The sequence below is a fragment of the Parabacteroides sp. CH2-D42-20 genome (genome assembly GCF_003670185.1).
GTDB lineage: Bacteria > Bacteroidota > Bacteroidia > Bacteroidales > Tannerellaceae > Parabacteroides > Parabacteroides distasonis.
This window is the reverse complement of record NZ_RAYG01000014.1, coordinates 1-57,671: the sequence shown is the minus strand read 5'-3', so window position 1 is coordinate 57,671 and position 57,671 is coordinate 1. Positions and strand designations below refer to the sequence as shown.

The following is a 57,671-nucleotide window of genomic DNA, read 5'->3' as shown; positions in this document are numbered from 1 at the left end:
CTGCAATTTCGGAGTGATGAAATAGCCCAATTGAGCGTAAGCTCCCCAGAAATTCTTATCCGGCTTTTGCATGATCTTGGTAAAATGCATATTCATATAGTAACCTTCGGCAGCCACATACCAGCGGTTCTTGATCCATGCGAACTCAACGCCCACACGGGTGTCGCTACTGGTCAAGAACTCGGCCTCCGCATTATAAGAGGCAGATACGGCGATAGACATCTTATCGTCGTTCAGATTCTCCGGTGAGCCTTGAGACGTTGGCATCTCCCCCTTCGGCATAAAGGCCAGACGACCCGCATATAACAGCGAAGGCAACCATTTATGATCATCGCAGTTTGTCTTAGTCGCCAAATTCACGTCGATACCCGTACCATTAAAAATACCGACTTGATAATTCCATTTATCATGGATCAAACCATGTACCTGTACACCCAAGTCGAATCCCGTGGACATATTCGGTATGACATAATTCACGTCGTAAGGAAGCAATACGGATTGGGAAGCGGAATAAGGCAGTACCGGAAACAACGTCTCCCCCAAAGTACTTAAATAGCCATGCATAAACGGTGTCTTGAACTTACCGACACGGATACGAAACGACTCCTTGATCGCTACGTCGAACCAAGCCTGTTGCAATAAGGCACCTCCACTCTTAGCGGCATTCAGCGATAAATTGAAAGTAACCCGTCCAAAAGCCTTACCCGTAAAACCGAGAATAGCGTTAGGGATCGCGAAACCGGAGTTCGCTACGCTCTTGGCATAATGGCTTTCCAGCCCTTGGTCGTCATATCGGTTGTAGCAAGCGCTTGCCTGTACCAACGCATAGGGCTTAAACAAAAAATCACCGGCCTTGGTAGAAAAAGAAAAGCCCTTCTTTCCCGCTAGTGAAACCACATCGTTCTCTACATATTTATCATCCATCTCTTTCTTTGTATCTTGAGCTTTCACGGAGAAAACACCTGCTGATAGAAGCACCACAAGCAACGTCCTATATATTTTTTTCATTTCGATTCTATGCGTTATTTATTTATAAACTTTGTAGGAATTTAATCAGAGCGGCCCGCTCGTCTTTTGTCATGCGAGAGAATAGGGTACGCGACGCAGCTCCTTCCCCACCATGCCACATAATAGCCTCCGTCAGGTTCCGGGCACGGCCATCATGTAAATAATAGGTATGGCCGTTTACGACCTCTTGTAATCCCAATCCCCATAACGGGGTAGTCCTCCATTCATTACCGTTGGCCAAGCCACTGGGATAATCATCCCCTAGCTCAACACCCATATCATGCAATAAAAAGTCCGAATAAGGATGGATCACCTGATTACCTAATTGAGGCAATTCCGTATTATTCAAAAGGACAGATCCGCGAGGGCGTGTCTTCAAGGAAGTCACATGGCATAAATGACATTTCGCTTGATAGAAAAGTTGCTCTCCTTGAAGAACCGTAGGATCATCCACATTCCGACGGGCGGGTACCCCCAAGGTCTGGAGGTATAAATCCACATCTTCCATATCTTCCGTAGAGACCTGCGCCCCGGTCATGGCAAAACCCATCATATTACCCTGTCCTTCTCCTACCTCATGCGGGAAACGATCGTTCGTAACACCGAGATCGGAAGAGAATCCCAATTCCACCGTTAAGTCGGCATGATTCGCCTTATTACCAGAGATACCAATCTGTTTCTTTCCCTTTTCCGTCACATAGTTTATACGTCCACTAATACCATATTCCGGATAATTGCTTTTAGCGGCGATTTGCTTTAGCATATCCAAGTCGAGCGCCATCATCTGCCCCATTCCGACATGCCGTAAAGGTTGACGTACGGAAATCCGTAAATCCGACATCGGAATACTATCAGCATACCATTCCTTTATCTCATAATGAGGGGTGACCAACTCATATTCCTCCCCATCGGGGAACGTATATTTTTGGGAAGTAGTAGTAATCTTAACCCTTCCCTCCGGTTTCGTTCCGTATATCGCTTGATCATGTAGTACCCGGCCGTAATCTTGAAAATAGCCGCCACTTTTACGTGATATATAAATAAGCATGGATGAGAAGCCGGGGCCGGAACCTCCATCGGCTATAGCCGGACGGGTCCGCCCGGTACTTTTATGACAAGAACCGCAAGAATATCCGGCATAAAGCGGCCCTAGTCCTCCACCATCCACATTCTCAACACCGCGAGCATCGTCGTACAATCCATCACCACGATTAAATCGCATCTCTAATTCGCCCGTAACCCAGTTTGCCTGCGTATCGTACGCATCCGGGGCATTGGAGAAAATGGTTGAGATACCCGCGGACAATTCCTTCTCGGAAGCTACCTGCCCATTGGGTTTCTTAACCTGCCAATTTTCCAAGTCCTCGGATTCGCAACTACACAGCAGACTACCGGATAAAGCGAATAATAGAAGTAATCTTCGTTTCATCGTATCGGCTTGTCCGATTAGTTCGTGAACTTAGACTTAACAACGCCCAAGCCTGTCGTTAAATCAGCGCAAGCTTCTGTAGCTGTATTGATATGCTCCGTATCCCCTAGATTGTTACGGAAAGGATAGCCGATCGCATTGATAGCGTCGATTGTCTTATCAATTTGAACTACCATCAAACTATCCAACGTAGGATTAATCATCTTAGTCAACGCATGCAAGCTACTCTCGGAAGCGGATTCCTCATCCAAATCACGACCGCCGAAATAAGCGTTCTTGATACTTACGATATTGTTCTTATAGTCGTCCAAGGAATTCCAGCTATACCAAGACTCTACAGCCAAGACACCGGGGTTATTCGGGTCGGTAGCGTCTTTATTACTTCCATTCCATGCAGTCACCGGGTCAGTTATTTTAGCGGAACCTACTTCATTGGAGATTCCGGCCATACCATTATTTCCATTCAGCATAAGCTCAATCGCCTGATACACATTACCAATGGAATAGGCAGAACCGTCATGTTTCTTCATAGCCTCCGCATAAGAAGAAGGAACATCCGAAGTTCCTAAGCCTTTCAACCAACCATTGTATAAGTCTTGAGTATCAGATAACATACGTTCGGACACTAACTTCAAATACTCCAATTCATTCTTTGCGAACGGGCTTGTTTCCAGATCACGAGGCTCGCCGTCTAAGAATAACATCTTTTCCGCCGTATGGAATCCACGTAAATTTTGAGGACCATCTTCCGCGTCTTCGTCTACAGCTCCTGAAATCTTGCTGAATTCTCCTGTAGCTATAATCTCCTCTATACCGTTCTTATCCAAAGGCCAGCTATCCAAGCTCGGGTCGAGCTGTGCCAAATCCGCCACACCGAACAAGAATGCCTCACTTTGTTCCCAAGGCACACGAACCGCACGCCAAGCGTCGCAGGCATCCGCTAAATCATTCTTAGAACCAGACGCGATAAACTTGTCTACCGCATTTTTATAGGCAGTCATCTTTGTCAACATGTCTTTATAGGTAGGCAAAGCTACCTCATCAACGAAAGTAGCGACAACCGCACTCATCTGATCTTCTGTTGGTTTCGTACCCGAATCCGCAGGAAGATTCTTAAAGTCATAAGTTACAACATCGGGGTCCTTACCCGGATCATCGTCGTCTCCACAAGAAGTGAAGCTCAAAGCCACACCCATCAACATCATGGGTAATAAAAGTACTTTTTTCATATTCTTACATATATATTTGTTAATAGTCTATTATCTTGATAAGAACCAGCCGATATAAGCGATACCGACAGAAACCATATTCTGGCTATTATAATCACCCTTACCTACAATACGGTGCGCATAATCCGCCTTTACGACCAGATTAGGCAACGCGTAATAGTTAAGGCCTGCCGTAATCACGCTCTTTTGAAGACGTCTATCCGCCAGTTTATTACTGCCTTTTTCTACGGATTGCATCGGATTATAATATTCGTAGCGAACGAAAGGATAAATTCTAGGGGCTTTCCGGCTAAAGAAGGAACCTACATTATAGCCAACCTCAGCCGCATAACTGACAGCGGTCTCCGCCACGGTTGAATTAGGATATCCGGAAGCTGAAGATGAGTTATTGTTTACCTTCGTCAAAGCGTTGCTGTTGCCCAGATGGCCGTAAACGATATTACCTCTGGCGATCAAATTATTGTTCGGACTTTTATATTGAGCGTCCGCCGTCACGATGGTAAGCGGATATTTCTCACCTTGGTTACGCAGCGGTTTGCTACTATTCTTAGAGGGTTGGTTATAATAAAAAGAAGCGCCCACACGTAAGCCTTTAAATTTCTTCACTCCATTATAGTTGACACGAGCCACAAAGGCAGGATGCGTAAATTGAGTTTCCTCGAAAGCGCCTTGCGTACCTTTGCCAACCCAGTTCTCCATACGGAAACCTTGTGGGTCCAGACCGGAAACGACTTGTAACTCGTAATCGAAATTTCCTAAATCACCAAATAGAGCCACACCCGTCTCATGCCAAGTAGAAGGTAATATGGTAGTCTCTCCTTCCGGACGATATACACCAAAAAAGTTCAAGGGTTCATGATGTGCGTTGGTCAAGCCTACCGGTACGATCATATGTCCAAAACGGAAGTTTAAATGCTTGTTCATCAGATAAGAGATATGGAACTGCTCCAAGGCGACCTCGCCACCTTTCTCGATCTCGGTCTCATATTCTCCATTCTCCTCGTACCACTCCACTTCCCGTGCGGCGCCTGTTCCTCCATACTCAAACTCAATCTCGGAACTCAGTACCCATTTGGGAGAGAACTTATAATCAAAAGCTAAAATAAAACGAGGGATAGAGACAGTAGCCCGATTCATATGTGATGTACCTTGAGGTGTCACCCAATTCCAGTCATAATCCATATAACTGGCAGCCATCTCACCATATCCTCCAAAACGGAATTTAGAAAAACCGTCGGCATACATCTCCGATGCCTTTACGGTAGAGCTCATATTACTCTCTTGAGCATGTAGAGCGGTAAAGGAAAGTAATCCAATCGCTAATAAATTTGTTAACGTTCTCATTGCGTTTTATAATTTTTGGCAAAATTACAGGGGCTGAGAATTTGCTACAATCGCCCGAAGTAGGTAAAATGAGACCCTAATTACCTACTCATAGGTATCCCGGAAGAATATTTTCAGGACGTCACACCCAATAGGCCCCATTATTGACCCGCAAGACAACTTGATAGTTAATTTTGGAAAATACGGTTTTGTATTATTTCAGAGGTAAGCGTTAGTTATTACAAGCGAGAAGATCATTAGTTCTAAAAATCGATCTCCATGAAAAGATATATAACAATTAATAGGTATGAGCTCTCCTTTTTTACATATATATAGGTATTGCGCACCCTTATAGGCCGACGTATCTTTGCAATGTCAAAAAGAATGTAACACTATTAGTATATCGCAAACCAAAGCCTTCTGCTAATTTTATGTAAGCATATAAGATGATTAACACCGTAGTGTCGGGAAGTTTTTATTGGTTATTTCCGGCATCACATAAAAAGGGCCTCCCTGTGAAGAGAGGCTCTTTTTGTGTTCAGCTATCCGGTTCATTGATGATGTATTGATAGAGATCCGAGTCTCCGGCCTTATTCATGATCTTATGCTTTTCCAGCTGAAATTTTAACTGGTCTAAACCGAGAGGGCCGAATCCCGGGATCTTCAACAAAGAATCGAGCCCTTTCTTCCTAGCGTAGCGCAATAGGTCCTCCATAGTTTCCAGCTCCAATTTTTGGAGGCATTTACGGATGTAGGGAGACAGGGTTAGGCTTGTGACCGGTAGGGAGATCCGTCTGGCCGCATCCGTGGGGATGTCGAACGACGATTTCGGAGCATCGAGACTCAAGCCACTTTTGAGGACTGCTTTATAGAGCGTTCTCAGCTCATATTCCATGTTTCGCTTCTCAAGCCGCAGGCGCTCTATCTCTAGGTCTTGACAGCTGATCGTTTTCTTATATTCGGCTAAGAATCCGGTGTTTTCCTGCAAGCGGAGTACTATGTTCTTATATCGGTAGCACATCCTATCGTAAGATATATCGCAGCGTTTGGCTACGTCCAGTATTTTTGCCCCAGAGGTTATTTCCGTGAATATATACCGATCTTGCTTATCATCTATAAATGTGGATAGTTCGGCGATGATTTGTTTAAGTAGGGGAGAGATGTTCTTTAAGGATCGTAGGCAGAAAAGGTAATCGTCGTACTGGGCGATAATCTCGTCGGCTTCCTCCTCCTTGTCTTGAATGACCAGTTGCAAGTATAGTTTTTGAATCCCTAGATGTTCGATATGGGCAATGAAATCACGTAGGTTCTCAGGATCTACCATACGTGTACCGGTTCTCGTATGGAAAGAGGTTATCTTTCGAGATTTTACCCAATCTTCAATCTCCTCGTACGGGAAACCGGTAATACGGGCGGCTTCTTCTATGGATATGAGTTCTGGCATAAGCATAAGATTGTATTACGAATAAAGTTGTTTTTGTTTAGTTAAAATGCGGAATTTGGAACCGACCAATAACGGTAAGTAGATCAGGTATTCTTTTCGCATCTCAATTAAGAAATAAGAGCCATCATGGGACACTCCCGTAATGTCACTATATCTCCGCACAATACCATGTATCTGGAATTCCCTCTCATTACAATAAAACCCTAACTCTGGAAAATACTTGCTGAAACAAGCGGAGTAGTAAATAAAGAGATTCTGGATCTCATCAATATTACAAGCGTCCATAAGCCATTCACTTTACATGATTAATTATTAGATTTACAAGATCCGGACATGTTTTAGAAAAGATGTCCTTCGTAAAGACGAGCGCTATATGGCTTTTGTTAAGTAGTGGTCCTTTCTTATAAAATAAAGGAAGGGCGAGGACTGAACATTTATGTAGACGAAGGTTCGGCTAAGACCCAACTCCCAATAAAGTCAGCCACACGCCCCCTTTATCTGTATACAAAATATATCCATACTATATTAGCATAGATAACACGTATATCCAGTAAAGGGTTGCGGGGCCTTCTTCGTGCATAGGGAGATTTAAGAAAATTAGCCGATTTTCGTCCTACAGCACAAATATCACACGCAACACGAGGCTCTTAATTAAAAAGCCTTTTCTTGTCGCAAATATACGTATTAATAATATTTCAACCTAAGATAATCCATATGTTTTTTAGTTTATCATTGTTTGATACCAATTATTCGCTTTGACTTATCCAGTCATGCAAATGTATAATATTTTATTTGATTTTCAAACTCCAATACCTCACTTCCAAAGCAAGCTAACTTACTTTTTTCGCCCAATTTTGTCTCCAGTTGTAGAGACGCAGCGTGCTGCGTCTCATCCCCTCAAAATGGTAACTTAAAATAATACGCCAATAACCACCAAAGTCTGCGCCTTCACGAGACAATATACCCATAGAACGCAATTTTGCGATTTGTTTTTCTACAGCACGGGAACTTATACCTAATTTTATAAGCCATAGCTTCGGCTGACATAGAAAGGTCGGAAATGACAAGGTCGATGATCTTCTGTGCTGTTCTACCTATATTTTTAGGCTTATCCGCAGTGTCTCCGAACTCACTCTCCGAACTTTTCTTCATTTACAAGAATGTTTGCTGGCATCCACTTGGGTAGGAAGTGAATCCCATGTCATGTGCATACCCTTCAATATCAATATTACCCACTCTTGTATAGGCAGTGCGTGTTCCGTCTTGGTAATAATAATATACAATAAGGTATACAAATGGCACAAATATATAAATTGTTTAATATCAACACCTTAAAAACACGATTGTGATTTTTGAAAAACACGTACGTGTTTCTGTAAAAAGTCGTACATGTTTTTCGGGAAACACGTACGACTTTTTACAGCATCATTCGATAAGGAGCAAGAGCGTACATGAAAATATACGATAAGCCCCCCTTTTAACCAGAGCCAAAAAGCATTTCTTCCTAAGCTCCATCTCATAGATATTTTGGTGTAGTTACCCTGATTCTGAAATAATTTGGTTATTTTTGTATATAATTAATGTCCATAGAACATGCCATGAATAAGAAATTGCAGATACACAACAGCACGGCTGAATTCTTTATTTTCCAAATAGAAAATAAAGAAGAAGGTATAGAAGTCTTATATCAAGACGAAAGCCTTTGGCTGACGCAGGATGCTATTGCCGTATTGTTCGATAAAAGCCGTTCCACTATCACGGAACATCTACAAAATATATTTCAAAGCCAAGAATTACAAGAAGACTCAGTCTGTCGGAAATTCCGACGAACTGCTTCCGATGGCAAAAGCTACGCAACTAAATATTACAAGTTTGCCATTCGCGGCTATGTCGTTGATAAGAAAAGATTTGAGAAATACCGTATCATTCAAGACCGTCTATTCCAATCCGATTTTGATAAATACCAGACAGATAACCTTCTTGATTTTGATAACGAAATAGAGTCATAATACAAACTCTTTATAGAACATCTAAATAATAAACAACATGAAATCAACACTTATCGTAGGGATCGGTGCCTCGCTTCTTACAGCCGGTATCGCAAAAGCCCAACAGAGACAAGACATTACACCTAGAACGCCAAACGTATTGTTCATCTACGCGGATGACTTGGGATATGGAGACTTGGAATGCTACGACGGCACGCAAGTGAAAACCCCGAATATCAACCGACTCGCCAAGAACGGCATCCGCTTCACCAATGCTCACGCGACCGCTTCTACCAGTACGCCCTCCCGATATTCCATGCTAACCGGAGAGTACGCATGGCGCCGCCCGGGAACGGACATCGCCGCGGGAAACGCCGGAATGATCATACGACCGGAGCGTTATACGATAGCCGATATGTTCAAGAACGCGGGATACGCCACGGCCGCTATCGGCAAATGGCATCTTGGCCTAGGAGACAAAGCGGGAGAGCAAGACTGGAACGCCCCACTCCCCACCGCCCTTGGCGATCTGGGATTTGATTATTCCTATATCATGGCGGCGACGGCAGACCGCGTCCCCTGCGTATTCATCGAGAACGGGCAGGTGGCGAACTACGATCCGGATGCCCCGATCTATGTCAGTTACCAGCAGAACTTTCCCGGAGAGCCGACCGGAAAAGATAATCCGGAATTATTATACAACCAGAAGCCTAGTTTCGGGCACGACCAATCCATCGTAAACGGAATCAGCCGTATCGGTTACATGAAAGGTGGCGGCAAGGCGCTTTGGAAAGACGAGAATATCGCCGATTCTATCGTGACACACGCCATCGATTTTATCAAGGAGAATAAAGAGAAGCCTTTCTTCATGTATTTCGCCACGAACGACGTGCATGTACCCCGCTTCCCGCACGACCGTTTCCGGGGAAAGAACCCGATGGGCGTGAGGGGCGACGCTATCGAGCAATTCGACTGGAGCGTAGGCCAATTGATGAAAACATTGGATGAGATGGGATTGACGGAAAACACCTTGATCATCTTGTCAAGCGATAACGGACCTGTCGTAGATGATGGTTACGCGGACCGGGCCGTGGAGCTACTAGGCGATCATAAACCCGCCGGACCGCTTAGAGGTAATAAATACAGTGCCTTCGAAGGGGGAACCCGTATCCCGGCTATCGTACATTGGCCAAAGGAGATCAAGCAAGCCGCCGTATCAGATGCGCTAGTGAGCCAGATCGACTGGTTCGCCTCCCTTGCCTCACTGACGAATTCCCGTCTTCCGGAAGGAAGCGCGCCGGATAGCTATGATTATCTGGATACTTGGATCGGGAAAAGCAAGGAAGACCGCCCGTGGGTAATCGAGCAAGCGCTTAATAAGGCACTTTCCGTCCGTACGAAAGATTGGAAATATATCGAGCCGAGTGTAGGTTCCGCTATCATGGAATATGAGAAGATTGAGACCGGATATTCCCCCGAGCCTCAGTTATACGACATGACGAAGGTCTACGAGGAAGGAAACAAGGCCTTGCAACATCCGGAGATCGTTTTCCAATTGCAGGGAATCTTAAAAGGAGTTCGGGATCACACAATCAAGGCTAAATAATGGAAAGAAGAAACTTCATTAAATCATCCCTCGGAATCGGTCTGGGTGCGACACTTCCGGGGATGACGCATAGCAAAAGCGGGAAAGAGGCAGAGACCGCCGTCTCTCCCGCCATGCCCGTAAAGAGCGGTAAGCCGCATATCATCTTGATCATGACCGATCAACAACGGGGCGACGCCCTCGGCTGCATGGGAAACAAGGCGGTGATCTCACCGAATATCGACCGGCTGGCGCAAGAAGGCTCGTTGTTCGTGAGCGGATATTCCTCCGCTCCAAGTAGTACTCCGGGACGGGCCGGTTTATTGACCGGGATGTCTCCTTGGCATCATGGTATGCTGGGATACGGACGCATGGCCTTGAAGTATCGTTACGAGATGCCTCAGATGATGCGGAATCTGGGGTATTATACCTTCGGGATCGGTAAGATGCATTGGTTTCCGCAGAAAGCGCTTCACGGATTCCACGCGACCTTGATCGACGAGAGTGGCCGGGTGGAAAGTCCCGATTTCATCAGCGATTACCGGGAATGGTTTCAATTGCAGGCACCCGGCAAAGACCCGGATCTTACGGGTATCGGCTGGAACGACCATGCCGCCGGTGTCTATAAGTTAGACGAACGGCTTCATCCTACGGCTTGGACCGGACAGACCGCTTGCGAGTTGATCCGGAACTACGACAACGACAAGCCCTTATTCCTCAAGGTATCATTCGCCCGCCCGCATAGTCCTTATGATCCGCCTCAACGTTATCTGGATATGTATAAGGACGCGGATATCCCGAAACCCCATATAGGAGATTGGTGCGGACAATACGCCGAGCCGAAAGATCCTCTCCAAGGAGCATCGGATGCCCCATTCGGTAATTTCGGGGATGCGTATGCCATAAACTCCCGTCGCCATTATTACGCCAATATCACCTTTATCGACGATCAAGTAGGGCAAATCATCCAGACCCTAAAAGACAAAGGTATGTACGACAATGCCCTGATTTGTTTCACGGCGGATCATGGCGATATGTTGGGCGATCATTATCATTGGCGGAAAACCTATCCGTACGAGGGTTCGGCCCATATTCCTTATATCGTAAAATGGCCCGCCGGTATATCCAAATCCATACCGGACGGAAGCAGCATAGAACAACCTGTAGAACTGAGAGACTTCTTGCCTACCTTTATCGATATCGCCGGCGGGTCGGTTCCTCCCGATATGGACGGGCGGTCTTTACTCAAGCTGATCCAAGGCCAGCAGGAACAATGGCGCCCCTATATAGACATGGAGCATGCCACTTGCTATAGCGACGATAATTACTGGGCAGCCCTTACCGATGGGAAGATTAAGTATATCTGGAATTTCCACAACGGAAGCGAGCAGTTGTTCGATTTACGGGAAGACCCGGGAGAGACACATAACCTTAGTGAGGACGCAGCCTATCAGAATAAGTTGTCCGAATTACGCAAGATGATGGTAGAGCATCTGTCCGAGCGAGGAGACTCATTCGTGAAAGACGGTAAATTGATGACTCTCGATACGACCCTATTGTACAGTCCCAATTTCCCGAAATAAGGGACGAGCGAGCCTCGTCCCTACAGTATCTTACGTTTTTTACCTTTTTTTTATCGCGGAATGGATGTATCTTTGCCCAAGAAACTAGAAGAGACTCAACTTAATGCTAGGAATCGTTAGTAAAGGAATCATTATAGGTGTATTGGTTTCGGCCCCCATGGGCCCCATCGGTATGCTCTGTATACAAAGAACACTAAATAAAGGACGTTGGCACGGGTTCGTCACCGGATTAGGGGCCGCTCTATCCGACGTGATTTATGCGGCACTGACTTGTCTGGGCATGGGAGTTGTGGTCAACTTCGTGGAGGCGAACCAAGCGCCCCTGCAATTGATCGGAAGTATCGTTCTCGGCATTTTCGGGTATTATATCTTCCAAAGCAACCCGACTAGGAACCTAAAGAAACACCGAGAAAAAAAATTATCGTTCACCCAAGACTTTATTACAGCTTTTCTACTTACCTTTAGCAACGTGTTAATCGTCTTGCTCTATATCGGATTATTCGCCCGGTTCGGTTTCGTGTTACCGGAACATTCGTTTTGGCTGCTGGTATTGGGCATTGTTTGCATAGGGTTAGGGGCCGTTCTTTGGTGGTTCGGCATAACATATATTATTGGAAAACTGAGAAAATGGTTCAACGTTAGAGGTATTTGGTTACTGAACCGGATCGTGGGCTCTGTCATTATCGTATTGTCTATTATCGGTGCCCTATCGGTTTTATTGACCTCCTACTTACAATGGCCTTTACTTCAAATCTATAGTTAAAATGAAAAGACTGAAAGTTCCTGTTATCCCCGTTCTGGATGTACTCGATATAACATCCATAGAACCGATTCTTGAGGTGCAATCCCAACGTGAGTTCCTCACCCATGCCAATTGGCATGAGTATCCATATAAGCCGATCACCGCTTTTAATATAGCCCGGACAGAGAAAAATCTATATATACGATATAGCGTGCAGGGTAATTCGCTAAAGGCGTCTTATGAGATGGACAATTCCTCGGTCCATAAGGATAGTTGCGTGGAGTTCTTCATGAAAAAGGAAGGTGACTCGCATTATATGAATTTCGAGTTTAATTGTATCGGGACTTGCGATGCCGCCCGCCGTACCTCACGGGATATCAAGACGTCGCTTTCGCAAGAAGAGTATAAAAGCATCATAAGACTCCCATCCGTGAGAAGAAGGGCATTCGAGGAGATTAAAGGTATTCATACATGGAACTTGATCGTAGTCATACCACTCAAGTTGATGGGGTTAGATCCTAGTAATCTGCCGGAGAAAATACTAGGGAACTTCTATAAATGCGCCGATGAGACAATGAATCCGCATTTCGTAAGTTGGAGTCCGATCGACCTTCCCGAGCCTAATTTCCATTGTCCTGAATTCTTCGGGGAGATCTACCTGTAGTATAGACGTAGCGTGCTGCATGCAGCACGCTACGTCTATACAGGCAAGCCTATGGCTATTTATTATTCTTACCTAGTTTCAGCTCAATGACGAAGGCTATTATCAAGCCGATTCCCCCGAACAAAAGAACCGAAGCCCCATAAGCCGTACCCGCTACCTCATGCCTGTACCAACCATCATCATAATAAGAATTTGTCGCCATACACATATTAATAATAAAGCCTACCAACAAACCTAATCCGATTCCCGCCAAAAGGCACCCGGCCTTTAAGCTACTGAACGAGAAGTTTCGCATGTAGTTAGGCAGTCCCAATTTACCATCGAAAGCAGAGGCATCCAGTTTATCACCGATCTTCTCGATAATCGCCAAACGTTCCCTCTTGCGAACAAACAACTCAAATAATCCGTAAATACCTGCACAAACGATTCCGACAACTAGCGGAACAGAAATAAAATCCATCATAACTGTATAATTTTAATTGATTCATTCATATTGTTTGCTAATTTGACGCAACAGTTTCCCATAGGTTACACCTCCGGGCTGAAAAATATTTTTTATTTTTGTTACCGCAAGTTGTAACCTATTTACCCGGCTTGCGTCCATTAAGTACAATGGAATTGTATACCGATACATATTACATACAAAGGATACAAGCAGGGGACGTGGCATGTTTCGCTTGCCTTTTGGACAAGTATAGCCGTCCGATTCACTCGTTGATCCTCAAAGTGGTACGAAGCCAAGAGGAGGCTGAGGAGTTGGCGCAAGATACGTTTATGAAGGTATTCAAAAACCTAGCCTCATTCAAAGGGGATTGTAGTTTCTCCACATGGATTTACCGGATTGCCTATAACACGGCGATATCATCGGTCAGGAAGAAGAGATATGAGTTTCTAGCGATTGAGGAGACTACACTTGAAAACGTATCGGAGGAGGAGGTCACGAACCTGTTCGGACAAACCGAATCCACGGAACAGGTTCAAAGATTGGAAGTCGCCCTTGAACAACTTCTACCGGACGAACGGGCCTTGATCTTGCTCTTTTATTGGAAAGAAAAGACAATAGAAGAACTGGTCTCTATCACCGGCTTGACCGCCTCGAATATTAAAGTCAAGCTACATCGCATCCGAAAAAAATTGTTTGTATTATTAAAAGGAATGGATCATGAGTAAGATAAACACAAATAAGGAACAACCCGATTTATTGGGGGATTTATTCAAACGCATACCGGAGGAGGAGCTTCCCGCCTCGTTCCGTTCGAACGTAATGCGACAAATCATGCTTGAGTCCGCAAAGGCGAAGAAACGTGACGAACGGTTCAGCCTGTTAGCAGCGATCGTGGCCTCGCTTATCATGATTTCCCTTGCGATCGTATCTTTCGTATATATGGAGATACCCAAGATAGCCGTCCCCACGATAAGCACATCGGCCTTGGCTTTCTATTTATACATAGGGGCCATCACGCTCATACTTCTATTGGCGGATTATAAATTGAGGAATCTATTTCACAAGAAAGGATAAGCACGAAGCGAGCTCCGTCCGTATACGAGGAATCTATGGACAAGGAACCATTCAGCCGCTCGGCGATCAAAAGACAGATAGAAAGCCCTAAACCCGCACCGGGTTTGTAATCATCCAGCTTCTCAAAGCGATTGAATACCGCAGCTTGTTTTTCAAGGGGAATACCGGCACCCGTATCCGTAACGGCTATGCATACCTTTTCCCGATCCGGCGCAAGTTGGAACGATAGGTTAATCTCACCTTTCTCCGTAAATTTAGCGGCGTTTGTCAACAGGTTTGTCAACAGTTGTTGCAGGCGCAGATTATCTACATGTACCACGATTGGTTCCCCAGCGGGAGAAAAAGTCAATTTAACCCTATCCGGCATCCGGTAGCGCACACTCTCCAATGCCATTTGGCAACACTCCAAAAGCGGATAATCCTTGATATTGAAATGAAGGTCTCCGGTCTCCATCCGGGATAAATCCAATACATCGTTTACCAGATTCAACATCAAATCCGTATTATTCCGGATGATAGACGAATATTCCTCCCGCTCTTTCGCATCGGTAGAAGGTTCCACCAGCAAACTGGAGAAACCTACGATCGCATTTAACGGGGTCCGGATCTCATGGCTCATATTAGCGAGAAAAGCACTTTTCATCAGGCTGGCCTCTTCCGCACGGGTTTTCTCCTTCATCAATCGTCTTTGGGATTCCAAAAGCAAGTCTTTCTCTCGCTGTAATTGGTTTTTCAAGGATCGTAGATGGCGGTAGTATAAAAACGAGATATAGAGGAGGATCGATAACACGACCGATATGGATAGGATAAAGATCAACAAATCTTGTTTCCGGGCGATACGTCGCCCGGCCTCCTCCAACTCTGTTTCTTTCAATTCCTTTTCGTGCAACTCATACAAGGTCCGCAATTGATTTACCTGCCGAAGAAAAGAAGTTCCCCGCCTTTTCGTCAGCGTTCTATAAAGTTCATCATATAGAGCCATAACCTCCTCGAGTCGGCCCTGCTCCTTTAAGATATCCGCCTTGAACTGAATATCTTCGGGTAATCGCTCTGTCTCCAACACTTCATTTATATAACGCAGTGCCAACGGGATATCTCCAGCCGCCTTATAATAACGAGCCTTAACCGCTAGATAAGTATTGATTGCATAGTCCTCCTCTACCAAACTATTGCCGACATAGGAAGAGGCTTTATCCAACGCTTTCTTGGCATTTGCCAAATCTCCTTTCGAAAGATAAAAGCTCGTGTAAAAAGAATAAAGCAGCCAATACTCCCGCTCTAGTAGCAAAACATCACCTTTTTCTTGATTAATCTCATATTGCTCATCCAGCAGGGCTTTATATTGTTCCAAGATTCGTTCCGTCAACGTATATTGTTTCGTTCGGACACTACTTTCCAATTGATAAGAAGTTAACCGGATTTTAGTATCCATGATATCGGGAACATCTTTTATATCGTTCAATAAATCCAAACCTTCCTGAAAAGAGACTACGGCATCGCTATCCCTACGGATACGTTGGTAAATCAGCCCTAAAGTCTCCGAACAGCGAAGCAAGCCGTATTTATGATTCAGATTGCTCGCCAACCGATACAGATCCATCGCCTCACTCATTGCCAACTCATAATTCCCTAGCCAAAGGAGATCTTGACTGGAATAACTCTTCACCTCAAACAAGACATACGGATATTCATGGCGGGCCTTCGCCATAGAATCTACGATATTACAGCAATAGACCAAACTATCACGCTTAGACTGATTGTAATAATACTCGGCCATACCTTTCAATCCTCTATATGCGATAGATATGGAATCCACCGCCATCGCGTTCTCATAAAGACGTTGATAATAATCTTTCATTTTGGGATCTTGCCGATAAAGCAAAGCCAACCGCTGCAATATAGGTAAAGTAGACGCTATCGTCGGGCAGCCCGGTAATACCCTCTCCAAGCTGTCGATCTCTGTTAAACGATCCTTGCCGGGAGGAGGCGTGGAAGATTTCATCGAGCCGCAAAATACAAGGGAGATCATAATAACCACCCCTATACGTATGGATATCCCGTTATCGAATAGATTCATCAGCCTCATATAGGGGTTTCAATTAAATTCGTTGGATGTATAAAGACAAACCGGGCGCCGCCCTTATAAGAGACATCTACAGATAAAGAACCTTTAAGCTGTTCCGAGATGATCTGGCAAACAGAAAGTCCTAAACCGGTACCTTGAACAAAGTCGTCTAATTTCTCAAAACGCTCGAATATCTTCTTACACTTATCCTCAGGGATTCCACAGCCCGTATCCGTAACGAAGAAACGAACCTCACCTTTGCTCTCATCCACGGCAAATGAGAGATTAATCTCTCCCTCGGAAGTGAATTTAGCGGCATTCGACAACAAATTTGTCAACAACTGCTGCAAACGCAAGGCATCCGTTTTTAAAGTATAAGATTCTGGCGAGGAAGTAAACGTCAATCGAACCCCGGGTTTTACACGATGACGAATCGAATCCAACACTTTCTGACAACAAGAAACCAGATCATTAGGCTTAACGCTGAACTTGATCTTGCCGGATTCCAGACGGGATAAATCCAGAACATCATTCACCAGATTCAACAGCAACTCCGAACTATGATTTACCTCCCCGGCAAACTCAATCTTTTCCTCCTCACTATATTCGCTAATCGCTAATAATTCAGAGAATCCGACAATAGCATTCAACGGCGTACGTATCTCATGGCTGATACTAGCGATAAAGGCACTTTTCTTCTTGTTCGCCGCCTCCGCCTCTTTCGCCACGACACGAAGCTGCTTCTCCGAAGCGATCAAGGAGTCTTTCTCTTGAAGCAACTCATTTTTCAACCGCTTGGTATGCATATAAATACGCCATAATATATAAAGTAAGCCCGTCAAGACCAATAGAAGACCGATAGATACAGCGATCTGCCTCTGCTTCAAAACTTCTTGCTCTGATCTCAACTTCAACTCTCGATCTTGCTTTTCCAAATCATTCAAGTCATTCAGGATGCGGAGTTGTTCGATCTGCCGGTCAAAAGCTTCCGTATTGATCATTTCCGTCTTATTAATGATCTCCTCATAGATAGCGATCGCCTCTCGCAATTGACCGGACGATTGCAAGACCGCCTTCTTCATCTCCAACTTATCCAGATCACGGTTGATTTTTAAAGCCAGATTGACGGCGGACAACGCATGCCTATAATCTTTCTTCTTCCAATAATAAAATGATTTTGTCCGGAGATATTGAGCCTCCACCCTATTCCCAAAAGAACTATCCAAATAAGCGGTTGCCTTATCCAGATACGTCTGTGCCTTTTGCAAATTCCCTTTCATGGTACATAGCTCGCAGAAATAACAATTTACCAAACAACGATAACGATCTACCGGGAAAATCGTCCCTTCTCGATCATACCTCCTCTCCAATGAATCCAATAAAAACTCATACTGTTTCAAAAGCGCCTCTGATTCGGATAAACGCCCTAACAGTAGGGTCGACTCCAACATATTAGATAAATACATAATCCGAAAACTATAGCTCGCCTTCTCCTCTTTCAATAAATACAGGCCTTTTTGGAATATCTCTACCGCATCGCTATCTCTTTTAATCCGTTGGTAAACCATTCCTAAATCACGATAAGCCCGCAGTAAACCATAATCGCTCTTACTATCCCGGGCCAGATCCATATATCGCATGGCCCTATCCATAGCCAACTCATAATTGCCGGACCATAGATAATCCTGACAAACCAAGCTACCGGATAAAAACAACCCTCTGGGACTCTCATGCCTTTTTGAGGCCAACGAATCCAATTGCCCCACCCAATATAATAGGCTATCTCTATTTTCCACATTATAATAATAACGACTCAAGCCAGCCATCGCATCGTACACGATCCCGATGGAATCCAAAGGCATCGCGATATCGATTATCTCTTTCAACGCTAGTACCTCCTCCGGCAATTGCCAGTACAAGCCGATTAATTCTTTAAGAAGGGGTATCTTATCCTGAGGTTTTTGGATACGTGATAAAGATTGGCGTATGCTATCCGCACGAAATTTACTCACGGCATTCTGCGCACTTGTGCCCACCGCAAACAAAATCCACACTATTCCTATAAAAGTATTGACGCTGGACTTTCTTAAAAATCCTCTACTCATTGATTTATCGCTTACAATTCGCAAACTTACAAAATAAATATCAATAAAAATCAACAGTTTTCCGTAATTACAGCCAACACGACCCAAATGAATGTTTTTACCCCTCAAAACTCTTGTCAATCAGAAAAAAAGCATTACCTTTGCCCCGATTTTTGAGAGATGACAACATAAAGTCTAACTTACTAATTAAAACAAACTTAGTATTAACAATTAAAGAATGGAAAATTTAAAAAACATCCAGCCAGTTGAAGATTTCAACTGGGACGCTTTCGAGCAAGGCGAGACTTACACCGAAGTAAGCAAGGACGATCTTGTAAAAACGTATGACGAGACCCTGAACACGGTAAAAGACAAAGAAGTGGTTATGGGTACCGTTACTTCTATGAACAAACGTGAGGTTGTTGTAAACATCGGTTTCAAATCTGACGGTGTTGTTCCTATGTCCGAGTTCCGTTATAACCCGGATTTAAAGATTGGTGACGAGGTAGAGGTTTACATCGAGAGCCAAGAAGACAAAAAAGGACAATTGATCCTTTCACACAAGAAAGCACGCGCTACACGTTCTTGGGATCGTGTTAACGAGGCTCTTGAAAAAGACGAAATTATCAAAGGTTACATCAAATGTCGTACGAAGGGCGGTATGATCGTTGACGTATTCGGTATCGAAGCGTTCTTGCCGGGTTCTCAGATCGATGTGAAGCCGATCCGCGACTACGATGTATTTGTAGGTAAGACTATGGAATTCAAGATTGTTAAGATCAATCAAGAATTCAAGAATGTTGTTGTATCTCACAAGGCTCTTATCGAGGCTGAGTTGGAACAACAGAAGAAAGATATCATCTCCAAATTGGAGAAAGGACAGGTATTGGAAGGAACTGTCAAGAACATCACTTCTTACGGTGTATTCATCGACTTGGGTGGCGTAGACGGTTTGATCCACATCACAGACCTTTCTTGGGGACGTGTTTCTCATCCGGAAGAAATCGTTCAGCTTGATCAGAAGATCAATGTTGTTATCTTGGACTTCGACGACGAGAAGAAACGTATCGCTCTTGGCTTGAAGCAATTGACTCCGCACCCATGGGATGCTTTGGATACGAACTTGAAGGTTGGTGACAAGGTTAAGGGTAAAGTTGTCGTTATGGCTGACTACGGTGCGTTCATCGAGATCGCTCCGGGCGTAGAAGGTTTGATCCACGTTTCAGAGATGTCTTGGACACAGCACTTGCGTTCCGCTCAAGACTTCATGAAGGTTGGCGACGAGATCGAAGCCGTAATCTTGACTTTGGACCGTGACGAGCGTAAGATGTCTCTTGGTATCAAGCAATTGAAGGCTGATCCTTGGGAAAACATCGAGGAGCGCTTCCCGGTAGGTTCTCGTCATGCGGCTAAGGTTCGTAACTTCACTAACTTCGGTGTATTCGTAGAAATCGAGGAAGGTGTTGACGGCTTGATCCACATCTCTGACTTGTCTTGGACGAAGAAGATCAAACATCCGTCTGAATTCACTCAGATCGGCGCTGAGATCGAGGTTCAAGTATTGGAAATCGATAAGGAAAACCGTCGCTTAAGCTTAGGCCACAAGCAATTGGAAGAGAATCCTTGGGATGTATTCGAGACAATCTTCACGGTTGGTTCTATCCACGAAGGTACAATCATCGAAGTATTGGATAAGGGTGCCGTTATCTCTTTGCCTTACGGCGTAGAAGGTTTCGCTACTCCGAAGCATCTTGTAAAAGAAGATGGTTCTCAAGCTCAAGTAGATGAGAAACTTTCATTCAAGGTAATCGAGTTCAACAAGGAAGCTAAACGTATCATCCTTTCTCACAGCCGCATCTTTGAAGATGAGCAAAAAGGCGCTAAGGCAACTTCTGAAAAGAAGGCATCCTCAAAACGTGGCGGTAAAAAAGAAGAGGAATCTGGAATGGTAACCGGTCCGGTTGAAAAGACTACATTAGGTGACATCGAGGAATTGGCAGCTTTGAAAGAAAAACTTTCTGGTAAGTAATTGATCCTTCTTTGAGATATAATAAAAGGAGATATCTGATTCAGGTATCTCCTTTTTCTATGTTATTCCTACTGCGGCTTATTTAAGAAAAGCATTCTTCCGTGACACGTGTCTCACATGGCTCGGAAATACCCAACAAATCATTGATCTCCTTTCTTTTCTCTAAATCCGTAAAATAAGCCTCTACAACTTTATAAATATCAAAACCTCCCGTAGAACCGGCTGCCAAGTTTAGTGACTCGACTAATTTGCCTGTAGCTTTATGAATCTCTGCTTGTTTCAGCAAATGAAATTCATTCCCGTGAATTAATTGATTCTTTCCCATGATGTTCCAATTTTAGGTTATACAATATATTACAAAGGATTTCTATTCCTGTCCTAAAGATACAAATATCTTATATATGACCTAATACTTTTATCTATTTTTAAATCGGTTCATCTATTTTATCAGTCGAAAGGTAAAGTATGTCTCTACATTCCATTAATTTTGCCAGAAAACTAAAATGAAAAAGTTAGTAATATTCGATCTTGACGGAACATTATTAAATACGATCGCCGATTTAGCCCATAGCACGAACCATGCGTTGCGGCAAAACGGTTTTCCGACGCACGACGTAAAGGAGTATAACTTCTTCGTAGGAAACGGCATCAACAAATTATTCGAACGCGCGTTACCCGAAGGTGAAAAGACGGCAGAGAATATACTAAAGGTAAGGGAAGAGTTCTTGAAGCATTACGATCTGCATAACACGGATCGCAGCGTTCCATACCCCGGTGTCCCTGAGTTATTAGCCTTGTTGCAGGAAAGAGGGATAAAACTGGCGGTCGCTTCTAATAAATATCAAGCCGCTACCCGTAAGCTCATCGCCCATTTCTTTCCTTCCATACAATTTACGGAGGTTCTCGGACAGCGTGAAGGAGTAAAGGCGAAGCCAGATCCCAGTATTGTCAATGAGATCGTAGAACGAGCGAGCATATCCAAAGAGAGCACTCTTTATGTCGGTGATTCGGACGTAGACATGCAAACCGCCATCAACAGCGAAGTGACCTCCTGTGGGGTAACATGGGGCTTTCGCCCTCGTACGGAATTAGAGAAATACGCACCCGATCATATAGCGGAAAAGGCAGAAGATATACTCAAGTTTATCTAAAAGACGATCTAAGCCTGTCGTGCGAGGCAATCCTTCCCGTTCTTGTCTCGCACGCTTGTCCTTAACCTTAATTACTAATATTTCCTAACACATATTCCATCCAGCTCGCACAGCCCTTAGAATACAAGTTATCCCTAACATCACCTCAACCGTATTTGCAAAAAAGTATTAGACCTACAAACAAAAACATCCAATAGCGGTTATTTTTCAAGGTATCATTTAAGCCAAACTTTAAAAAACGCCAAAACGAGACCTATATTTCTGTAATATTATACCAAACAACCACTAGATAAATATAGTAAAAGACGAAGTTATAATTTTACATAAGAAACATAGACAAAAAGAATGTCGGGAAATATTAAAAAAATAGTTGAGCCGAATAGTGGTATTGATTATTCTTTGGAGAAGGACTTCAAGATCTTTACACTTTCCAAAGAACTTCCTATTACCACTTACCCTTCTTATATAAGATTAGGGATTGTCATCTATTGTGTAAAAGGAAACGCTAAAATTGATATCTATTCCAACAAGCACATTATAACCCCCAAAGAGCTCATCATCATCTTGCCGGGGCAATTGGTCGCATTAACGGACGTTAGCGTAGATTTCCAAATCAGATATTTCACGATCACGGAATCCTTTTATTCTGATATATTAAGCGGTATCAGTCGTTTCTCGCCACATTTCTTTTTCTATATGAGGCAACATTACTATTTCAAGATGGAAGACGTGGAAACTCTTTCCTTTGTAGACTTCTTTGAATTACTTATAAGAAAAGCCGTCGATCCGGAAAACCAGTATCGAAGAGAGTCGGTTATACTCTTACTTCGCATATTATTCCTTGATATATATAACCATTATAAAGTCAATTCTTTAGACAGTACGGCAACGATAGATGTACACAAGAAAGAACTGACCCACAAATTCTTTCAATTGGTCATGAGTAATTACAAAGTGAACAGAAGCGTGACGTTCTACGCGAACTCTCTATGCATCACCCCTAAATACTTGACCATGGTTGTTAAGGAGGTAAGCGGCAAATCCGCCAAAGATTGGATTACGGAATATATGATCCTAGAATTAAAAGGATTACTCACCAACTCCACCTTGAATATCCAAGAGATTGTTGAGAAGACGCAGTTCTCGAACCAATCCTCGTTGGGACGCTTCTTTCGGAGGCACACGGGCTTATCGCCTTTGCAATACAGGAAAAAATATTTAACAACAGAGCAAAGAACAAACTTCTCAAAAAATAATACGATATGAATAAAAGTCAGCTAATCGAGGAATTATCGAAAAGAGTCGGTAATGACAAAGAAGAAATCCGGTACATATTGGAAGAACTGAATAACATCATCTTAGAGAAAACGAGAGCCGGAGAAAAGGTATGTATACAGGGTTTCGGTGTTTATACTCCCCGCTTACAGACAAGCAGGTTGGCTAGAAACCCGAAAAGCGGAGAGACTTTAATGTTGATCCCTAGAACCATTGTCCATTTTAAGTGCGCACCAAATTTGCTGAAAGAGATCAATAAATAAAAAATAAAGGGTCGGCTCCACCGGGAACCGACCTTTTCGTCATCCCATTAATGACATACCAAAGACAACATTCTATAATCTACATCAATATCTGTCGAGCATATTTCACGCAAGTGCCTACCTCTTTCACGGAGTCAGACCAAGGCTTGATATCATATTCCAGTTCTATATCGCAATAGATAGGCCATTTCTCTTGTTTGATCAACAAGAGCACGTCTTCCAACGGCATCTCCCCTTGTCCCCATACTTGATTCGTATTCGGCTGGTCCCCTGTCGTAGGCCCCGTCTTATCTTTCAAGTGGATACTATAGATCCGATCATGATATTTCTTGATCATCTCATTCGGATGGATACCTGTAGAGCCAAAGAAGTGGCCCGCATCAAAATTCAACATAATAGAAGGAGAGATCGCTAAGATCGGATCGCAACTAAAGCCTTCTTCGGCATATTGCATATGATTATGGAAAGCCATATACATCCCATGCTTCTCGGCAAATGGAGCGACTCTTTTCGCCGTCTCCAAATTAATCTCGTCCGTCACGGCTTTAGCGCCCATGGCCTTGGCCACCTTGAAGGCATAATCGACCTCTTCGTCCGATCCCATGCCGGAAGGTTGCATTTTCACGATATGCACAGATATCCCAGCGTCGCTCAACAACTTACGGGCACCTTCCACCTTCGATAGATCCAGCCCGAGACGCCACGCTTTCACCTCTTCCTTATATTTATCGATCTCAGCCTGCTGCTCCGGAGTAAACTTCGGGGGACCCATCCGACGAGGAGCCGCAGGTTTCTCACCCGGTTTCGCCGCAGGTTGAGGAGCTTGCCGACGGAAGAATTTCATCATCGGATTCTCCGGAGCTCCTAAATAAGCTTCCAGATCACCTCCCATCAACTCAATGGAACTGATATTCGCTTCTTGGCAATACTTGATGATATTCTCCAATCCACCCGGCATGGAACGCCAACTATAAGTGATCGTGCCGATTTGCACGCCACCGAACTTCGAGTTAACCTTGCCTGCCTCCGCCGCCGTATCAACCGGAGCGGGAGCCGCCACACTCTTCCCCGTACAAGAGAAAGCACTCGGAAGGAAAGACGCGGCCGCCAAAGCAGCGACCGATCTTCCTAGAAACTCACGTCTGGACTGACCATTGTTCACATCTTTATTCATAACCATTCAATTTATAAATTAATCTTAACCCTTAGAAGAAAGTCCCTTACAGGCTCCAACCTTTACGATACTCATAGTGGAAATAATCGTTCGCTTCCGGACAATTCGTGATTCTCATATTCTCTGCGTCATATTCCAACGTAAGATCCAACCGTTGCGCGGCGACAGCGATATTCGTCAGCAACATAATCTCCGTCAATTTAGCGGATACCTCAAAATCATTAGCGGCTTTGCGACCTTCCTTTATCGCCTCGATAAAGTCCACATAAATATTACTCGGTCGCTTTAATGTCTTCTCCGGAGCTACGAATCCCGGTCTTTCCGGTATCAGTTGCGGCTCCGCTCCATGGGTACCATGCATGATCAAGCCTTTATCGCCTATATAAAGCGCTTCCCTTAACTGGCGGTTCGGTTCCAACTCCGCCGGACGAGCCGGTTTTATACCCCCATCACTCCAAGTTACCTTTACCGGAGGCATATTCCCACGAGCCGGGAACTCATACGTCACGCATTCCGATTGTGGCAGATAGTCCTTATTGTAAGGGGTGGAAGTAGCTTGTATTTTTGTGGGCATACCCAAATTAAGCGCCCAAATCGGAGCGTCGAAGGTATGGGCTCCCATATCCCCCATAGCGCCTGTACCGTAATCCCATAACCCACGCCAAGCGAAATGAAGCATCTCCGGATTATAAGGTTTATCAGGAGCCGGTCCCAACCACACGTCATAGTTAAGATTAGACGGTATATCCACTCCCGCCGGACGATCAAAATAACCTTGGCGCCACATCGGACGGTTTGTCCACAAATGAACTTCCCTTACGTCTCCGATCACGCCACCTTGGATCCATTCGACCGTCTGCATAGTTCCTTCAATATTATGCCCTTGGTTACCCATCTGGGTAACAACACCGGTTTGCTTTGCCAGATCCCTCAAAAAACGGGTCTCATAAATCGTCTTAGCCATCGGCTTCTCTACAAATACATGCTTACCAGCTTTCATCGCATAAGCGGCAATAACCGCATGGGTGTGGTCCGGAGTACCGATCAATACCGCATCGATCTCTTTCTCCTTGTCGATCATTTCCCGGAAATCGGTATACTTCTTCGCTTTCGGGTATCCCGCTAAGATATGTCCGGAGTAATCGTGGTCTACATCACATAGCGCATAAATATTCGCATGCTTAAACGATTGTTTCTCCGCATCTCCCATTTGCACAGGATTATCCGACGCTCTTCGTTCCTGTCTGGGTGGCTGGATGCCCGCATAAGGTTGCATCAGCATACCGCCTCCACCAAAAGGTCTCCTTTTAATTGGTACATCCGGAGTAGCGATATTCTGTATATCGCCACCACCTTGGCTACCCACACCGATACCGGCCAAATTGACCATATCGCTAGGTGCCGTATAGCCCGGTCCACCCAAAACGGAACGAGGTACGATTGTAAACGCCGCCGCTGCAGCTACTGTACCTAAGAACTCCCTACGTGTGAAGTTCACCGAATTCTTGTCAGACATAGTGTTACTCATAGTATTAAATTTAAAGTCGAAAAAAAAATATATATAGTAAAACACAACTTCGCTTCCTCGTGCGAAACAACGAGAGCGAATATAGGGAGGAGCAGTAAACCATGAGTTAACGAACGCTAAACAAGGCATTAACCTAGGGCTAATTTAAGGCAAATTTCATATCCTCACAAAGCATAATTCACGCAATAACAGCGACATAAATAAATCAAGAAATATTTATAAAAATCTTCGATAAGTCAGAGGCATAGCACCTGCCTCTCTATTCGAAAGGATCGCTATCAGTGGGGCGCATACATTTGCCACTGTAATGGCAGAGGAGTGCCACACGGATGGCACAGGCATGCCATAACGGTGGCACGGTCTTGCCACAACGATGGCACAGGTGTGACAATAGCAATGGCACAGTCCTGCCAATGAGCAGGCACACTATAATACTTACTGGGGAGATTGCTGACTCATCAGCGGAGACGGTACGACCTGCTCAAAAGAAGAGGGGAAAGCCTCGCCATACATCTCTTGGTATAAAGCGCAAAAGCGGTCGTACACATAACGGGCCAATTTAAAGTTGTTCTGGTAAATCAAGGCTTTGATCTTATAGAGCAAAGCCTCCTCGTTGCAAGGATCGTTCAGAAGGATCTGGTCTGCTATCTGGATCACCCGATCCGCCTCATCCTCGATCGAGTAAGTGTCGATAAAGCGAGACAAGACATCCACCGTACTATTACAGATATAACTTTTAAAATCATCCATCCAATCAAACGATTCCCCTTTGAACACTTCTCCTTTGCTGATAATATCATAGAAATATTCAAAGTCCGGCTGAGTCCGTACCCGTTTATCTTTCAGCCAATCCAAACAAGCCAAATAATCGCAATAGACATCTTCCGAAAGCTGGAGAATATATCGATTCGCGTTAAATAGAACCTCGACCGTATCGATACGTTCCAATATCTTCCGGAGTTTCAATATAGATACGCTTCGAAGGCTCTTCGTACTTTTCGAGGGGTTGTCATTCCCCCAAATCATCCGTGTCAAGTCCTTGCTCGATATCCCGAAACCTCCACGGGAAGAGTGAAGCATAATCAAGATAAACAGCTGTTTTAATTTTGGGGTAAATAGAGAGGTTATATCATTTCCATCCCGGTCCAACACATAGAACTCTCCAAACAATCGGATATAATTGCGCAGAACCGGAACCTCCTCAATCTCCTCCGGCATCTCTCGCGAAGAACGATCCGGCTCCTCGATTCCTTCCTCGATTCCCTCCTCCGCGACCGTTCCCGCATCAGCCTCATCCTGCCTTGGCTTTTCTTTCACCTTCCGATAGCCTAGATAAGCTATCGAGACCAGAGCCATCAAAATCAACCCAATTCCAAGGATATCCAACCAAGTAATCGCATTCGATATATGTAAATCTAATAACTGGTTGCTCAATCCCAATATCTCCTTATCGCTCAACACACGAGACCAAATACAAAGATTATCCAGCACACCCACGAAGTTCGAGGACTGGCTGAAATTCACGAAACCGACATATAAGCTATCACTACCCAGATAAGCCGGACGATCAAAAGAGATCGCGTCCAGTTTTCCATTCACGAATATAGCCTGCTCCCCATTCCTTTTATTATACCGCCATACGACATTGTACCATTTGCCCGGCTCGATCTCCGTGTTACCAACCAGATCGTTGTTAAAGAATCCCATATACGGTTTCCGGTTCCGTATCAACAGATGCAACGCTTGTTGATAAGTACTGTTCTTAGCTCCCAGAATACAATAATCCTCCTTCTCCGGCAGGTACTTAGGTATTTTCAACCAAACGCCGACAGTGAAATCATGATCCCGCATATGAAGTTCCGAAGCGGTCGGTAAATCCACACGGGCCTGATTCTCCAAGGAAGCGACCTGTCCCCGTATAGGGTCCTGAATAAACTCGACATTCCTAGATACCGTGAGATTATGATTGGACGAACCATCTTTCTCATCGCCCTCAAACGGTAAATAAATCTCTATATCCTCGTCAATCCGCAAAGGTCTAGCCTTAAAATCGCTAGCGAAAGCCTTCCTTTGGGTACCGGAGACATAAACCGTAGCCGGCTCTATCCTATAGCCCGGAGAGATCGGGGAAAGCATCAACTCGGCCCCGGGCTCTAGCGGAAAGCAATATTTACCCGTCGTATAATTAGACATCCCATCCCAATTCACGTAGTTAAGCAGCTCATTGTTATTCGTAACCGCGCCGTAGATGATATCGAAATTCCGAAAAGTAACCAACGAGACATCCAACCACGCGTAATACTTATCTACCAAGATAAAATTGGGAACCCTTCCATCCCGGATCCACGCTCTTTTAAACGATTCAATTAAATAGGGCGTCTGCCGGGCTAAAGCCGAGATATCATTGCTATTCCCCCGAGAAGTCTCCAAGAACTTATATCCGGTAAATAAAGACAAATTCTTTTTCAGCCGCTCATCAAAACTCTCAACCCCTTCCGGTTGGTTGCCCCAATCAGCGTCCGTATGCTCCACGAAATCCCTCATATTATGCAACCATGAAGGACTGTTCAAATGTTTCTGAACCTCGAAAACGACCAGTCGCTTTCCGGAACTCAACATATCCTTCAGGGATGGCCATCCGTTTTTCGTATCATACTCAAGTACATACTCCATCAAGCCTATTTCCTTAAAAGAGGATTCCAGCTCCGTCTCTACATAGAAATCAAGGAAAAGCGTCATAACCTTAGTGGAGTCCGCATCCAAGGCCGTCTTAATGGCTTCCAATGACTCACTAAAAGGGGTAAACGTACCATCAGGTTTCCTTAGTAACAATACATTTGTCTCCGTATCCCGCTTCAAATAGAAATAAAAGCCTTCGATCTGCTTCCGCAACAACTCGTCCAAAGAAAGTTTTTCCGGGGAATTGGAGGATAGACAAGAATAATTAGATAGGATGTAGACGCTCTCGTTATATAAAAGACCGGCCTCTACATCCTCTTGACGTTGAGAAACCAGACGTTGTGCCGAAAGTAATTCCGGCATAGTGATTATAAGGCTAACAATTAAACATATATAACGAAACCACGCTATCATCGTATACAATATCTTAATTATAAGATCATCCAAAAATAAAGCTTTAATATGACATGACAATGTTTTTAGATTATTATCTTCGCATCAAAATAAAGCGAAGTCATATGGACATACTAGAAATAGCGCAAAAGCAAGATCCTCTCTATCCTACCTTTGAGCAAATATATACGGCAAGTTTCCCTCTATTTGAGCAACGAACAGAAGAACAACAAGAACAGGCCTTCCAATCTCCCAACTATCATCTAGTGGCTTATCTGAAAGATAACCTCTTTATCGGCTTTATCTCATACTGGGATTTTAGCACCTATGTATATATCGAACATTTCGCCATTCATGAGAACTTTAGGGGACAAGGATACGGCGGTTTATTGCTGGAGGATTTTAATAAACGCCTGAATAAGATTATCTTATTAGAAATCGATCCTATTACGGATGAAACTTCCTCCAAGCGATTAAAGTTCTATAAAAAATGCGGCTTCTTCGAAAACCATTACAACCATTTCCATCCCCCTTACAGAAACACCTATCGAGGGCATGCGTTAATCATCCTGACAACAGAGAGGCAAATAACTGAGGATGAGTATATTCAATTCGGTTTCGACTTGCGGAATATTGTCATGGCAAATTAAGAAATAAATATAAAAGCCCCGATCGTTTCTTCGATCAAGGCTTTATTAAATCACCAAAAGCCGAAAATAATGAACTAAGGAGGACAACACCCTTCTTTTCGTAAATTTTCGCATACATCCCGAATAACCGCATATGGCTTTTTATCATAGCCACTGTCAAAAAACTTTTCCATGGCTTCGACTGTATCCAGATAAAGCCATGCTCCTTTCTTCAAGCAAATCAATCTTACGAAACGTGCCTCTATCAGTTTCTCTAACTTCATATAGGCTAAAGTATCATAAAAATATTTCACCAAACGTCTCGCCTCGTCATACTCAAAGGCTTTCGGCAAATTATTTTTCATATCACTCTCCCATTGTTCCAACCGATATACCCCCCGCTTTATATCTTTCAATTTACGTAAAGCCAATTTCATATCCTCCTTCGCGTATTGTGAGATAAAGAACAGATACATATCCGAGGTATTTTTAGTGGTAGCCTGTCTTAAAGCATAAAGAGACAAAAGCACACTTAATACACTAACCACCAAAGCTGTTATATTCCATATATCTTCCATGATTTATCATTTAAAGAGTTTATAAGCCTTTATTCCCCAATCCGTACACCTCCAATGATCACCCTCGCAATCAAATATACAAACCCCGCCTGTCGGGACCTTAATATCATGTGTCGCACAGAAATCCTCATAATCTCCCAAAATATAGGGGGAGAAACGCATCACTCCATTGGAAGAGACTAGTAACCAAGTCTCACCATCAGGGATACTAGCCGCCAAATCCTGCCAACCGCTTATCAGTTTCTCTACATCTACGTTCCATCCTAACGGTACCACAGCCTTCTCATTCCATTGGGCGATCACGGAAAGTCCCCTTTCCACGATCCGATCTTCCGTTAGGTCTTTCCGGTCCATTCCCTCCTTTTCTAAATAGAGAGATCCCAAACGTTTTATTACATGATCTTCTACCATATTCTCATCCGGCCCATAATCAATCTCTTTAAGACGTAAGTCTTGAATGATAGGCAAATCCACATTCATTTCCTCCAAGATATAGTTAGCGGTCTCCAATGTGCGTTTTAAGGGGGCCGAAATCACCTTGTCGATCACAATCCCCTTTTCACGTAAATAACGTCCCGCAGATCTAGCTCGTTCCTCCTCTACCAGAGGCAAATCAGTTCTAGCTCCAACCCGAGTCGGAGTCTCTCCCGCACGAAACGTATTACCATGCCGTACGATCACAAGTTTTCTACATTTTTCCATGGTTGTATTAATTTAAAGTCATCTACTATTTTTTGATATTCAGGTAACAAATCTATCAAGCAATCCCAACGTTTTTTTACTTGCTCCTCCGGGAAAAAACGATTCCTCCGAGCCAATCTTTTGATAACCATTTCTGGTGTCGCATCGATGCACACCATATGAATCCGATATCCAAGACTCTTTATCTTCTTATACAAATCCACATGTTCTCTCAACGCATTACTATGTTCAAATAAAATAGGCCACCCATTCCTCAATCCCAACAAAAGAAGACGGTAACCTAAAAAACGAGCAGGAAGTTCCCAACGTAAGAACGCTTTCTCCCTATCTAGCGAGTAATCCGCTTGATACCCGGATAATGCCTCCATGATAGCGTCGAAAGCGATATGCAAACAAGGTCCATTCTCTGATAGCCATTTCTCCGCCCAATACGATTTACCGGATGCGGGTATACCACATATATTCAAGAATAAGGGTGATTCCGATGCCCGTATATCCACCTTTTGGCTGTCTACCCAACAGGCAAATTCCATCCATACCGGACCAGCCTCACAGCCAGGAGGTAGAACTTCCTCCAAAGTATGGTAAGGAAATAAAATAGAATCTACGATTCCTTCCAAGTCACGAAAGATCAAACTCTCCATATTTCTCAAGTATTTCCTCAACCCGTTTAACATCTTCCGGAGAATCAACCCCGCTTGTTGTCTCACGTCCCCGATAATCAACGTCTACGACCCTCATTTTGATACCATTCTCTAAGAAACGCATCTGTTCCAATCCTTCTATATAAGAGCGTTCATACACAGACGGAGGTAATGAGAAATAAGACTCAAGGGCTCGACCGCTATACGCATATAAACCCACATGCCGCCTGACAGGGCTTTTAGGCAAAAGATCCCTAGCCTGATCCTCCTTACGGATAGCGGGTATGGTTTGTTTCGAGAAAGCTAAGGCATATCCCAGCCGATCCACCAATACCGTCGTGCCAGAATAAGGGGTTTCCTTTTTCATCGCCAGTAATTGATCGTATTCGCTCCATCCCAACAAGACCGAGGCGGTAAGGACATCCGCCTTCTCCTTTCTCCATGTATCGATCAGATCTTGCAAGATCCAAGGAGGACACGTGGGATTATCGCCTTGCAGATTTATTATCAGTCCGGGATTGGTGTCCTGTTTCCTTGCCGCCTCATAGCAACGTTCCGTACCACTTTTACAATTCGTGGAAGTCATCATCACCGGAATCTCCCGGGATTCGCAAAACGAGACGATGCGCTCATCATCCGTAGCTACCAAATAAGAACAAGACTCATTTTTGCGACATACAAAATCCGCTATATCCGAGACCCGTTTTATCATCTCTATACCTTTAATCTTAACCAAAGGCTTACCCGGCAACCGGCTTGAACCATATCGAGCCGGTATTACAATCAGTACTTTTTCCATAATCACTTCATTTAATAGATTAACATTCTAAACCGTTTAATTTTATAATATGTAATACAATCAGAGTATTGAGGGTCCTTTGTATGATCATCCGCCGCACGGCAAACCACGTGCATATCCTCACCTACGATACATAACGAAGGATAATTTCTTGAATATAATTCATTCCCTTGGCAAGCGATCATCCCAGCCATACACCAGTCCACACAATTCTTCGAGAATAATAATTGTAAACGATGCCTCTCATTATTCGGGAGTCCATACCGGGAAGTCTCAGGTAATGAGCTTATCGTCCGCATAGAATCGAAAGATTGATTGGATGCCATCCAATACAACCGGGATATCTCATCATACACTATAAAGAATTTCAAATGGCCACCGGGAAAGGGCAAGAAAAGCAAGGTCTGTCCGGAAGGAGTCTCTTGAAAGCCGGTTACCATCTGGCCGTTCTTATCTTCCCTCACTTTTAATAAACAAGCGTATCCAATCCCTCCGGTATGCGCACGAAGAAACATATGGAACGTTTTCCCCTCCGGATCATACCAAATATGATGTTTATCCTTTATTTGAACCACTTGAGCCTCCAGCCATCCAGTGGGCGCATTAAAACGACCGGGAGCCAATTCTAGCGGCTTATTGGTCAATGACTCGTAAAAAGGAATGCCAACCCCTTCCGGGAAATGTACTTTATCCCTGAAAACAAAAGGATCGGAACGTCGCCAAGAAGACGCATCCAGTAAATCATCGTGAATAGAGCAAGATAGCAAGGTAGGGCTCAAACCCGCCACATTCCAGCCTTCTATCTCCGAGTTATAAAAACGCTGTTCCATCGCCAAGTAAACCCGCTCGTTAGCGAAAAGAACATTACAGGCAGAAGAATGCCATTTCTCACCTTGGGAGAGAAACGAGGGAACGCTCCACGTATTCCCATCATCTTCCGAGCATATAATACATAAATCGCCTGCGTTTCCTATGATATATATCTTTTCCCCTATACAAAAAGGGCGGGCATGCCAAAAATTAAAATCCGAGATAAAACACCAACTAGCGCCTTGGTCGTCCGATACAAAAATCTTACCGATACCTAACCGTCTTGTCCTTTCCGTATACAGCTGCGAAGAAGCATAGATTTCTTTTACCCCCTTGCCGCCCAAGTCGAAAGTCACGACCAAGCGTCCCGTCGAAGTCACGGTGATTCCGGGAGTATAACAATAAATGTCTTCCGGACTAATTGATTTATAGATCAATGTTTCTTGAGTAGATATAAGCATAGCACGAGATTTAAGAGTACAAAAAAAGGTCACGACATTTCTTCACAGAAGTTCTCGTGACCTGAGCTTTTAATTTATTACTTTAGTATTAATACTCCCGCATGTTCTACCATCGCGGTGTACTTGAAGAATCTATCTCCACACGGGAATTTCAGAATTATAAATATCTTCTTAAAGGAAGAGATGGGGGAATCCCCATCTCTTGACCTATCTATTTGTTTAATTATTTAACAACCACTTTAACAGCTTCCTCACCATCAACAGCTACAGCTACGATACCGGCAGGTACGGTAATTGTTGCGTTATCAGATGTAAGAACCGTCTCAGCGACTACCTTACCTAAGATGTTAGAGATAACTACTGATTTACCAGCGGCGCCTTGGATAGTTACAGTACCATTACCAGCTACTACAGATACACCTTCAACATTGTTGATGTTATCATTAGATGTAACCATATCTTCTTCATCCTTCTGAGCGACATTAAAGATTAATGCGCCATCACCATTGGTCTTTGCGGAAGAGAACTGTGAATTGATATCTGTCAGTACCAAACAACCATTATGCATTTTCAACCATGCGGCAGCATATGTCGGAGCGATAGCACGATCAGCGTCACCATTTACGGTTCTATAATTTTGATCTTTCTCGCCATAAACATTAGACTCGAACAAGAATGCGTTCTCTGCACCTTCTTCTGTTACGGCACCAGCCTTATCCGGGTTAATATAACGGAATGACCAAGTTACATTCTTATGTTTGTCACCAACCAAGTCTACGATGAAGTTTTCCAGCTTAGCTTTCTTATAGTTAGCGATGATTGTCGCCGTATCTAACTTAGCCGGTTCTACATTCTCGAAACCATTTGTCAATACGAACAAGCTGTCACCAGCATGGATAGCCTTAACAAAACCTACACGGGTATAGCTGCTATTAGCACTAGAATTCGTTGTGAACATATAAGGATTAACCTTAGCCTCTCTATCGATGAACGCTTGGGCAGAGTCTGAGAAGTTAACCAAGTATTTGCCATAAGCAAAGCCAGCACGACCATGTTGAGCATGAACACACTTAGAAGGATCTGTTGTAATGTTACCGTTAGCGTCAACGTGAGGACCAGCCTCTGTACAAGGAACTGTCTCAACACCCTCTTGGTCGTCACGAGCCACAGAGATCAAATATTGAGGTTTGATATTTCCAAGACCACGATTCAACCAAGCCGTATCAATACGGAACGCTAATTTACCCTCAGCCTTATCCTTATTCCAGATACCAGCGTAATCAACAGTTTCCGTAGTCAAGTTCGGGTTCCACTCATCCATTAAGTACTCATTACGAACGCTCTCAACGAATGTCAAGCTATCAGGACCGTCATTTACATTCTCACCTAGAGCGGCGTTGTTGAAGCGACGATACAAAGGAGAATCATCCATTGCTACGGCAAAAGCAGATGTACGAATCTCTTGATTGCTATAGAATTTATCATCCAAAGAGCCACGAGTCAAATCCAACGTATTGTCGTCAACAGAGACCTTCACTGAAGCGTAATTTCTAGAGGCATATTGAGCAGCTCCTACTTTCTTCAACGCAATCTTACCATTAACATTCTGATAAGTATAGTAGTCTACCTTACTATTATCATCTACCAATCGTTGGCCGTCTTTATCATACATCGCTACAGCAACAATATCAGAAGAACCCGGATAAGCCAAATAAGAGGTTCCGCCAACAGTCACATAAGTAGCAGATCCTCCCTCCGGAGTATATTGCTCCTCGATAGTCATTGCATCTGCGACAACCATACCCTTACACCATTCTGGATACCATGCCTGTGCTTGCGCCTGTGTCATAGATGTATTACGCAAATTAGCCTCAACCAAAGTATAATATTCTTTTCCTTCGATATCATTATTCTCTTTCAAGAAATAATCAGTAGGATAAGTCTTCATCATATACTTCTTCGTTGTCCCGTCATAAGTCAAATAACGGCCTTTTCCGTCCGTGATACGGTAAACATTTCTTACCAAACCATCGCCATAACCATACTTATCGTCTTTAACAACCACTTGTAAGCGGAAACTTGCTTTAGCTCCAGTCTCATCTACACGTACAATAGAATCCTTCCCTGACGGAACATTAAGATATTTATCTAATGCCAATCCATGCAAATAGTTAAACAGATAAGTTTGAACCTTAGCTTCATTTTCTGATACATACTTATATCCCAGTTTAGCATCCTTTACAAGATCCTCGTCAACTTTAATAAAGCTAACCGTATCCTTTTGGTTTCCATTAAAATAGAATACCTCATTAGCACTACCCTCTACTGCGAATAATTGCATATCAGAAGGAATTTGATAAGAAGTCTTATAGCTATCATCAGAGAACTCACGGTTCGTAATTGAGATCGGCGCAATAGAAGATGTACCTTTCTTCTCTACTACCCATTGAGCAGCCGGCATATGCTTGAACTCTTGGTTACGAGCTTGAGCAGCCCAACCGAAATAACCAGCCAAATTAGCGAATACATAAGAACCTACCTTTTCTGTATTGTAAGAACCACCAGCCTTATACTGGATCAAGTATACACCAGAAGGAATCGTAGTTAATGTAAGGCTACTATAGTCAGCAGAAGTCTTAACCGTAATATTCTGTGAAGCAAAGGTAGGAGTACCACCATCCGTCTCATTCGTATTCAGTGTCAACACATTCGTACCGTCCAATTTAGCCATGTAGATGTACTTGTCAGATCTTGTCGTTACAGTTTTTCCTTGATTAGACCAATAAGAATTATTATTATTGTCTTTGATATCCTTCGCAAACTGCTCGTCAGTTTGACCCGATGCTTTCACTAATTTATCCGCAACTTCCGCTACTTGAACATAGAGTTTGTCTTCTTTCACATTATAAGTGAACTTGAACTTATAAGAACCAGTCAAGCGATTGTCTGCGTTTAATACGTCATAGGTATATTTCAACAACTGACCGCTAGTCTCAGTTCCTTCATAATAAGCCGTATCGACAACTACATACAATTGTTTGTCATCCGCCTTTTTGTCCTTAGCTTTCAATTGAACATAACCACTACCAGCACTAACCGCTTGAAGTCCTGTCGCTGTCAAATGATTCGCCTTGCCTTTTGACACTTCAGGGTCCATATTCAACGCAAAATAATTGTCTTTAGAATCAACAGACCACATCAATGTATTTAAATCATCTGCACTTATTGGAATAGGAGTGCTTATTACATCTTCTGTAACAGCCAAAGCAGCAGACAAGTCCGCAATCTTACCTTTGTTCAGGGCACCCGTATTATCAAAGAAAACGATTGAGTCCGATTTGAAGTAAGAATACATGTGGTTACTAGCATCGAATGCCCATTCAGAAACCGTACCACTGCCTAATGTCACATCACCAGAAAGACCGTTGGTCGCGGTTTTCGCCAAAGTAGGATCAACAGCCAATGTCATTCCTGTCACCTTATTTACGAAGGTGTAGACAACAGCTCCAGAAGTAGTCTTTGTTGAAACTTTCCAAGTACCGGCAACAACTTCACTCAAATCGCTAGTGTTAAGTGAGCCGTACACAAGTTTGCCATAATCAGCAGAAGTCTTATCTGTCTTAGCGGACAAATAACTACTTCCGCTCTTCAGCAAATAAGATTTGCCATTCTCCATCGCAGCATTGACAGAGAACGCAGATGCCAGCATTACACCGGCAAGAAGCGTAGAAATCTTTTTGTTCATAATAAATAAATTAATATTAATACTAGTGTTTATTAAGATAATCAACCTGTTAGACTAATTGAAAATCGTCGTTTGCCATTAAAAACGACTAGTCTAAACGATCGTCTAAATCTTGCGTTTTTTGAGCGTCGAAACGGGAGGTTCGTTGAAGGAATCGCTTGTTTCGTGAAGGATAACCTATCCTATTGATAAGAAAGAGAATAAGCGATAAAAAAATCGTCTGGAAGGGTTGCAAGTACCGAAGAAACGCGTACCTTTGCAAATGACTAAAAGAATCGATCGTTTAAACTAGTCGTTTCTATACTAGAAAAGCATTTATTAATCATACAAATTTTACTATCATATACTAATGTACATGCGTACATTGTATATCTATATCAAAGTAACACTTTGACATTTTGTATTCTTAACTCCCGGAGAATCGACTTTTTCAGGCTCACCCGATAAATAGTGAGGATAATCTCGCAATGTACTTTTATCTACACTTCAATTTGTTTATCACACGTTTCACGTCGGCCAACTTGCTTTATGTCAGTGATATGTTGTGAAGGATGTGAAAGGGAGCGCAGAGATGCCTACGAAGAGTTGTTACCGTTGAGCCTTTCTATTTAATACAAACATTATCGGCAGTAGCTTGCTCTATCTGCCCATGAAATCGTTTCACGGTTGTGATACAATCTTTTCACCTATGCGAAACGATTGTATCACGTAGGTGAAAAGATCTCTTCACGAATATGAAATGATCAGATCGTGTAGTGCCTGGCCATACTATCCCTTGGTGGAATATACATTCAAGAAAATTATCCCCACGATTTATCGGCTGATCCGGTATTTAAAGTAGTTACATTATGCCTCTCAAAAAACACGTACGAGTTTTTCGAAAAACATGTACGTGTTTCCGAAAAAACTCGTACGTGTTTTCTTAAAAGCTAAAACGAAGCCTATCCTATTAAAAAAGTAGTATCTTTACAACCGGAAGACAGGGTGCCCCGTCTTATTATACTATTATTCATTATTAATCACTAAAACCTATAAACACTATGGGAAAATTTATCAATCCCTTCACCGATTTCGGCTTCAAGCATATATTCGGTAGGGAAATGGACAAGGACATTTTAATTGAGTTCCTGAACGACCTCCTCGAAGGGGAGCATACGATCAAGGACTTGAGAATCATGAACAATGAGCGATTGCCCGAGACAGAGCAAGGTAGGAAAGTCATCTTTGACATCCATTGCGAGACCGACAAAGGCGAGCGGATCATAATCGAGATGCAGAACAGGGAACAGCCCCACTTCAAAGACAGGGCCTTGTATTACCTCTCGCACTCGGTGGTGGAACAGGGGATAAAGGGAACATGGGACTATGAGCTGGCGGCCGTGTACGGTGTCTTCTTCTTGAACTTCACGCTGGATGAGAAGAACAGGCCAAACAATAACAGGAACGAAGGAAAGTTCCGAAGGGACATCGTGCTGGCGGACCGAGAGACCGGACAGGTATTCAACCCCAAGTTCCGCCAGATCTATATTGAGCTTCCCCGATTCAACAAAGAGGAGGAAGAATGCGAGACTGATTTTGAACGTTGGATTTATGTACTAAAGCATATGGACACATTAGACAGAATGCCATTCAAGGCACGCAAGGCCATATTCGAGCGGTTGGAACGCATCGGATCCATGGCGAACCTCACCCCCAAACAACGGGCGCAGTACGAGGCGGAGTGGAAGATGTATAATGATTATTACAACACCTTGGACTTCGCCGTCGAGAAAGGCATGGAAAAAGGATTGCAAAAAGGATTGGAGGAAGGGCTACAGAAAGGTTTGCAAAAAGGAAAAGCTGAAGGACGACAGGAAGAGAAACACTCCATAGCACTTAATCTTAAGAAATTAGGAGTTAGTATAGAGCAAATCGCCTTTGCCACCGGCCTCTCCATAGAAGAAATAGAGAAACTATAATAATCTGAGACCTTTCGCCTGATCAACAACTGATTAGGCGAAAGGACAACTCCCACCCCTCACACCCCAACCATTGTTCGCAAATTATTGTTACCTTTGTACGACAACTATAAGGATAAAACGATATGACAAACGAGAGACCGTTGATTCTGATCACGAATGATGATGGCGTATGGGCCAAAGGTATTAACGAATTGATTGAGTGCCTGAAAGATCTAGGCGATTTGGTGGTATTCGCTCCTGATGGACCTCGTTCCGGGATGGGTAGTGCCATTACATCCTTAGTTCCTATCAAGTATACCTTGTTGAAAAAGGAGGAAGGACTTACCATCTATAGTTGCACCGGGACACCGGTTGATTGCGTTAAATTAGCGATTAATGAGGTTATGGAGCGCAAGCCCGATCTGTTAGTCTCCGGTATCAACCACGGGGGGAATATGGCTATCTGCGTAAATTATTCCGGAACGATGGGTGCCACCGCCGAGGGCTGTATTTTCAACGTCCCTTCCATGGGTGTATCCTTACTGGACCATGCGGCCGATGCCGACTTCTCCGAATGCTGCCGTCTTGGACGTATGCTGGCACGCCGGGTATTAAAAGAAGGCTTACCGCACGGAACCTACTTAAACCTCAACGTGCCGAAGCTACCGCAAGTGAAAGGGTTGAAAGTTTGTCGCCAAGCGGATGGTCGTTGGGTACGTGAATTCAAGCGTTCCGAGAACGCCAGCGGAGAGCCCGTATTCTGGTTGACAGGAGCTTTCGAAAGTGCCAAACCCATCCACCCGGACAATGATATGCTTGCGCTGGACAGCGGATACGCCTCCCTAGTCCCCTGCAAGATTGACGTTACGGACTACGACTTCATGGCCACCCTAAACAACTGGATCCTTTAATTCTCAATTCTCAATTTTCAATTCATGAAGTATTACCTGATAGCCGGAGAAGCCTCCGGAGACCTGCACGCCTCGAATTTGATGGCAGCCCTGAAAGAGAATGACCCGAAGGCCGAGTTCCGCTTTCTGGGCGGCGATCTGATGAGAGCCGTCGGAGGAACCCTTGTCAAACATTACCGGGAAATGGCGTTCATGGGCTTTATCCCGGTATTGCTGAACTTGCGCACCATCTTAAATAACATGAAGACGTGCCAAGAGGATATCCGCCGCTATCAACCAGATGTCGTCATCTTAATTGACTACCCGGGATTCAACCTGAAGATCGCCAAATATGTGAAAACCCAATTGGGTCTCCCGGTATATTACTATATATCCCCCAAGATATGGGCCTGGAAACAATACCGCATCAGGGACTTCCGGCGTTATGTAGATCGTATGTTCTGCATCCTGCCGTTCGAGACCGAGTTTTTCCGGAAGCTTAATTATTCGGTAGATTACGTAGGAAATCCTTCTGTAGACTCCGTAGCCTATTACAAGGAGCATCAAGCGATCCCCAAAGATACATTTATCAAAGAGGAAGGATTGGCCAACAAGCCTATCCTCGCCTTGCTATCCGGTAGCCGCAAACAAGAGATCAAGGATAATTTACCGACCATGCTGAAAGTAGCCTCCGCATATCCCGACTACCAGCCGGTAATAGCCGGAGCACCAGGCATCGATCCTGCCTACTATCAAGAATACATAGGCTCTTATCCTGCCAAGATCGTGTTCAGTAAAACCTATCCCTTGCTACAACATAGTGCCGCCGCCTTGGTAACCTCCGGCACGGCAACCTTGGAAACCGCCCTGTTCCGGGTTCCGCAAGTCGTTTGCTACTACGTCGTAGCCGGACAGTTGGCCAGCTTTATTTTCAAGCATTTCTTCCATACGAAATACATATCCCTCGTGAACCTGATCGGGGGACGGGAGATCGTACAAGAACTATTCGGAGCCCGCTTCTCCGAATCGCAAATACAAGACGAGCTAGGACGCATCCTACAAGATCCAGCCTATCGAAAACGAATGCTAGACGGATACGACAAGATTATCCATACGCTAGGAATGCCCGGGGCTTCAAAGCGTACGGCACGGCTAATCGTTGAATCCCTTGGTTCTTAACATCTTTTATTAACGTCTTTTGCAGCATTTCACCCCGAACTTACATCTTTCTTCATAGAACGATGAAATGTGAACTTTTTAAGAAACAAAAGGAATGAAGACGTTGAGAGCTTTTTTATTGGTTATCGGGATCGCTTTAGTATCCCTCACCCTACCCTCTTGCTTAGATGACGATAACTCGTATTCTTTAGGTGATATCTGGATAGCGGTCGCTACCGTAGTACCGGAAGGCAATAACGTATATTACTTACGGCTGGATGACGGGGATAAGCTATGGCCCGCCGCCACGAACTATCCGAACTATCAGCCGAAGCCTAACCAACGTGCCTTGGTTAACTTCACGATATTGGCGGATTCCACCCAAAGTAACCTAGGAGGTTTCTCCCACTATATCAAGGTGAATGCGATCCATAACATCCTTACGAAATCCATCGCTAAGAACGAGGGAGCGGCTAATGATTCTATCTATGGTACGGACCCGGTAAGTATTTATAACAATAATATGTGGATCGGAGACGGATATTTGAATATCTATTTCGAGACACTCTGGGGAGGCAAGACCGCCCACTTTATCAACCTGATCCAACCGGATGCCGAGAATGATCCTTATACGCTGGAGTTTAGGCATAACGCTTACGATGATCCCCAATATACGATCGGGGCCGGACGTGTGGCGTTCAATTTGTCTTCCTTGCCGGATACCAAAGGAGAGACGGTCGATCTTGTCGTAAACTATTGGACTTCCGAAGGGAAACAGGCTTATAAATTAAAATATAATTCGGATAAGACCAAAATGGAGGATACTTCGCAAGGCTATACGAACGATAGTATCTCCAATATAACGGACATGAAATAAACCTTCCCACATAACTTTTATTTTTATCATTTAGTTCAGGAGGAGAGGCGTCGAGATGATGCCTTTCTTTTTTTGTATTTTTACGCTACAAGATGCAACGGTCAAGGCATCACTCTCGTTTATATAAACAAATGGACAAAGTAACCGAACATCTGATCGAGGGTTGCCGCCGGGGAGACCGGAGCTCGCAACTGAAGTTGTACAAACAATACGCACAGCGATTGTATATAGCCTGCTTGCGTATCGTAGGCAACTCATCCGAGGCGGAAGAAGCCATGCAGGACTCGTTCCTCAAGATCTTCACACGCTTGGACCAATATCATGACGGGCAATGCTTTGAGGCATGGATGCATCGCATCGCCATCCATACGGCCATCGATTATGTACGCCGCCAAGCACCGGACCAAGAGGAGCTTTCCGACAATCTGGCCGAACCGGAAACGGACGGACCGGACGAGGAAGAAATCCAATATTCCGTGGCACAGATAAAGGAAGCTACCAAGAAGTTGCCGGCAGGCTACCGCATAATCCTCTCGCTTTACCTCTTTGAGGGATATGATATGGAAGAGATCGCCTCTATCCTGAAAATTCAACCGCCAAGCGTCCGTAGCCAGTACCTACGCGCTAAGCGGAAATTGTTAGACATTATAGCAGCCAATTAAACATGGATAAACTAAAGAATTTCATAGACGCAAACCGTGACGCATTCGAGGAAGATGAGATGCTTCCCGAAGGCCACTTCGAACGTTTCGAGCAAAAGCTGCTGAAACCACGGAAGAACCGTGCGGCCCTATACAGCCTATCGGCCTTTGCCATAGCTGCCTCTATCGCTTTGTTGCTCTTATTCCGCTTGCCGGGAGGGACCGGTCTGCCGGAACCCGCGCAAAAGACCACGGCCCAGACCTGCGAGACCCAAGAGGAGATCGAGGAACTACGCCTATATTACAATATGCAAATGAACGACGTATTGGCGCAAATGAAGAAGTTGTATAAACAGGACCGGACACCGGGAGCGGAGGAGTTATTGCAAGAGAGCAAACGGATCCTCACGGATAATTATATGTTCGAGGAAACGATACTCCCTACCTTGCCTTGTTCCAACGACGGTCTTTTCGCCATGACCCAACATTACAGCAATAGCTTGGAGGGCCTCACGCTGATGCTTAAGCAAATGGAACAAGTCACGGATAATCAGAAATAGTAATAACAATTAATACATATCAATCATGAACACGACACACGTAAAATTGAGTCCCGCCGTATTGCTGACTTTCGTATTGCTGCTATGCAATCTATCGGTAATAGCTAGGCCACAAGAGAAGATCAAGAAAAAAGAGATATCCCAATCCTACAGCGTAAGCGCCGGTGATCGTCTCCAAGTAGAAAACCGTTATGGAAACATCACCGTTACCCACTGGAATCAGAATACGGTAGCTATACGGGTTGAGGTAGAATGTAAGGCTCGCAGCGAGGAACGTGCTCAAGAGAACTTGGACCGTATCCAAATCGAGACCAAGAAGATAGGTGGTATTGTCTCAGCGGTCACTACGATAAAGAAGGAGATGAATAGCAATTCGAATAATGAGTCCATGACGATCAATTATTATATCCAGATGCCTCCTAAGCTCGCCGCAGACTTGAACCAGAAATACGGAAACATCAACTTGCCAAGCGATAATAACGGCAACATGGATATCCATGTAAAATACGGCAACCTGAATGCGGGTAATTTCACAGCCAACGCAATGATAGAGGCCAAATATGGTAACATCGAGGTAGGAAATCTGCAGGACGCCCAACTGGATCTGGGCTACGTAGGAACCGCCAAGATTCGCAACGCTAAAGATTTAACGATAGACAGCAAATATTCCAATCTGGATATACAGGATATACAATCTTTACGCATGGAGATTAAATATGGTAATCTCACCATTGAAAGCGTAAGCAGACTAGACATGGAGATTAAGTACAGCGACGCTAAAATCGGGACCCTTAAGGATGCATTGAATGTAAGTAGCCTTAGCTATAGTAACTTAAAGATACGGAACTTGTCTCCCTCTTTCTCGAAGGTGAACGTAGAATCCCATTATGGGAATTTAGAGGTAGCGCTTCCCGCAAAAACTTCTTTCCGGATAGTAGCGGAGAACATGAAGTATTCAAGCTGCGACGTGAACGGTTTCAATATCACCCGCAAGCATTTTGACGATGAGGATCGTGACAAGAATTACACCTATGAGATTAATGGTGGAAAGCAACCGACGATTCACTTCGAAGGAAATCGTTACGGAAATCTAAAAGTCAAGGCCAATTAATCGGTTGTAGAGACGGGGCGTGCCCCGTCTCTACAACCGGATATTTTTATTTTGAGGTGTTTTGCCGGCGTATCTCTTCTCTCTTCAACCAGTTATCGAGTTGTGTAAACAGGAAGAAACAAGAGATCCCGGAAGCAATCGTTAAAACAATCGGGAAATAGGCTCGCAAAGAGCCTAAAACCGTTTCCGCCCCGCCCGGAGAAAGCTTAACCAAATACAAGATGCCTACTAACACAAGCATATAAGCGACAAATATGCTAAAAATGCCTACAGGTGTAAATCGTTTCTTGATATAGTACTTATATACCCGCTTCTTCTCTTGTATAATCAATGCCATAATACGGGAGTTTAATGAGGCCGAAGGTTGTTCCGCCGTCCCTCGCATCAACTTACGTGTCAAATGATCAATATCTTTCTCATTCATATTCATAACAAATCAGCTGTCTCTAATTTCATTTTATCTTGCAACACTTCATAAAACCGTTTCCGCCCACGGAATAGTTTTACTTTCACATTAGAAGCGCTCAATTCAGTGATCTGACAGATCTCTTCCACCGAGCATTCCTCCAAATAATAAAGAGTAAGCAACAAGGCCTCATCAGCCGGAAGCTTTTTCAGCGTACGTGCGATCATCTCTTTCCGGTCCTCACGCTCTAATAAAGCCGTAGCCGATTCAACCTCGTCATTCGAAAGGTCTACAGGGCCCGCCTCCTCATAACTCACGAACATACGCTGTTGTCTCAAGGCCGTCAACGCCGTACGATACACGATCCTATAAAACCATGTTGAGAACTTACTATCGAAATGAAAATCGGAAAGAGCACGATACATCTTCACGAACGCATCCTGTACGGCCTCTTCTGCCTCCTCGCGATTTTCCAAGATACGAAGAGCGATGGTATAAGCCATCTTCTCATACTTCGCGACAAGGCAGGAGAAACTTTGCGTGTCCCCTGCCAAAATACGTTCTATCCACTTTCGCTCATCCATCCGGTATCGTTTATTCTTCCAGACGCATTTTCTTCTCGTCCTCCAATCTCTCCTTCTCCATTAAAGAACGGGAAAGAAAGAAATAAATTATAAAAGCTACTCCACCGAACATAATCGTAATAGCCGGAACTAACAAAAAGAACCAATCGCTATCGTAAGTGAAAGCAGAGTCGACCATCATACCGACAATCACACCCAATGACAAACCGATCATAAAAATACCGTTACGCAGGGTATTATAACGATTAGGCCTTCTCTCGGGGCGCATAGCCTCTTCCAACACAATTCCTTTCTCGATCATCGCCATCTTTTCCTCATGCTTACTTTTAATGGTCATGTAACTAGCGATAATACCTAACAATACCGGCATACCTACCGCACAAATAACACCTAAAATAGGAATCCACAACTCGTTCATATCTTTTATTCTTTAAAGGTTTAATAAATTATTCGCTTTTATCAATAAGACATGAGCAATCACAAATCGGTTACAAAAAAGAGAAGAAATTTTATACATGCACAAATAAAAGAAGCGAACTCCATCCATTTATGAAGTTCGCTTCTTGGGAAAGTTATTTATCGTCTTTTTAGATACTTACGCAAGTTCACCTCTTACGATCTCTTCTTTGTCCTTATCCCAGTACATCGTACGTCCTTCCAGATAAGCGCGAGTACCCATATGAGCGGTCATAGCCTCTTGAAAAGCAGCGTCGATATTACAGCTAGGAGTCTTGCCTTGACGGATACATTCCAGCCACTCACGGATATGCAAGTGAGTCGTATCATAACGTTTACCATTTACATACGTATACAGCAAACCACGTTTAGCGAAATACAACTCCGTAGGAGATGTAACGGAATCCGAGCTATTTTGTCCCGGTACATAGGTATAGAACGGAGTATCCGTAGGAATAATACCTTCCTTGATCTTATCCGCATAACGAGTGGAATCTTGGTCAACCGTAATAGCCAAGATATTGGAAACCTCCATAGAAGCATCATGCCCCATGAACACCTTGCCACGGTTACGGCTACTTGCCAATGTAGCGCTATACAACATCGTCAAGTCACGATCCGGCCACTCGAAAGTAGTCTGCAATACATCAGGTACCGTACGTCCGTCCTTGAAGAAATAAACACCGCCGGATGAAGTAGCGGAATGAGGTATACCCACATGCATGATCTGGTTGACAGCGTCATACTCATGTGTCAACAAGTCACCGGAAAGGCCTGTACTATAATCCCACCAGCAACGCCAGCGGAAGAAACGTTCCAGACTGAACTTGCTACGCTCGTCCGGACCGATATATCTTTCAAGCTTGTTGGATGTCATATAATCCATATATTCCTTAATACGCTCAGGATCACCTTCGAACTGCTTCCAATCAATCGTATTAGGATTAGAGCCTTCGATAATATCATATACCCAAGCACCATTTGGAGAGTTACGGTTCGTACAAACCTCGATCAAGTTAACAGGACCTAATAATCCGTTACCGATAATCTCCTCGGCCTTCTGATAACAGTCGGTCTGACGCCCTTGGTGACCTAACTGAAATACAACGCCGGTCTCTTTGATCACTTGGCGAACCATATACGTCTCAGGAACCGTCCATGATAACGGTTTCTCGCAATATACATGCTTTCCGGCACGTGCCGCAGCCATAGCGATCGTGCTATGCCAGTGGTCCGGACCAGCGATAATAACGGCATCCACATCCGGAGCCGTTACCAACTCTTGATAAGTCCGGTAACGTTTCGGAGCAGGCCCGAACTTACCGTCGCTACCCTCACGATGGATATTGGAACCGGTCAATACAGCGGCCTCGCCATATACATCAAATATATCACAAACCGCGGTTATCTCAATATTCAGATCATCTTGCTCCATATATTGCTGATAACGCGTATCCTTCTTATTCAACTTATTAGCCTCTTTCATCTTATCGATCCAAGAAGGCTCAGCGAAACCTGCGGCACGCATCAATTGCTTTCCACGAATACCGAAGCCGACCAAACCGATACGGATCTTTTTACCATCGCCTTGAGGCTCCAAATAGGAGGCCTGTCTGTTACTTACCTGAAATACATCTGATATGTTACGGCCTCTTAAAGCGTCTTTCCTCTTTTGGTAAACGCCATATGCCAAAGCACCTAAGATAGGCACTGTAGCCAATGTCTTCAATGTGTCCCGACGTCCTTTATCGGGCATTTGCTCCTGAGAAGGAGTATTTTTTACATCTTCTGTTGCCATGGGTATCAAATAAATTTAAGTTTATGCAATATCGGACACACACGTCCTAACACACGATCGAATCCTACGATTTGTGATGTAGGGAATACGCACATCAAGCCTAAAGCGGCGAACTCCACAAGGTTCTTGTCAATCCATAAATAAGAGCCTTCAAACGGCATCATATAGCTTGCTCCCACGAAAGAGGGGTGGGATAACGTGTACATAGCGAGAAGAATCATACCTCCAACAGAAGATAAACGATACAAACAGCCTAAAGTCAAGCCTAGGCCGATCAATAACAGAGCCCACTCATTCAAGAAGTTGATGGTCGTCATCAAACTGTCGTCTTGAGTCAATTTGATAAAAAATGAAGCAGCGGGACCCTTTGAATCGAGTAGATAGGGTAGAGATGTCCATTTTGGGTTCATGATTTTTACTAGGCCTTCATACATAAAGTGCCAACCTATAAAAAGACGCAGCATCATCAGCCAAGTCATCTGCGCTTTCGTGTAACCTTGTTCTATTTTCATTTCTTGGTCCTAAAAAATTGGTTTAGAAAAAGTCGATTATTAAAAACACAACACCCGAAGCTAAAATCATAGATTTAGGCCTCGGGCGTTATTTATGCTAAAATGTGCTTGATACGATTAATCCAAAACTTTAACAGTAATGTTACGGAACCAAACATCATCCCCGTGGTCTTGAAATCCGATGAAACCTTCTTTGTTAGCGCCACCGCAATTCAACAACAACTCATAAGCCAACGGCCATTTGTCTTTGCTAAATTTGCTGTTATCCAACATTTCTTTCCATTGCGGAGTCCACAAATGATACTCAACAACAGGTTCATCGCTATTCAAATAGTGAACAACTGTACCCTTATAACACATGATCTTACCCTTGTTCCACTCACCGAACGGTTTAGCGTTCTGCGGTTTAGCCGGGATCATGTCATACAATGATGAAGATTTACGGTTGCCATCCTTACCTAACTTAGCGTCGGGGTGGTTCTCGTTATCCAATACTTGGTACTCAGGAGCAGAGATGTAAGAAGGTTGTCCCTCTACCTCTTGAATCATGATGAATACACCAGAGTTAGATCCTTTACCTACTTTCCATTCGAACTCAAGCTCGAAGTTACCCAACTTATGAGCGAAGATCAAGTCCCCACCGTTGGAAGCACCAGCCTCACCAGCACCAGAGCCATTGATTTTGATCGCTCCGTCCTCGATTGTCCAAGCAGCCGGAACGTCAGCACGGTCATAACCTCTCCAGCCATTGAATGTCTTACCATCGAAGATCACATATCTACCCTCTTTATCTTTCGGGAAAGTCGTGATATCTACAGTAGGAAGATCTGTCATGAGCTTGTACTCAGGAGCTGCGGCTTCTGTTGTAGTCTCAGCAGCTGCAGGAGCTTCTTCTGTTTTCTTTCCACCACTACAAGACGTGAAATAACACATCATGATAGCGGCACTTGCTAATAATACTGACTTTTTCATTTTTATTTATTGAGTTAAATACATTATCTCGGCATATCTACCAGCTTCCAGCCGTCACGATAGTTGTGCTTGATCAAGCCTGCGGCAAATTCTTGAGCGTTGATAGGATCTGTCCATACAGTCTTGAATTTCGGATCACCATCAATAACCTCAAAGGTATCTTTCTGAATAATCTTGATTGTCTCATTCGGATCGATATTCGTAAATCTCATGTTAGGACCATCCCAATCCAACACCTTATTCAAGCGTTGCAAACGAACCGCCAACACACCCATTACAACCATTTCATTGAACGGACCAGCCTCCAAGAAGTTTGACTTCGTCTGAACACGGCTACCTGCGCTTTCCTTACAAGCACGGATCCAGTCTTGCTCGTGAGCATCGCCCTTCTTCACGTCTTTCACACGACGTTCTGTCTTAGCTACATTAGGCACACGACCAGACAACAACCATGGCTCCAAGCCATAGCAACCACAGATCAACGTGTCTTTCGTTCCGTGGAAGATACACAATCCACCACCAGGACCCATCAATTCCTTACCTTGAGGGAATCCTTCTGGACGATCCGGCATCATACCGCCATCATACCAATGAACCTCAACTTCCGGCATAGCTACCTTCGGCATATTGTCGCGAGCCGGGAAGATCAATTTAACATGCTGCGCATTAGGAGCACAGTCTTGTAATAACAATGTAGAAGAACCTTGAACCTTTGTCGGATAGCCTAAATGCAAAGCCTTGAATACCGGATGCATGATGTGGCAAGCCATATCACCTAACGCACCTGTACCATAATCCCACCATCCGCGCCAGTTCCAAGGATGATATGTCTTATTGAACGGTCTCAATTTAGCAGGACCTGTAAACAAATCCCAGTTCAAAGTAGAAGGAATCTTATCCGCTTTTTCCGGAGCATTCAAGCCTTGCGGCCAGATAGGACGGTTCGTTGCGCACTCTACTTTAGTAACCTCACCAATCTCACCGTTAGCGATCCACTCACAGATCAAGTTCACGCCTTCGCCTGAAGAACCTTGGTTACCCATCTGAGTAGCAACGTCATATTTCTTAGCTAAGTTCGTAAGCAAACGAGACTCATAAACAGAGTGAGTCAACGGTTTCTGAGTGTATACGTGTTTGCCAAGCGTCATAGCGTCAGCCGTGATCATGGCATGAGTATGGTCGGCGGTAGCTACCAACACAGCGTCGATAGATTTACCCATCTCATCATACATCTTACGATAATCCCAGTATTTCTTAGCTTGAGGATGACGGTCGAATACCGGTTTCGCATACTTCCAGTCAATATCACAAAGAGCTACGATATTCTCGGTAGTCTCCATGTTCTTTAAGTTAGCGTTACCCATACCTCCGATACCTACACCAGCAATATTCAATTTATCAGTTGGAGCGATATGACCATGGGTTTTACCTAGGACCGCACTCGGAACAATAGTCAAAGCTGCTGCGGCAGCCGTACCTTTTTGAAGAAAAGATCTTCTAGAAATGTTAGACATAGTAATAATTTTTTATAGATTAGCACTTAACAATGATATTTCATGTGTCTTTACACCTTTACAGGCAACAAATTGTCGCAAATATAGCCAATACTGTATTATTGACAAGATCAAAAGGCCGCTTTCTTCTTTAAAATAGTTTTTTTTAACAGACAGGATAGATCTTATTTATAATTTCATAAATATTATCTATAGGATTGGGGGTATTTTATTAACGCGGTTTGGATATATTTGTAAAAACATGAAAACATATTCATATTAACAACTGTTATCTTAAATGAGAACAACTATATGAAAAAAGAATCTGCATTCATACGAATATATCGCTTTTATCTGGAAGGATTCCGGGAGATGAAGCTGGGCAAGACTCTTTGGCTAATCATTCTAGTCAAATTGTTTATCATGTTTTTTATCCTGAGATTATTCTTCTTTCCTAATTATCTCGGGCAATTCGATAGCGATAGTGAGAAGGAGAACCACGTATCGAACGAACTCATACAACGGGCAATAAATCCTTAAAACATTAATAAATATGATTGAAAACATTGACACTTCATTGATCGATTGGTCGAGGGCCCAATTTGCCCTTACGGCCATGTATCATTGGCTCTTCGTGCCATTAACACTAGGACTTGGCGTTATCCAAGCTATTATGGAGACGATTTATTATCGGACAGGTAATGAGGCATGGAAAAAGACCGCCCAATTTTGGATGAAATTATTCGGTATCAATTTCGCTATCGGTGTCGCTACGGGATTGATCCTCGAGTTCGAGTTCGGAACCAACTGGTCTAACTATAGTTGGTTTGTCGGGGATATCTTCGGGGCACCTTTGGCTATCGAGGGAATTCTCGCCTTCTTTATGGAAGCCACCTTTATCGCTGTTATGTTTTTTGGTTGGGACAAAGTTAGCAAACGCTTCCATCTCGCCTCCACTTGGCTGACGATTATCGGTGCTACTCTTTCCGCTCTCTGGATCTTGATCGCTAACGCATGGATGCAATATCCGGTCGGTATGCATTTCAATCCGGATACGGTCCGTAACGAGATGTTCGACTTCTGGGCCGTAGCTTTATCGCCTGTCGCCATTAATAAGTTTTTCCATACGGTATTGTCCGGTTGGATCGTAGGCGCCTTGTTCGTACTAGGAATCAGCTGCTGGTATTTATTAAAGAAACGGAATACCGCATTCGCTTTGTCAAGTATCAAGGTCAGCGCTATATTCGGGTTGGTAGCCTCCATCCTTATTATCTGGACGGGTGATGGCTCCGCTTACCAAGTCGCTCAAAAGCAGCCGATGAAACTAGCTGCCATGGAAGGTCTTTATGAGGGTGGCAACGGAGTAGGACTCGTAGGTATCGGCATCTTAAATCCGGCAAAGACGAGTTATCTGGATAACCAGAACGCATTTATTTTTGACATTAAGTTCCCCAAACTCCTCTCCTTCTTAGCAGAACGTGACATGAACGCATACGTTCCGGGTATCGTAAACTTGATAGAGGGAGGCTATACGACCAATAAGGGAACGGTAGCGCTCTCCGCCAAAGAAAAAATTGAGAAAGGTAAAGCCGCTATCAAAGCGTTAGCTGATTATCGTAAAGCGGTCAAAGATAAAGATACCGCAGCCGCCGAGCAATACAGGGTAACTTTGGAAGAGAATTTCCCCTATTTCGGATATGGTTATATTAAGGATCCGGCAGAGTTAATCCCGCATGTAGGATTGACATTCTATTCTTTCCGTGTGATGGTGATCCTTGGTTGTTTCTTCATCTTACTATTCATTATTACGTTGATATGGGATAAAAAAGGGAAAATCGCTAATACACGTTGGTTGCAATACGTAGGCCTATGGTCTATACCTTTAGGATATATAGCGGGACAAGCCGGTTGGATCGTAGCGGAGGTAGGACGTCAACCTTGGGCTATACAGGATATCTTGCCGACCAGCGCTTCGATATCCAAGTTAAACCCGTCCTCGGTACAGACCACTTTCTACCTGTTCCTTATCTTATTTACGATCCTGCTGATCGCAGAGATTGGAATCATGGTTAAGGCCATCAAGAAAGGGCCGGAAGCTGCCGCCCACTAATTTTCAATTTTCAAATATCAATTCTTAATTAGAAAGTCCTATGGATAGTACATATATATTGTTACAACATTACTGGTGGTTTCTGGTATCTCTACTGGGAGCGCTATTAGTATTCCTTCTTTTTGTACAAGGAGGCCAATCTCTACTCTTCACTATCGGCAAGACGGAGATACAGCAAAAAATGTTATTGAACTCGACCGGGCGTAAGTGGGAGTTTACTTTCACTACGTTGGTCACTTTCGGAGGTGCGTTCTTCGCCTCTTTCCCTTTATTTTATTCCACAAGCTTCGGCGGAGCCTATTGGGTATGGATGCTGATCTTACTTTGCTTCGTGATACAAGCTGTATCTTACGAGTATCAAGCGAAAAAAGGCAACTTACTCGGGAAAAAGACGTATCAAGTATTTCTTATGATCAATGGTATAGCAGGTCCGATCTTACTCGGAACCGCTGTAGCGACCTTCTTTAACGGCGCCGAATTTATTGTTAACAAAGAACAGTTGACTGATATAGCCATGCCCGTCATTTCCACGTGGGCCAATCCTTGGCATGGATTAGAGGCGGCTTTGGTATTTTGGAATTTGTGCCTAGGACTGGCAGTTTTCTTCTTGGCACGAGCTCTGGCCCTACTCTATTTTATCAACAATATCGATGATCCGGAGATTGTCGCTAAAAGCCGGAAACAATTGATACCGGAGACAATCTTGTTCCTCGTCTTTTTCTTGACATTCTTGATCCGTTTATTGTTGGTGGACGGTTTTGCCGTAAATCCGGATACCGGAGAAGTATTTATGCAACCGTATAAGTATTTTATGAACCTGATCGAGATGCCAATCGTGTTAGCCGTATTATTGATTGGCGTGGTTGGCGTGTTATTCGGCATAGGGAAAACGATATTCTCGAAGACTTGGAGAAAAGGCATCTGGTTCGCGGGATCAGGGACTGTCTTGACCGTATTAGCTTTATTACTTTGCGCAGGATGGAATAATACGGCTTACTACCCATCTTTAGCGGATCTACAAAGTTCATTGACGATCCAGAATAGTTGCTCAAGCCCATTCACGTTGAAAGTAATGAGCTATGTATCTATTCTCGTCCCATTCGTATTAGCCTACATTTTCTATGCTTGGAGAGCGCTCGATCTACATAAGATCAATAGTAAGGAAATGCAAGAAGGAGGTCATACCTATTAAATAATGTGCAAATTAAATAATATGCCAATGTGCCAATATGTCAATGTGCCAGTGAGAATGCAAGTGATAGTATCTTAATTGACACATTAGCATATTGGCATATTGCTACATTGGCACATTAATTTATTGCCTTTGGAAGTCCGCCTCTTTTGTCCACTTAGGCATCTCATCATTGTTGGCGATAACTAAACCGATACTAAACATTAAGTTCATATCTTCCATAGCCCCATCAAAATCCCACCAAGATTCATCATACTCATCATTCGGTTGGTGATACCGGTAAACTTTCGGTTTAGCCTCATGGCGTGCTTTATCCACGTAATCCTTACCGCCACCAACTAAAATCGTAGGTACGCCTTTTTTCACGAAATTAAAATGATCGGAACGGAAATAACCACCCGCAGGATCTTCGGTGATAACCTTCACGGTCCGTCCTTGTGCCGAGGCCATAGCGATCACCAAGGCATCTGTATCCGTCTTGCCCGCTGCCCGGAGAGAAACATCATGGGTACGCTCACGCGGGGCCGTGCCGTCAAAATTCAAGTTAATAGCTGTTTTAGATAACGGGAACAAAGGATGCTCACAATAGTACTGAGAACCTAATAAGCCACATTCCTCGGAAGTCACCGCCACGAATACGATAGAGCGACGAGGACGAACAGGCAATGATTGATATTTCTTAGCTAATAGCATTAAGGTAGCCACACCCGAAGCATTATCACTAGCGCCATTATAGATACTATCCCCATCTATCGGAGTACCGATCCCAAAATGATCCCAATGAGCGGTAAAAACCAAGTATTCATCTTTCAAGTCCGTGCCCGGTAAAACAGCCGCCACATTATGAGACTCGCCTACGGTCATCTTTACATTTAATATAACCTTACTTTTCGCCTTCATCGTAAAACTCTTGAAACCCGGTTTCTTCGCCGCGGCAATCGTCTCATCAAAATTCAATCCGCTAAGGGCGAACATTTTCTTGCAAGCCTCCTCCGAGAGCCATCCCTTCATGCCCAAAGCTTCCGCATTCATTGTCTCCGAGCAAAGAGCGATATTTGTCTGCACGTGAGAAGCCTGACAGACCTTCCAACCATACGAAGCGGCCGCCTCGTTATGAAGGACCAATAAACCTGCGGCACCTTGGCGTTGCGCCTCCTCGAACTTATAAGTCCAACGACCATAATAGCTCATGTTCTTTCCGCGAAACAAAGACGCGTCATAAAAACCGGGATCATTCACCATAGCGATAACGATTTTCCCCTTCACGTCTACATTCGCATAATCGTTCCAACCATATTCCGGCGCATTAATACCAAACCCACAGAACACATAATCCGTAGTAGGAATAACTACCTTTTCAGTCCCCCGGTTCGTCCAAACGACAATATCATCCGAGAACTTCAAATCCATAGAGCCTTTCGCGCATTTCACCGTGATCTTATCCTTTACCGGACGGGTAAAAGTAGATATTTCCTTCACCGGCTGGAAATAACTATCGCCATTAGCAGGCTGAAGACCTAGTTTCTTAAATTCATCAGCAATGTAATGGATTGTTTTCGTCTCATACTCGGTCAAAGGCTTACGCCCTCCGAACTCATCCGAGCCTAAAGTCTTTACCCGTTCCTTGAAAAAAGCCAAATCTTCCTCATAACTCTGGGCCATAACAGATACGCCCATAGCGAGCATCAGAAGAAAAACAGAGATAAAATTCTTGTTCATAATCGTAGATTGTTAAATGACATAATTTATTAGATATAGGTATTTAGATTTCAAAATAACAATAAAAAAAGGAAACGGCGAAGCTCACGCTTGGCCGTTTCTACATTTAACCGTTTTAAACAAAAAGAAAAAGTTAGTTAAGGCTTAGAAAAAAATATCTTAAGTCTATTTACCGACTGTATATTCGCTTTCCCGAAGGACAGCAAACAAATATATGGAATCCACCTCATCCTGCATACATTACACTTTGTTTTTTTGTTATTTTTCACAGAACAGAAATGCTTTTGTATTATCTTTGCACTCAATTATTCCCATAGACAACAAATGGCTGATTTTGATATAAACATATTGGGATGCGGTTCCGCATTGCCCACGACACGCCATCTGGCGACCTCTCAAATAGTAGATTTACGAGATAAACTATACATGATCGACTGCGGGGAAGGCACGCAAGTGCAAATGCGTCGTATGCGTATAAAATTCAGCCGTTTAAATCACATCTTCATCTCCCACCTACACGGAGATCATTGCTTCGGGCTACCGGGATTGATCTCTACATTAGGTATGCTGGGACGTAATGGAGAACTTGTTATTCATGGGCCGAAAGAGATCGAGAGCTATATGCGTCCGGTACTTGATATCTTTTGCAAAGAGTTGCCTTATGAGATCCGTTTTAACTTAATCGACCCGACAACTCATTCGTTGGTTATGGAAGATCGCTCCTTAAGCGTTTATTCCATTCCGTTAAAGCACCGTATACCCTGTTGTGGCTATTTATTCGCCGAGAAAGCCAAAGAAGCGCATATCATCCGGGAGATGACAGATTTCTATCAAGTTCCCGTCCGTATGATGCAAGAGATCAAAAGGGGCGCTGATTTCGTCACCCCGGAAGGAGAGGTAATCCCGAATGCCCGCTTAACCCGTCCTGCCGTCGCTCCCAAACGGTATGCTTATTGCTCGGATACAGCTTTTCACCCATCTATAATCCCCATCATTGAAGGGGTGGATTTATTATACCACGAGGCGACTTTCGCTGAATGTGACGCCGCACGTGCGAAAGAGACCTTCCACTCTACCGCCCGCCAAGCGGCCGAGATTGCTTATAAAGCCCAAGTGAAGCGATTGGTTATCGGTCATTACTCGGCTCGTTACGAGGATATGGCACCGTTAAAGAAAGAAGCAGACAAGATATTTCCCGGCACGATCTTAGGAGAGGAAGGTATGAGGCTTAGCGTATAATCATACATCCGTTTTACGAAATAAAGCTAATTACTTTCTAATATGCGGAAAACTTTCTACATTTGTACGAATTTAGGGACAAGTAAATGAAGCTTATACATATCATCGCTTTGGCACTTGCATTCTCCGCAAGTTATCCGGTTTATGCGCAAGCTAATAAATCGGGAGTCAAGACATTTGCTTCTAGGCAAGAAGATCCCTCTCCTATCGAAATCACGGCCTACGAGAATCGCATCAAGGTAGAGAACGCTCCTGTCGGGAGTATCTTGGAAATCTACAGTGTCGTAGGCATCAAGGTGAAAGAAATCGAAGTCAAGCAGTCCACCGCCGAATATGTCGTAGATATCGCAAAGGGATATTATATCATCCGCATTGGCGATACGGTACGCAAGGTGGCGATACGGTAAATAAAAGGAGGTGTGTCGTAATGCACGATGCACCTTCTTTTTTATTCATTACTATACCACTCGGTTCATTTTCTTTAAGCTGC

Annotated in this window: 50 protein-coding genes and 1 pseudogene (1 of these 51 running past the window's edge); 24 read left to right on the top strand and 27 right to left on the bottom strand. The window is 43.9% G+C overall.

The window, feature by feature from the left end:
* The 6 genes and pseudogenes from D7V92_RS10720 to D7V92_RS22735 form a co-directional block, all read right to left on the bottom strand.
* Nucleotides 1-1,008: the 5' portion of a porin gene (locus tag D7V92_RS10720; RefSeq protein ID WP_005866751.1), read on the bottom strand. The gene continues 228 nt to the left of window position 1, outside the view; only the first 1,008 of its 1,236 coding nucleotides appear in the window; its start codon is at nt 1,006-1,008; its stop codon lies off the left edge, out of view.
* Between the two features lie 22 nt (nt 1,009-1,030).
* The gene (locus D7V92_RS10715) at nt 1,031-2,437 is read right to left on the bottom strand and encodes a di-heme oxidoredictase family protein (protein WP_121772849.1); all 1,407 of its coding nucleotides are present in this window, start codon (nt 2,435-2,437) and stop codon (nt 1,031-1,033) included.
* Between the two features lie 17 nt (nt 2,438-2,454).
* Nucleotides 2,455-3,666, bottom strand: coding sequence for an imelysin family protein (locus D7V92_RS10710; protein ID WP_005861167.1), 1,212 nt, complete (start codon nt 3,664-3,666; stop codon nt 2,455-2,457).
* A 30-nt stretch (nt 3,667-3,696) separates the two neighbouring features.
* On the bottom strand, nt 3,697-5,010 hold the full coding sequence (locus tag D7V92_RS10705) for a porin (RefSeq protein ID WP_005861166.1): 1,314 nt from the start codon (nt 5,008-5,010) through the stop codon (nt 3,697-3,699).
* Nucleotides 5,011-5,527: 517 nt separating this feature from the next.
* The gene (locus D7V92_RS10700; RefSeq protein ID WP_009276446.1) at nt 5,528-6,433 is read right to left on the bottom strand and encodes a transcriptional regulator; all 906 of its coding nucleotides are present in this window, start codon (nt 6,431-6,433) and stop codon (nt 5,528-5,530) included.
* A 908-nt stretch (nt 6,434-7,341) separates the two neighbouring features.
* A pseudogene (locus D7V92_RS22735) lies at nt 7,342-7,579 on the bottom strand (HTH domain-containing protein); the annotation flags it as partial.
* A gap of 452 nt (nt 7,580-8,031) precedes the next feature.
* Between D7V92_RS22735 and D7V92_RS10675 the strand changes: the two are divergent.
* The 5 genes from D7V92_RS10675 (at nt 8,032) to D7V92_RS10655 (ending at nt 12,995) form a co-directional block, all read left to right on the top strand.
* Nucleotides 8,032-8,442, top strand: a complete 411-nt coding sequence (locus D7V92_RS10675; RefSeq protein ID WP_011966909.1) for a phosphoribosylaminoimidazolesuccinocarboxamide synthase — start codon at nt 8,032-8,034, stop codon at nt 8,440-8,442.
* Between the two features lie 37 nt (nt 8,443-8,479).
* Nucleotides 8,480-10,027, top strand: a complete 1,548-nt coding sequence (locus tag D7V92_RS10670; protein ID WP_022192541.1) for an arylsulfatase — start codon at nt 8,480-8,482, stop codon at nt 10,025-10,027.
* Complete coding sequence (locus D7V92_RS10665) at nt 10,027-11,589, top strand: arylsulfatase (RefSeq protein ID WP_005861155.1); 1,563 nt, start codon at nt 10,027-10,029, stop codon at nt 11,587-11,589. The genes D7V92_RS10670 and D7V92_RS10665 overlap by 1 nt, the downstream gene beginning before the upstream one ends.
* 103 nt (nt 11,590-11,692) lie before the next feature.
* Nucleotides 11,693-12,352 carry a LysE family translocator gene (locus tag D7V92_RS10660; RefSeq protein ID WP_005861153.1) on the top strand — a complete coding sequence of 220 codons (660 nt, stop codon included), beginning with the start codon at nt 11,693-11,695 and terminating at the stop codon, nt 12,350-12,352.
* 1 nt (nt 12,353) lies between these two features.
* Nucleotides 12,354-12,995 carry a carbohydrate-binding family 9-like protein gene (locus D7V92_RS10655; protein ID WP_005861151.1) on the top strand — a complete coding sequence of 214 codons (642 nt, stop codon included), beginning with the start codon at nt 12,354-12,356 and terminating at the stop codon, nt 12,993-12,995.
* Between the two features lie 55 nt (nt 12,996-13,050).
* Here D7V92_RS10655 and D7V92_RS10650 read toward each other — a convergent pair whose 3' ends face one another.
* Nucleotides 13,051-13,458: a DUF6249 domain-containing protein gene (locus D7V92_RS10650; RefSeq protein WP_008780672.1), complete on the bottom strand. Its 408-nt coding sequence runs from the start codon at nt 13,456-13,458 to the stop codon at nt 13,051-13,053.
* 149 nt (nt 13,459-13,607) lie between these two features.
* Between D7V92_RS10650 and D7V92_RS10645 the strand changes: the two genes are divergently transcribed.
* Both D7V92_RS10645 and D7V92_RS10640 read left to right on the top strand, forming a co-directional pair.
* Entirely contained in the window at nt 13,608-14,165 is a 558-nt protein-coding gene (locus D7V92_RS10645; protein WP_036615402.1) for an RNA polymerase sigma factor, read from the top strand.
* A complete protein-coding gene (locus tag D7V92_RS10640) occupies nt 14,158-14,514 on the top strand; it encodes a hypothetical protein (RefSeq protein ID WP_005866723.1) in 357 nt (118 codons plus the stop codon). The genes D7V92_RS10645 and D7V92_RS10640 overlap by 8 nt, the downstream gene beginning before the upstream one ends.
* Here the strand turns inward: D7V92_RS10640 and D7V92_RS10635 are convergent.
* A complete protein-coding gene (locus D7V92_RS10635) occupies nt 14,459-16,600 on the bottom strand; it encodes a HAMP domain-containing sensor histidine kinase (RefSeq protein ID WP_121772848.1) in 2,142 nt (713 codons plus the stop codon). The genes D7V92_RS10640 and D7V92_RS10635 overlap by 56 nt on opposite strands.
* Nucleotides 16,597-18,684, bottom strand: a complete 2,088-nt coding sequence (locus D7V92_RS22450; protein WP_233572833.1) for a HAMP domain-containing sensor histidine kinase — start codon at nt 18,682-18,684, stop codon at nt 16,597-16,599. The genes D7V92_RS10635 and D7V92_RS22450 overlap by 4 nt, the downstream gene beginning before the upstream one ends.
* Nucleotides 18,685-18,901: 217 nt before the next feature.
* On the opposite strand from D7V92_RS22450, the gene rpsA reads away from it, so the two are divergent.
* Nucleotides 18,902-20,692 (top strand): 30S ribosomal protein S1, encoded by a 1,791-nt coding sequence (rpsA, locus tag D7V92_RS10620; protein ID WP_005861137.1) that lies wholly within the window; start codon nt 18,902-18,904, stop codon nt 20,690-20,692.
* Between the two features lie 82 nt (nt 20,693-20,774).
* Here the strand turns inward: rpsA and D7V92_RS10615 are convergent, their stop codons facing one another.
* On the bottom strand, nt 20,775-21,017 hold the full coding sequence (locus D7V92_RS10615; protein WP_005861135.1) for a hypothetical protein: 243 nt from the start codon (nt 21,015-21,017) through the stop codon (nt 20,775-20,777).
* 178 nt (nt 21,018-21,195) lie between these two features.
* Between D7V92_RS10615 and D7V92_RS10610 the strand changes: the two genes are divergently transcribed.
* From D7V92_RS10610 to D7V92_RS10600, 3 genes are all read left to right on the top strand, one after another.
* Nucleotides 21,196-21,843, top strand: coding sequence for an HAD family hydrolase (locus D7V92_RS10610; RefSeq protein WP_011966915.1), 648 nt, complete (start codon nt 21,196-21,198; stop codon nt 21,841-21,843).
* Nucleotides 21,844-22,188: 345 nt separating this feature from the next.
* Complete coding sequence (locus D7V92_RS10605; RefSeq protein ID WP_005861131.1) at nt 22,189-23,109, top strand: helix-turn-helix domain-containing protein; 921 nt, start codon at nt 22,189-22,191, stop codon at nt 23,107-23,109.
* Nucleotides 23,106-23,381 (top strand): HU family DNA-binding protein, encoded by a 276-nt coding sequence (locus D7V92_RS10600; protein ID WP_005861129.1) that lies wholly within the window; start codon nt 23,106-23,108, stop codon nt 23,379-23,381. Before D7V92_RS10605 ends, D7V92_RS10600 begins: the two co-directional genes overlap by 4 nt.
* Nucleotides 23,382-23,460: 79 nt before the next feature.
* Here the strand turns inward: D7V92_RS10600 and D7V92_RS10595 are convergent, their stop codons facing one another.
* The 3 genes from D7V92_RS10595 to D7V92_RS10585 form a co-directional block, all read right to left on the bottom strand.
* Complete coding sequence (locus D7V92_RS10595) at nt 23,461-24,555, bottom strand: sugar phosphate isomerase/epimerase (RefSeq protein WP_121772859.1); 1,095 nt, start codon at nt 24,553-24,555, stop codon at nt 23,461-23,463.
* A gap of 46 nt (nt 24,556-24,601) precedes the next feature.
* The gene (locus tag D7V92_RS10590) at nt 24,602-26,071 is read right to left on the bottom strand and encodes a Gfo/Idh/MocA family protein (protein ID WP_121772847.1); all 1,470 of its coding nucleotides are present in this window, start codon (nt 26,069-26,071) and stop codon (nt 24,602-24,604) included.
* Nucleotides 26,072-26,518: 447 nt separating this feature from the next.
* Entirely contained in the window at nt 26,519-29,209 is a 2,691-nt protein-coding gene (locus D7V92_RS10585; protein ID WP_005861122.1) for a LamG-like jellyroll fold domain-containing protein, read from the bottom strand.
* Between the two features lie 71 nt (nt 29,210-29,280).
* Between D7V92_RS10585 and D7V92_RS10580 the strand changes: the two genes are divergently transcribed.
* Nucleotides 29,281-29,805 carry a GNAT family N-acetyltransferase gene (locus D7V92_RS10580; RefSeq protein ID WP_121772846.1) on the top strand — a complete coding sequence of 175 codons (525 nt, stop codon included), beginning with the start codon at nt 29,281-29,283 and terminating at the stop codon, nt 29,803-29,805.
* Between the two features lie 74 nt (nt 29,806-29,879).
* On the opposite strand, the gene D7V92_RS10575 is transcribed toward D7V92_RS10580, so the two are convergent.
* The 6 genes from D7V92_RS10575 to D7V92_RS10550 form a co-directional block, all read right to left on the bottom strand.
* Nucleotides 29,880-30,362 carry a hypothetical protein gene (locus D7V92_RS10575; RefSeq protein ID WP_005861117.1) on the bottom strand — a complete coding sequence of 161 codons (483 nt, stop codon included), beginning with the start codon at nt 30,360-30,362 and terminating at the stop codon, nt 29,880-29,882.
* Nucleotides 30,363-30,368: 6 nt separating this feature from the next.
* Entirely contained in the window at nt 30,369-31,064 is a 696-nt protein-coding gene (locus tag D7V92_RS10570) for a histidine phosphatase family protein (RefSeq protein WP_121772845.1), read from the bottom strand.
* A complete protein-coding gene (locus D7V92_RS10565; protein ID WP_034532113.1) occupies nt 31,040-31,708 on the bottom strand; it encodes an AAA family ATPase in 669 nt (222 codons plus the stop codon). The genes D7V92_RS10570 and D7V92_RS10565 overlap by 25 nt, the downstream gene beginning before the upstream one ends.
* Nucleotides 31,686-32,507, bottom strand: a complete 822-nt coding sequence (locus D7V92_RS10560) for a manno-octulosonate cytidylyltransferase (RefSeq protein WP_011966922.1) — start codon at nt 32,505-32,507, stop codon at nt 31,686-31,688. Before D7V92_RS10560 ends, D7V92_RS10565 begins: the two co-directional genes overlap by 23 nt.
* An 11-nt stretch (nt 32,508-32,518) precedes the next feature.
* Nucleotides 32,519-33,778 carry a sialidase family protein gene (locus D7V92_RS10555; protein ID WP_008780660.1) on the bottom strand — a complete coding sequence of 420 codons (1,260 nt, stop codon included), beginning with the start codon at nt 33,776-33,778 and terminating at the stop codon, nt 32,519-32,521.
* Between the two features lie 223 nt (nt 33,779-34,001).
* Complete coding sequence (locus D7V92_RS10550; protein WP_121772844.1) at nt 34,002-37,523, bottom strand: DUF6383 domain-containing protein; 3,522 nt, start codon at nt 37,521-37,523, stop codon at nt 34,002-34,004.
* A 1,040-nt stretch (nt 37,524-38,563) separates the two neighbouring features.
* On the opposite strand from D7V92_RS10550, the gene D7V92_RS10545 reads away from it, so the two are divergent.
* From D7V92_RS10545 to D7V92_RS10515, 7 genes are all read left to right on the top strand, one after another.
* Nucleotides 38,564-39,481 carry an Rpn family recombination-promoting nuclease/putative transposase gene (locus D7V92_RS10545; RefSeq protein WP_121772843.1) on the top strand — a complete coding sequence of 306 codons (918 nt, stop codon included), beginning with the start codon at nt 38,564-38,566 and terminating at the stop codon, nt 39,479-39,481.
* 125 nt (nt 39,482-39,606) lie between these two features.
* Nucleotides 39,607-40,374 (top strand): 5'/3'-nucleotidase SurE, encoded by a 768-nt coding sequence (gene surE / locus D7V92_RS10540; RefSeq protein WP_005861104.1) that lies wholly within the window; start codon nt 39,607-39,609, stop codon nt 40,372-40,374.
* Nucleotides 40,375-40,398: 24 nt separating this feature from the next.
* On the top strand, nt 40,399-41,532 hold the full coding sequence (gene lpxB / locus D7V92_RS10535; RefSeq protein ID WP_121772842.1) for a lipid-A-disaccharide synthase: 1,134 nt from the start codon (nt 40,399-40,401) through the stop codon (nt 41,530-41,532).
* Between the two features lie 94 nt (nt 41,533-41,626).
* A complete protein-coding gene (locus tag D7V92_RS10530) occupies nt 41,627-42,388 on the top strand; it encodes a NigD-like protein (protein ID WP_005861100.1) in 762 nt (253 codons plus the stop codon).
* Nucleotides 42,389-42,519: 131 nt separating this feature from the next.
* Entirely contained in the window at nt 42,520-43,050 is a 531-nt protein-coding gene (locus tag D7V92_RS10525; protein WP_005861098.1) for an RNA polymerase sigma factor, read from the top strand.
* A 2-nt stretch (nt 43,051-43,052) separates the two neighbouring features.
* Nucleotides 43,053-43,589, top strand: a complete 537-nt coding sequence (locus D7V92_RS10520; protein ID WP_121772841.1) for a hypothetical protein — start codon at nt 43,053-43,055, stop codon at nt 43,587-43,589.
* Nucleotides 43,590-43,614: 25 nt separating this feature from the next.
* Nucleotides 43,615-44,700, top strand: coding sequence for a DUF4097 family beta strand repeat-containing protein (locus tag D7V92_RS10515; protein WP_121772840.1), 1,086 nt, complete (start codon nt 43,615-43,617; stop codon nt 44,698-44,700).
* 46 nt (nt 44,701-44,746) lie between these two features.
* Here the strand turns inward: D7V92_RS10515 and D7V92_RS10510 are convergent, their stop codons facing one another.
* From D7V92_RS10510 to D7V92_RS10480, 7 genes are all read right to left on the bottom strand, one after another.
* Complete coding sequence (locus tag D7V92_RS10510) at nt 44,747-45,124, bottom strand: hypothetical protein (protein ID WP_226769929.1); 378 nt, start codon at nt 45,122-45,124, stop codon at nt 44,747-44,749.
* A gap of 2 nt (nt 45,125-45,126) precedes the next feature.
* Complete coding sequence (locus D7V92_RS10505; protein WP_008773926.1) at nt 45,127-45,690, bottom strand: RNA polymerase sigma factor; 564 nt, start codon at nt 45,688-45,690, stop codon at nt 45,127-45,129.
* Between the two features lie 10 nt (nt 45,691-45,700).
* Nucleotides 45,701-46,108 carry a DUF6249 domain-containing protein gene (locus D7V92_RS10500; RefSeq protein ID WP_008773927.1) on the bottom strand — a complete coding sequence of 136 codons (408 nt, stop codon included), beginning with the start codon at nt 46,106-46,108 and terminating at the stop codon, nt 45,701-45,703.
* A 177-nt stretch (nt 46,109-46,285) separates the two neighbouring features.
* On the bottom strand, nt 46,286-47,944 hold the full coding sequence (locus D7V92_RS10495; protein ID WP_121772839.1) for a Gfo/Idh/MocA family protein: 1,659 nt from the start codon (nt 47,942-47,944) through the stop codon (nt 46,286-46,288).
* A gap of 5 nt (nt 47,945-47,949) precedes the next feature.
* On the bottom strand, nt 47,950-48,456 hold the full coding sequence (locus D7V92_RS10490; protein ID WP_121772838.1) for a DoxX family membrane protein: 507 nt from the start codon (nt 48,454-48,456) through the stop codon (nt 47,950-47,952).
* A gap of 117 nt (nt 48,457-48,573) precedes the next feature.
* On the bottom strand, nt 48,574-49,428 hold the full coding sequence (locus D7V92_RS10485) for a DUF1080 domain-containing protein (protein WP_057328038.1): 855 nt from the start codon (nt 49,426-49,428) through the stop codon (nt 48,574-48,576).
* Between the two features lie 23 nt (nt 49,429-49,451).
* Nucleotides 49,452-50,942, bottom strand: a complete 1,491-nt coding sequence (locus tag D7V92_RS10480; RefSeq protein ID WP_121772837.1) for a Gfo/Idh/MocA family oxidoreductase — start codon at nt 50,940-50,942, stop codon at nt 49,452-49,454.
* 291 nt (nt 50,943-51,233) lie between these two features.
* On the opposite strand from D7V92_RS10480, the gene D7V92_RS10475 reads away from it, so the two are divergent.
* From D7V92_RS10475 to D7V92_RS10465, 3 genes are read left to right on the top strand one after another with little or no spacing between them, the layout of a single operon-like run.
* Nucleotides 51,234-51,461 carry a DUF4492 domain-containing protein gene (locus D7V92_RS10475; RefSeq protein ID WP_005861078.1) on the top strand — a complete coding sequence of 76 codons (228 nt, stop codon included), beginning with the start codon at nt 51,234-51,236 and terminating at the stop codon, nt 51,459-51,461.
* A gap of 13 nt (nt 51,462-51,474) precedes the next feature.
* Complete coding sequence (locus D7V92_RS10470; RefSeq protein ID WP_121772836.1) at nt 51,475-53,031, top strand: cytochrome ubiquinol oxidase subunit I; 1,557 nt, start codon at nt 51,475-51,477, stop codon at nt 53,029-53,031.
* Between the two features lie 40 nt (nt 53,032-53,071).
* Nucleotides 53,072-54,223: a cytochrome d ubiquinol oxidase subunit II gene (locus D7V92_RS10465; protein ID WP_121772835.1), complete on the top strand. Its 1,152-nt coding sequence runs from the start codon at nt 53,072-53,074 to the stop codon at nt 54,221-54,223.
* A gap of 123 nt (nt 54,224-54,346) precedes the next feature.
* On the opposite strand, the gene D7V92_RS10460 is transcribed toward D7V92_RS10465, so the two are convergent.
* Nucleotides 54,347-55,942 (bottom strand): M28 family peptidase, encoded by a 1,596-nt coding sequence (locus tag D7V92_RS10460; protein ID WP_121772834.1) that lies wholly within the window; start codon nt 55,940-55,942, stop codon nt 54,347-54,349.
* A 324-nt stretch (nt 55,943-56,266) separates the two neighbouring features.
* Between D7V92_RS10460 and D7V92_RS10455 the strand changes: the two genes are divergently transcribed.
* Both D7V92_RS10455 and D7V92_RS10450 read left to right on the top strand, forming a co-directional pair.
* Nucleotides 56,267-57,181: a ribonuclease Z gene (locus tag D7V92_RS10455; RefSeq protein WP_121772833.1), complete on the top strand. Its 915-nt coding sequence runs from the start codon at nt 56,267-56,269 to the stop codon at nt 57,179-57,181.
* A gap of 86 nt (nt 57,182-57,267) precedes the next feature.
* Entirely contained in the window at nt 57,268-57,588 is a 321-nt protein-coding gene (locus D7V92_RS10450; RefSeq protein WP_005861068.1) for a T9SS type A sorting domain-containing protein, read from the top strand.
* Nucleotides 57,589-57,671: the final 83 nt, after the last annotated feature.

Excerpts from the sequence above, each read along its gene's own strand:
- D7V92_RS10715 (WP_121772849.1), bottom strand. The coding sequence starts at position 2,437 with ATGAAACGAAGATTACTTCTATTATTCGCTTTATCCGGTAGTCTGCTG.
- D7V92_RS10710 (WP_005861167.1), bottom strand. The coding sequence starts at position 3,666 with ATGAAAAAAGTACTTTTATTACCCATGATGTTGATGGGTGTGGCTTTG.
- D7V92_RS10705 (WP_005861166.1), bottom strand. The coding sequence starts at position 5,010 with ATGAGAACGTTAACAAATTTATTAGCGATTGGATTACTTTCCTTTACC.
- D7V92_RS10700 (WP_009276446.1), bottom strand. The coding sequence starts at position 6,433 with ATGCCAGAACTCATATCCATAGAAGAAGCCGCCCGTATTACCGGTTTC.
- D7V92_RS10675 (WP_011966909.1), top strand. The coding sequence starts at position 8,032 with ATGAATAAGAAATTGCAGATACACAACAGCACGGCTGAATTCTTTATT.
- D7V92_RS10670 (WP_022192541.1), top strand. The coding sequence starts at position 8,480 with ATGAAATCAACACTTATCGTAGGGATCGGTGCCTCGCTTCTTACAGCC.
- D7V92_RS10665 (WP_005861155.1), top strand. The coding sequence starts at position 10,027 with ATGGAAAGAAGAAACTTCATTAAATCATCCCTCGGAATCGGTCTGGGT.
- D7V92_RS10660 (WP_005861153.1), top strand. The coding sequence starts at position 11,693 with ATGCTAGGAATCGTTAGTAAAGGAATCATTATAGGTGTATTGGTTTCG.
- D7V92_RS10655 (WP_005861151.1), top strand. The coding sequence starts at position 12,354 with ATGAAAAGACTGAAAGTTCCTGTTATCCCCGTTCTGGATGTACTCGAT.
- D7V92_RS10650 (WP_008780672.1), bottom strand. The coding sequence starts at position 13,458 with ATGATGGATTTTATTTCTGTTCCGCTAGTTGTCGGAATCGTTTGTGCA.
- D7V92_RS10645 (WP_036615402.1), top strand. The coding sequence starts at position 13,608 with ATGGAATTGTATACCGATACATATTACATACAAAGGATACAAGCAGGG.
- D7V92_RS10640 (WP_005866723.1), top strand. The coding sequence starts at position 14,158 with ATGAGTAAGATAAACACAAATAAGGAACAACCCGATTTATTGGGGGAT.
- D7V92_RS10635 (WP_121772848.1), bottom strand. The coding sequence starts at position 16,600 with ATGAGGCTGATGAATCTATTCGATAACGGGATATCCATACGTATAGGG.
- D7V92_RS22450 (WP_233572833.1), bottom strand. The coding sequence starts at position 18,684 with ATGAGTAGAGGATTTTTAAGAAAGTCCAGCGTCAATACTTTTATAGGA.
- rpsA (WP_005861137.1), top strand. The coding sequence starts at position 18,902 with ATGGAAAATTTAAAAAACATCCAGCCAGTTGAAGATTTCAACTGGGAC.
- D7V92_RS10615 (WP_005861135.1), bottom strand. The coding sequence starts at position 21,017 with ATGGGAAAGAATCAATTAATTCACGGGAATGAATTTCATTTGCTGAAA.
- D7V92_RS10610 (WP_011966915.1), top strand. The coding sequence starts at position 21,196 with ATGAAAAAGTTAGTAATATTCGATCTTGACGGAACATTATTAAATACG.
- D7V92_RS10605 (WP_005861131.1), top strand. The coding sequence starts at position 22,189 with ATGTCGGGAAATATTAAAAAAATAGTTGAGCCGAATAGTGGTATTGAT.
- D7V92_RS10600 (WP_005861129.1), top strand. The coding sequence starts at position 23,106 with ATGAATAAAAGTCAGCTAATCGAGGAATTATCGAAAAGAGTCGGTAAT.
- D7V92_RS10595 (WP_121772859.1), bottom strand. The coding sequence starts at position 24,555 with ATGAATAAAGATGTGAACAATGGTCAGTCCAGACGTGAGTTTCTAGGA.
- D7V92_RS10590 (WP_121772847.1), bottom strand. The coding sequence starts at position 26,071 with ATGTCTGACAAGAATTCGGTGAACTTCACACGTAGGGAGTTCTTAGGT.
- D7V92_RS10580 (WP_121772846.1), top strand. The coding sequence starts at position 29,281 with ATGGACATACTAGAAATAGCGCAAAAGCAAGATCCTCTCTATCCTACC.
- D7V92_RS10575 (WP_005861117.1), bottom strand. The coding sequence starts at position 30,362 with ATGGAAGATATATGGAATATAACAGCTTTGGTGGTTAGTGTATTAAGT.
- D7V92_RS10570 (WP_121772845.1), bottom strand. The coding sequence starts at position 31,064 with ATGGAAAAATGTAGAAAACTTGTGATCGTACGGCATGGTAATACGTTT.
- D7V92_RS10565 (WP_034532113.1), bottom strand. The coding sequence starts at position 31,708 with ATGGAGAGTTTGATCTTTCGTGACTTGGAAGGAATCGTAGATTCTATT.
- D7V92_RS10560 (WP_011966922.1), bottom strand. The coding sequence starts at position 32,507 with ATGGAAAAAGTACTGATTGTAATACCGGCTCGATATGGTTCAAGCCGG.
- D7V92_RS10555 (WP_008780660.1), bottom strand. The coding sequence starts at position 33,778 with ATGCTTATATCTACTCAAGAAACATTGATCTATAAATCAATTAGTCCG.
- D7V92_RS10550 (WP_121772844.1), bottom strand. The coding sequence starts at position 37,523 with ATGAACAAAAAGATTTCTACGCTTCTTGCCGGTGTAATGCTGGCATCT.
- D7V92_RS10545 (WP_121772843.1), top strand. The coding sequence starts at position 38,564 with ATGGGAAAATTTATCAATCCCTTCACCGATTTCGGCTTCAAGCATATA.
- surE (WP_005861104.1), top strand. The coding sequence starts at position 39,607 with ATGACAAACGAGAGACCGTTGATTCTGATCACGAATGATGATGGCGTA.
- lpxB (WP_121772842.1), top strand. The coding sequence starts at position 40,399 with ATGAAGTATTACCTGATAGCCGGAGAAGCCTCCGGAGACCTGCACGCC.
- D7V92_RS10530 (WP_005861100.1), top strand. The coding sequence starts at position 41,627 with ATGAAGACGTTGAGAGCTTTTTTATTGGTTATCGGGATCGCTTTAGTA.
- D7V92_RS10525 (WP_005861098.1), top strand. The coding sequence starts at position 42,520 with ATGGACAAAGTAACCGAACATCTGATCGAGGGTTGCCGCCGGGGAGAC.
- D7V92_RS10520 (WP_121772841.1), top strand. The coding sequence starts at position 43,053 with ATGGATAAACTAAAGAATTTCATAGACGCAAACCGTGACGCATTCGAG.
- D7V92_RS10515 (WP_121772840.1), top strand. The coding sequence starts at position 43,615 with ATGAACACGACACACGTAAAATTGAGTCCCGCCGTATTGCTGACTTTC.
- D7V92_RS10510 (WP_226769929.1), bottom strand. The coding sequence starts at position 45,124 with ATGAATGAGAAAGATATTGATCATTTGACACGTAAGTTGATGCGAGGG.
- D7V92_RS10505 (WP_008773926.1), bottom strand. The coding sequence starts at position 45,690 with ATGGATGAGCGAAAGTGGATAGAACGTATTTTGGCAGGGGACACGCAA.
- D7V92_RS10500 (WP_008773927.1), bottom strand. The coding sequence starts at position 46,108 with ATGAACGAGTTGTGGATTCCTATTTTAGGTGTTATTTGTGCGGTAGGT.
- D7V92_RS10495 (WP_121772839.1), bottom strand. The coding sequence starts at position 47,944 with ATGGCAACAGAAGATGTAAAAAATACTCCTTCTCAGGAGCAAATGCCC.
- D7V92_RS10490 (WP_121772838.1), bottom strand. The coding sequence starts at position 48,456 with ATGAAAATAGAACAAGGTTACACGAAAGCGCAGATGACTTGGCTGATG.
- D7V92_RS10485 (WP_057328038.1), bottom strand. The coding sequence starts at position 49,428 with ATGAAAAAGTCAGTATTATTAGCAAGTGCCGCTATCATGATGTGTTAT.
- D7V92_RS10480 (WP_121772837.1), bottom strand. The coding sequence starts at position 50,942 with ATGTCTAACATTTCTAGAAGATCTTTTCTTCAAAAAGGTACGGCTGCC.
- D7V92_RS10475 (WP_005861078.1), top strand. The coding sequence starts at position 51,234 with ATGAAAAAAGAATCTGCATTCATACGAATATATCGCTTTTATCTGGAA.
- D7V92_RS10470 (WP_121772836.1), top strand. The coding sequence starts at position 51,475 with ATGATTGAAAACATTGACACTTCATTGATCGATTGGTCGAGGGCCCAA.
- D7V92_RS10465 (WP_121772835.1), top strand. The coding sequence starts at position 53,072 with ATGGATAGTACATATATATTGTTACAACATTACTGGTGGTTTCTGGTA.
- D7V92_RS10460 (WP_121772834.1), bottom strand. The coding sequence starts at position 55,942 with ATGAACAAGAATTTTATCTCTGTTTTTCTTCTGATGCTCGCTATGGGC.
- D7V92_RS10455 (WP_121772833.1), top strand. The coding sequence starts at position 56,267 with ATGGCTGATTTTGATATAAACATATTGGGATGCGGTTCCGCATTGCCC.
- D7V92_RS10450 (WP_005861068.1), top strand. The coding sequence starts at position 57,268 with ATGAAGCTTATACATATCATCGCTTTGGCACTTGCATTCTCCGCAAGT.